We start from the raw sequence: 56576 nt of genomic DNA, 5'->3' as shown, positions 1-56576 counted from the left end.
GCTTCCCTGGGAGGCCGTCCGCCGCCCCCTACCCGACGACGGCGGCGGTAGCCGGCGCCGCCTCCGTGCGGCCCCGGTACAGCCAGGCCCGTTCGGCAGCGCTCCAGGCCGTGGTGGTGGCCAGGTAGAGCCCGGCGGCCAGCGGGACGACGGCGGCGGTGATCAGGGTGCCGAACGACAGCAGCGGCATGACCTTGGCCACCCCCGCCATACCGGGCAGCGCCTCCGGTTCCGCGGAGGCCTTCCGGGACGCCCCGGCGGTACGGTTCGCGGCCGTGGCTGCCGCCGCCGCTGCCGCGGCCTTCCGGCCCCGGGTGTAGTTCCAGCCGGCCACCGCGGCGATCACGGCGAACAGCCCCAGGTAGACCAATCCGTGCGCCCCGGCTACGCCCCCGTCGGCCAGCGCGTCGGACCACCGGCCGCCGAGCGGCGCACCGAGCAGGGTGTGGTCGAGCAGCCCGCTGCCGCGGCTGGTGAACAGGTGGTACATCAGGACGAACACGGGCAGTTGGAGCAGCGTCGGCAGGCAGCCGGCCACCGGCGAGGTGCCGGTCTCGGCCTGCAGTTCGGCCACTGCGGCGCGCAGTTTCTCGGGGTCGCTTCCGTGCTTCTTCTTCAGCTCGGCGACGCGCGGCGCGAGCGCGCTGCGGGCCTTCTCGCCACGCGCCGCGGCCCGGGCGAGCGGGTGCAGCGCGAGCCGTACGCACAGGGTGAACAGGACGATGGCGGCGGCCGTCGCCGAGCTGCCGAAGAACGGGGCGAGCGCGTCGGCGACACGGGAGAGAAGCGCACCGAGGGATGCGAAGACGGACATGGTTGAGCCCTCCACGGGGTCTCGTCGTGCCGGGATGAGGATTCGGCGTGACGAGCCGCGCGGGCCCTGCGGTCCAGGGTTCAGCGAGCCCGAAGGGGGCTGTTGCGGGTCCCGGGTCCGGGGAGCACCTACGCGGCCGTCAGGAGGGGACGGCCGGGTGCTCGCGGCCGGGGGCGGCCGGAGGCGTCGGGATCTCGCTGGGGAAGGAAGGCGGTACGGCGTTCGCGGTCCCGGATCGCCGTACGGATACGGGTCCGTGGCACCGGCGGTGCCGACCGGGCGGCCCAGAGCGTGCAGGCCAGCAGCGCGGCGCTGACGGCCGCGGTGGCAGCGAGGGTGACGGCGCCGCCGAGACCGCTCTCGGCGAGCAGGATTTCGGTCAGCAGGAAGAGGAGCACGTTGAGGTGCATGCGCACCGATCCGAGTGGACGGATCACATGGCCCCTTCATGTCTCTGGCGTCGGCACCGGCTCTCCGTCGGTATGCGGCGCCGGTGTCCTTCCCCGCGATGCTAACCGGCCGCCGGGCGGGAGCGGTAGGAGATCCGTGCCACGCCGGCCGCGGACCCGAAGCACCGGCGCAGGCGCCCTCCCCCGTACCGTCACCCCGACGCCGCCACCACCCGGTCGTCGCCGCCACTGCCCAGGTCCTCGCGGTCGCTGGCCAGGACCTCGGAGTCGGGCCGCTCGTCCGTCCCCCGCGGGCCGAGGAACGTCACCAGCAGCGCCACCCCCAGGTTCACCGCGAGGGCGACGATCCCGGCGTTCACGCCCCACACGGGGTCGTGCCCGGTGAAGACCAGCCCGCACACCACGGCGACACCCACGGCGAGCCCGCTCACCGCCCCGGCGAGGGTCAGCCGCCGCCACACCAGCCCGAGCAGCAGCATGGGGACGAGCTGCGCCATGCCCTCGTACGAGATCAGCGACAGCCGCACCAGCGTGTTGGGCGCGACATACGTCATCACCAGGGCCAGCGCTCCCGCGATCACCACGACCGTCTGCGAGGCGGCCTTCTCCCGCCGCCCGCGGACCGACGGAATCAGCGACAGCACGCTCCGCCCCCACATCGTGCCGATGACCAGCATGAACACCGCCATCGGCACGATCGACGACAGCGCCGCCGCCACCCCGACGAGGCCGACCGCCCAGGCCGGGAGGGCGTCGACGATCAGCTTGAACAGGGCCAGGTTGGAGTCGGCCCCGGCCAGGCCCGGCACCACGAACGCCGCCGCCAGCCCGAGCAGCATCGGTACGAACAGCAGCACGTTGTAGGAGGGGAGCCAGATGGCGTTGCGCCGCAGCGCGTCGGCGTTCCGGGCGCCCAGGTAGCCGGCCACGGTCGTCGGGAAGATCACCACGGTGAGGGCGTTGAGCAGCGAGGTCGTGATGAACCACCCCTCCCCCAGCCCGCCGGAGTCGTGCCCGGGCAGCGTCAGCCAGGCGCGCTTCTCCTCGACCGCCCGGTGCAGCAGCTCCCCGTAGCCGTCGAAGTAGTGCAGCGGCACATAGCCGGCGAGGAACCCGAGGGTCAGGATGACCAGCACGTCCTTCAGTACCGACACCCACGCGCTGCCGCGCAGCCCGCTCACCACGACGAAGCCGGTGGTCACTGCGAAGGCCAGGAAGTACGCCCAGTTCAGCGAGATGGCCCCGTAGGAGATCGTCGAGACGACGACGCCCATGCCGGTGATCTGCAGCTGGATGTACGGCAGCAGGAAGACGGTGGCGAGCACGGCGACGGCGGCGCCGAGCCAGCGGCTGCCGAACCGGTGCGCCACGATGTCCGTGATGCCCACCAGCCCGTGCTTCCGGGCGTACGTCCAGAGCATCGGGCCGACGACGTAGCCGAGGGCGTAGCCGCAGGACATGTACGCGATGACGTACAGGACGGGCGCGCCGAAGTTGTACCCCCAGCCCGCGGCGCCGAGGTAGCTGAAGCTGGTGTAGCCCTCGCCGGCCATCAGCACCCAGATGAAGACCGGCCCCAGGCTGCGCCCGCCCACGGACCATTCGGCGAGCCCGCCGCCGCGGCCCCGGCCGCGGACGGCGAGCAGGCCGAGGGCGACGGTGAGGACCATGAAGGCGGCGAAGACGGAGGTGGCGACGGCGGCGTTCACCGGCGGTCCCCCCGCCAGGCGAGCCATACGGCGACGGGTGTCGCGACGGTCGCGGCGAACAGCCACACCATCAGGAACGGCACCCCGGCCACCAGGGGCTCCACCCGGTTCGCCCAGGGCAGGACCCCGAGGTAGAGCACGAACGGCACCAGCAGCCACAGCAGATGAGGACGTCGTCGGAACACGGCGTACGACCTTACTCCGCGCCCCGTCCCTCCTCCGCGCCCCGCACCCGGACACTCGCCAGCCGCCCCCAGACGACGAGCCGGTAGCGCGAGGTGTATTCGGGGGTGCAGGTGGTGAGCGTGAGGTAGTACCCCGGCTCGCGGTATCCCCGGCCCGGGTGGACGGAGCTGCGGGGCACCGCGCCGAGCACGGCGGAGTCGCGGGCGGAGGTCTGCGGCAGCGTCTTCTCGATCACGTAGGCGAACCGGGCCTCGGCGGTCTCGACGGTGACCCGGTCGCCCGCCCGCAGCAGGTCGAGCCGGCGGAACGGCTCCCCGTGGGTGTTCCGGTGCCCGGCGAGCGCGAAGTTCCCGGCCTCCCCGGGCCGGGCGGTGCGCGGATAGTGCCCGACGTACCCCCGGTCCAGCACCCCGGCCTTGCCGGTGCCCTCCGCGACGGGCACGGTCACGCCGATCCGGGGGATCCGCAGCACGGCGTACGCCCGGTCCCAGCGGGGCGCCCGCGGCCGGCCCGCCGCCGGGCTCCCCGGCGTCCCCCGGCCCGCTTCCGCCCGGCCGGGCGCCCGGGGCTCCTCCCGGTCGGTCCCCTCCCGGCCGGAGGACGCCCCGGGCCCGGTGCCGGCGGCGTCCGCACCGGCCCGGCCGGCCGCCGAGCCACGGGCCCACTCCCGTTCCAGTGCCCGCACCTGCCGCTCGGCGCCCTCCCGGGCCTGCCGGTTGGTCCACCACAGCTGGTGGGCGACGAGCAGCAGCACCAGCACCCCCAGGGTCACCGCCGTCTCGGCCGCACCCCACAGCCCCCGCGCGAGCAGGAGCCGCGCCCTTCCCCGCCGCTGTCGCCGGACCACGACCGGCACCCGACCGCGCACCCCGACCACCTCCCGGCCACCTCCCCGGCCGCCGCGGACCGCCGCCGTGGACAAGGACCACGGACAAGGGCCACGGGCAGCGCCACGGACGAGGGCCGCACGATAGGGCCTTCCCCGCCAACCCACCAGGGGCGACGGCGCGGGAACGGCCCCCGCCGGAGGGGTCGCTGTCGGCGGACGGCAGTACGGTGGGCCCATGCCCTCCGACACCCCCGCCCAGCACGCGTCCGAAGCCGAGCGCCTGGAGCGCATCGCGGTGCAGTACCCCGAGGACAACGAACAGGTGCTCCTGCGCGCCGCCGCCCACCGCGAGCTGGCCGGCGACCGCCCCGGAGCCACCGCCCTCTACGACCGGCTCCTCTCCGACGAGCCCCGGAACCCGCCCCTGATCAAGGCCCTCAAGGCGGCGAACCTCTGGGAGTACGGGCACGAGGCCGAGGCCCGCGCCATCATCGACGGCATCCGCGCCGCCGCCCCGCGGGACTCCGCGCCCTGGGAGATCATCGCCGAGGCCCTGGAGACCCACGACGACCTCCAGGCCGCCCACGACTGCTTCACCACGGGCGCCACGCTCCTGATCGACGGCAGCGAAGTCCCGTACGAGGCACGCCTCCTGCTGGTCGGCCGCCATCGCGTCCGCCGCATGCTGGGCACGCCCCACGACGAGTGGGACACCCTCGCCGACACCCTGCACGCCGGGGACATCTCCCTCGACGAGCTCCACAACCCCAAGCGCCTCTGGGCCCTCGGCTCGGACGACCCGACCGAGCTCCGCGCCGAAATCGCCCGCCTCCGCGCGGAGCTGGGCGAGCGCCGCGCGGCCCTCTCCCGCCCGTTCCCGGTGGCCGTGCTGCACTGGCCCGCCTCGGAGCTGGCCGAACTCCTCGCGGCCTACCCCTCCATCGCCGCCGAGTACCCCTCCCACGCCGAGCACGTGGCCGGCGTGGAGTCCGCCCTCCGCGAGCTGGCCTCCACCGGCGCGGAGAACTTCGGCATCGTCACCGGCACCGTCCCCTCCTTCGAGGCCTTCGCCGCCGCCGAACAGACCTCCCCCGACGACCCGTCGCTCCTCCCCGAATACACCACCTCCATGGCCGCCCGCGGCCGCGCCACCCCCTGGCCCCCGGCCCGCAACGCCCCCTGCTGGTGCGGGTCGGGACTGCCGTACGGGGGGTGCCACGGGGGGTCGACCGAGGGGTGACGCTCCGGCCCCGGACGTGACGACGCCGGCCCGGGTGTGAGGCCCCTGGCGGGGCGTGCGTGCCCGGGGATATGCGGCCTCCCGTCGGGCCTCATCGGACGTGTTCCGGCCCCGGCGGGCAGGGGTGCACCTACCGGACCGGGGTGCACCTCCGCACCGGCCCGCCCGCAGCACGAACCGTGACGACGCCGGGGTGCCTCCCCACCGGACCTCCCAGGCCGGGAGGCCGCCCATTCGGGAGACCGTCCATCCGAGGCCGCCCGGGCCGGCCCGGCGGGCGTCCATCCAGCCCGTCCCGACCCGTCCCGACCGACCCGAAAGGCGACCCACCATGCCGAGGACCCACGACTACGACGTCACCATCACCTGGACGGGCAACCGCGGCACAGGCACGAGCGGCTACCGCGCCTTCGACCGGGACCACGAGATCACCGCCCCCGGCCTCCCGCCCATCCCAGGCAGCTCGGACCCCGCGTTCCGCGGTGACGCCTCCCGCTGGAACCCGGAACAGAGCCTCACCGCGTCCCTCTCCCAGTGCCACATGCTGTGGTACCTGCACCTCTGCGCGGTCGCGGGCGTCGTCGTCACCGACTACACGGACGAGGCCCACGGCACCATGGCCGAAACCCCGGACGGCGGCGGCCACTTCACCGAGGTCGTCCTCCGCCCCCGCGTCACGGTCACCTCCCCGGAGATGATCGACAAGGCCACCGACCTCCACGCGGCAGCGAACGAGAAGTGCTTCATAGCCCGCTCGGTGAACTTCCCGGTCCGACACGAGCCGGTGGTGGGGGTGGCGGGGAGCTGACACGGGGCACGTGCCGAGGGCCCCGTCACCGCTGCTGACGGGGCTGGCAGAGGCCATCCCTGTACTGCTGTTGGGCCCTGCCGTGCCCCCGTGGCTAGTCTGGGAGTGATGCCGACCGAGGACCCGAGTCAGATGCAATCAGCCGCGTGGCAGCCACCCGAAGGATCATGGGCGTCCTCGGCTGCCAGACGCCGCAATATGCAGGCCATCCGCAGCCGTGACACCAAACCTGAATGGCTGATCCGGCAACTTGTACACGCTCAGGGTCTTCGCTACCGGGTCAGCGCCAAGCCCTTGCGCGATCTTCGCAGGACGGCAGATATGGTCTTCCGCCCCGCGAAAGTCGCGGTCTTCATTGACGGGTGCTACTGGCATGGCTGCCCCGAGCACTATGTGTCACCGAAGACAAATCCAGGCTACTGGTCAGACAAAGTCACCCGGAATGTCACCCGTGACCGGGACACAGATCATCGGCTGACCGAGGCGGGATGGCTTGTACTCCGCTTCTGGGAGCATGAGTCACCTGACGAGTGCGCCCTCACGATCAGCAGCATTGTCCGCGAACGCCGGAGCCAGCTCAGCCTCTGAGGTCTCGCTGACAGAAACGGATTCCTTCTGCGGCACAGCGGCCCCACGGTCCGCTGCCCTGCGCGCGGCCATGAGCACCTGCGCAATCGATTCACCCACTGCCTTGGCGACGGGCGGGGGAAAGGCATTTCCGACCTGGCGATACTGGGCCGTCTTCCCGCCTTCGAACTTCCAGCCACGCGGGAATCCCTGAATGATCGCCGCCTGCTCAACCGTGAGCATCGGCCCGTCTGGGCGGAGGAAGTCCCGCTCCGGAAAACATGCTTTGACGTCATTGGCTACGCCCATCGGATCGACGCCCAGTGCCCGCCAGGCCGCCTTCGCGCGGCTGGGACCCAGGTCAGCGCCGCCATGCTTCTTGGAGCCACCTACGAGCGTGGGCGCCACGCTGTCTGCCTTCGTCGCGTCGCCCAGCCACTTGTCGTACGCGTTCTGAGCACGATCGGCGAGTTCCGGGTGATCACGCTTCAGCGACTCCAGACGCTCCGCCATGGAGATTCCAAGAGCCTTGGCGACCGTGATCTGCTCGGCGCTTACGCCCGTAGGCCACTCGTACTTCACACCCTCAAGAGCCGCGAGTTCCAGGATGTCTTTCCTGATCGCAACCAAAAGAGCCCGAGGCCTGAGCTGCGGAACGCCGAAATCGCACGCCTCCAGCAGATCCCACTCGCATACTTGGTAGCCATGCCCACCGGGATAGCGACCATCATCCTCTAGGTCACTCTCAATGCGCCCGCGATACCCATCGAACTTGGAGTCAAGAATTCCGCGAACATTCTCAATCATGACGGCTTTGGGCTGAAGCTGCTGAACAATGTCAAGCATCCGCGGAAAGAGGTCACGGTCGTCATCTTCGCCCAGCTGCTTTCCAGCATGCGAAAACGGCGGGCACGGGACTCCGCCAGCCAACAGGTCGAGTTCCCTCGGCTCAAGAACTCCGCCATCTCCATCTGAATCGCCCCGGCGCAGGGCAGTCATGGTGCGCCGCGTATCAAACTTCTTTACCAGATCTTCTTCCAGAACCTCACAGCCGCCCCATTCATCCACGCCTTCGACATTGGCGCGCAGGGTACGGCAGGCGAACTTATCGATCTCGACAAGCGCCAGATGCTTGAACATGGCCTGGTGCAGACCGACCGCCTGACCGCCAGCTCCCGCGCAGATCTCGATCGAGGTCAGCGAACGCTCGCTGGAGCTCATGGGCCTCTCCTGTACGAAGTACTCGGCCCCGCCCGTCGAGGCCTCGATCATTCAAGTCAGGCCCATAGCTTCGCACGAGCGCCGGCACGCTCACTGGGTAGTCCACCCCATTGTTCAGCGGCAGTGTCCCAGACTGCCACAGATGTGCCCATACCAGTCAATCCACAGTCAAGTGGATGACGGTATCGCAACGTTGCTCTCTGGCACCCTGAGCGGTCCAGGAGGGGCCTCTCATCAGCTCCTGCTCGGATCCCCTCCAGAAGCGCCACAGGAGGAACGGCCAACCGCACCGACTCCCATCGCCCCCGCTCGTTCTGATCCTCGGGCACTGCTGACGCCAGCCAAGCCCTGCGCACCGTTGCCACAGCAGCCGCTTCACCTCCGGCGTCCACCAGTACGGCAACCATGCTCCACTCAGGATCGGCCCGCATGGTCTCGTACTCGTGCCGGGTGAGGTGCACGACCAGCCGGTCCGCACCAACCGTTGCCTTCACTTCTAGGTGCACGGAGAGCCCTCCGGGCACCGATACCTCAATGTCGTAGCCGAAGCGGTCAGAGACGGCCGCTACATGACGGACTTGGCAGCCTGCGGCGCGCAGCAACGCAAGGATGGCCAGTTCCCCGGCCAGCCCAGTCCGTCGGCGCTTTTCCGGATCTGCCTCACCGTGACCAGCCAGGTGCAGGCCGGCCAGGGGGTGCCACTCCAGGCCGAGCCCTCTCGCAGCAGTCCACGCCTCATCGCATAACGCGTCGGCGTCCACTCCGCCTGCGGCTGCCGCCTTCTGCCACCCCAAGATCAACGGCTCAAGCGTTCGCAGACACTCCTCCAGAACCGGACGCCCGTCGGGCCCCAGCAGCCCAGAGCGGCGCAGCCAGGCGAGCGCATCCGCGTACTGCACGGGAGCGAGGTCGGCATAGCGCCGTTGATGGGTGAAGAGCGCCCGGGCGCGGCTGACGTCCTCCGTACGCAGGTGCGTCAGCCAGCGCATGGCCGCACGGAGCGTGCCGTTACCGGGCAGCGACCGCATCAATGTGCCGGAGCAGGGCGCGTACGTCAGTAGAGTCCATACATCCTGCCACTGACGGCTCTTCCTGGAGATCGGCGAGCTGCTGCACCGAAGGGTCGTCGAGGATCTGCCCCATGAATTCGAGCTTCTCCTCCAGGCGCAGTGCCACGACCTCATCGATGGTGCCTTCTGAGGCGAGCACGGTCACCCGGGTCTCAGTCCCAGGCTTCAGGCCGAGCCGGTGAATGCGGTCCAGGCTCTGCAGGAAGCGGCCCGCCATGAAGTCGCGGTCCACGTAAACGGCGTCGTGACAATCGTGGTGCAGACTGATGCCTTCCCCAAGCGTGGCCGGATTGGACAGCAGCACCCAGCAGTCCGGGTCACTACGGAACCGGTCGAGCTGCTCCTCTCGGTCGGGTGTTCCGCCGTGCACGACGGCGGGCTGGTACGGGCTGAACAACTGCTCCAGGGTGTTCAGGCTCCTGACGAAGGTCGTCCAGACCAGGGTCTTCCGACCTCGCCGCGCATTCTCGGCAACGATGCTGAGCGCTTCCTTGTACTTCGGCGAGAGCTCGTACTTCGGGAGGTCACCCAGGAGCGAGTACAGCGATTCATTCTCCGGAATCTGCAACGGCGGCACCTGATAGGACAGCGGTTCGTGCCGAGTGCTGCCTTCCGTCAGGAGCGCTGGGCTCGTCGCTGCCATCAGCAGACGCAGCATCGCCTTCCCCAGGGCATCAAAATCAGACCGCGACGCTTCTGCCCGAGTGGTGAAACGGCCGACCAGCGCGTCATACACCTCGCGGTGCAGAGGCGGCATCGCGACGTACCGGATCTTTGTCTCGAAGGGCGGCAGCCCCAACTCATGCTTAGTGGTGCGGGTGAAGAGCGGGCGCAGCACTGTACTGGCGTGTGCCAGGTCGCCGCCCGCTACCGCGCTCGTAACCACCCTCCGGCCGTGGCCCGGCCAGACGAAAGACAGCAAGTTCTCCAGATCCCGCGCACCGTTGGGCGCGGGAGTTCCGGTCAGGATGAGTCGCCGCCGGCTGAGCGGGCCGAGCGCCATACAAGCACTGCCATAGATCCCACGCGCTCCCAGCTTCATCCGGTGGGCTTCATCCAGAACGACCATCGACGGGGCAGCGCGCAGCCACGAGGCGAGCATGGGCAATGAGCGGTCCAGACGCTCATAGTTCACAATCAAGAGCTCGGTACCCGGCTCAGGTGTGCCTCGCTCCATCACCCAGGCCGGAAGCGGCTCTTTGAAGCAAAGTTCGTTCTCGTTCAGCCAGGACTCATATGCCGACTTCGGACTCACCACCAGCAGTCGGCGCGCCTCCCGCCGCTCCCGCAGCGCGGCGAAGACGGCGAGGGCTACGCGGGTCTTTCCGGCGCCTGGAACGCTGAAGTTCGCACCGTGTTGCAGAGAGAGCAGTTGAGCGATGTCGCGTCGCTGGAAGCCCGTCAGGTCAGCGCTCCAGTCGGTTCCCAGCAGGGTGTCGACGTCATCGGAGGTGACCTCAGTGCTCCCCGAGCCGTCAGCTAGACGCAGCTCTGCCGCTTCAGCGTCATCAAGCACACCACCGACCAGCTCGGCCAGCGCCTCTTCCCACTGGACATCGTCTGAAGGCCAGGAACCAAGGGCATCGAGCCCGACAAGGAAGTCATCCAGGTCGATTTCCGCTGACAGGCGTTCCCGGTGGCCGCTCGCGGGGAAGCGGGACACCAGCCGGGCCAGGTCCCGCTGGAACTCCGGGACCGTCCGCAGCACTGCCTTAGTGCGCGTAACGTCAAATTCGATCCGCAGTGAGGGACCCTCGAGCTCGGTCACTGGTCCGCCTGCCCCGCCGCGTCGAGCAGCCAGCTCACGCCATCCCCGGGTTCCTCAATGCTGCGAGCCGACTCAACGGCCAGCTTCTGGAGACTGCCCCGCAGCTTCAGCACGGCCTCATCGAAGGCCTCTTCATCGAGGCTCCTTGACGCACGGGCCAGGACCAGGTCAGTTACGGCCTGCTCAATGTCCTGGCACGCATCGAAGATGCGGTCCGGAGCGGCCTGCTTCCGCTTACGCAGCCGAGCATCACGGCCGGCGGGCTCCAGCGCGTCTTCCACCGCCTGCCGGGCATCCCGGTATGTACGAACGGCCTGCTTGCCCTCGTCCGTCGGCTCCAGGCGCTCGGTGCTGCTGACTGCCCTCGCCCTGAGGATGACGTCGGTAAGACGCTTAGCCTCCTCAACTTTCGCGTCCGCCCCCTTGACAGAACGCCCGAGACCGGGAATTGAAACTGCCGCACTCGCGACCTGAGGCGATTTCAGGCTCTCTGGCAGTCGGGTCTCCAGGTATCGCGTCCGGAAGTCCGGCTCAATGAGACGAATATCCGTCTTGGAGAACTTCAGCGCAATCGCGGCGAGCCGCATCTCCTTCAGAATCTCAGCCTGCTCCTTGTTGACCAGCGACTCCTTCACATACCGCCGGTAGAGCTCGGCAAGCTTCTCTTTTGCCTCCTCGAAATCGAGGAGCCTCAACTGCGCCTCCCCATCCCGGCTCCGGTCAATCAAGTCCGTCAGGCATTCGAGCACCCAGAGGTCACGCTTGCACGTCTTGACCTGCACCCGGAAGTCATGGGCGATCTTGTCCAGCGGCCTCCCCTGGAGGTGCTGCTCTTCCATGGCCAGCAGGTGATTAATGTAGGAATAGTCCCGTCGGTGATCCTTGCGGAGTTGGAGGGAGAGCTCAACAGCGTTGATGTCCTCCCAGGTGCAGGACTCAGGCAGTACACCGACCCGAATATTCGGGTTCCCGAGCTCCTTGAGGGCAGCCCGACGCGTATTTCCATTGACGAGGATCCCGTCACGGGTGATCAGGCCGGGTTCGTTCTGTTGGAAGTCCCGCAGACTTTTCAGAAGTTCATCGAATTCCGGATCATGATCATTCGGGTTCGACGGCATGGCCTGGAGAAGCTGATGCAGGTACTCCTGGCTCTCTGCGCTCCACGGATCCTCGTCGAGCTTCCGGTCACTCGCCGGGTCGTGGCTGCGCTGCGCCCGGATGCGATGGGTGTTGGGGTTGTAGTAAAGGGCATCAACGGGCATGTCGATCACTTCGATGTGCTCCGGTTTGCCTCTCCACTCGATCGTGAGAGTTTCCTTCACGCCGGCCGTCTTCGCGGCCTCCTCCAGCCGTTCCTTGACCGTGGCTTCGTTGTCCACAGCCCGCGGGGGGCGCCCAATGTTCGAACTCATGAGATGGCTCCTTGAAGTATGTCGAGTGGTCAGCTGCACCGGCGGGCCGGACGGACAACTTCGGTGCCATCCGCACGCCCATGGCGTTTGCACATCAGTGCGGAGTGCGTCAGATGCCTCCTGCCGGCGACCAGCGCATGCGGGCCGACCCACCGGTGCAAGCCTTGTGGGTGATGACACGCCGTCCGGCCCGTCATCACCGCGTGCTCTAGGCAGGCTTCAGAGCGTCCCGAATCATCGCCCGGGCTTCTTCCGGTAGCGTCCGGTAGTCCGCCCACAGCTTCTCCAGGGTGCTGAACCCCCGCCGGTCCTCGGCAATCCAGCCGGCCAGGATGCCCTGTTCGATGGTGCCCAGGTGCTGCACACCGTTGAGCACCTCCGTCACGTCTGCCGTGAGTCCCCGCCCGCCGACACGGCAGCGATTGCACTCAGTGATCAGTTCGACCTCGGTGGTCCCATCCGGCCGGATTACCTCGCGACGGGCGATGTCGAGCTGGGCCGCCTCGAAGGTGCCGGCGTAGGGCTGTCCGGGTGCGATCCCGCACGAGCGGCAGAGGTGACCGTCGCGGGAAAAGATCTCCCGGCGCCTCGCTGCAGAGATGGCGTTGCTGGGCTTGGACTTGGTCGCCTTCCCCGGCTCCCAGACCGGCTCCCCCTGCTTCACGAAGCGCTGCTCATTCATGCCGAGGCTCAGATCCTCGCGGCTGGTGTCGATCCGCCAGCCGTAGTCACGGAGGTCCCGCACACGCCGGTCGATCTGCACGGTCTCCGGAAAGGCTTCCCTCAACTGCCCCTTCGTGAAGGTGTTGCCCTCACCGATGACCTCAACAAGCCACAGGGCGGTCCGCTTCATCGTCCCCATCTTCGGGGTCTGCCATGACGGCTGTTCCATGACGCTCGCCTTCCATTCGGATCCCACGCCTGCACCACAGGGCCCTCGCTGAGGCACCCCCTCACCACGAAGGAGCTGCTCCCCCATGGCGTCATCTATCTCAACCTGGCTACGAGGCAGCGCGCTAGAGGTTCGGGCTGTCACCTTGAAGAGGGGACAGCAATGGGTTCCCCCAGCCATTCACGCCCCGGCAGACTCGGAGGTCTCGGAGGTCCCATGGCTGAGATGAGGTGGATGTGCCAAGCAAGGGCGAGATCAAGGAGAACTTCCCGCCCAGCTGTACTCCCGCACAGGTGCAGCTCGTGAAGGCGTTAGGAACGCTCTATCGACAAGTGGACTTGTCTCTGCGGAGCATCGAAGTGGAGGTGCACTACAGCAGGAACTCGATCTCGAAGTACCTGAACGCGAAATCGCCGCCTCCGGTGACCTTCATCGAGAGGTTTCATGGACTCGCGCACAAGCGCGCCCAGGCATCGGGAGGGACAGCCTCGGTCACGCTGTCCGGGCTCCGGGAGCTGCATGCGCGCGCTGCGGTACGCCCCTGCTCGGACTGCCCGTCCATCAGCGTGCCCCGGGAACCGCCCTCCACATCAGAGGATGGTCCGCCCATCAGCGTCGAGGCCCAGCAGATCCAGAAGGCCGCCGATCGTTCCCGTAAGCCGGCTCGCTCACAGGCCAGCAGACACCGGTCGGCGAAGGAGCTGCGCCGCCTGCTCGACCGCCGCCGCTCCGACACGGTGAGCCAATACGTAGCGCCGGTCCCCCTTCAGGACGGGGACCGGCGGCACGACACGAACGGACAGGAGGCTTGGGAGGGGCTGGAAGAGGTGCTCCGTCACCTCAACCGGGGGAACACGCTCGACGCGGCCGAGCTGCTTCGGCACCACGGAACGTCCCTGCCGCCTGAGGAGCTGCCAAAAGCAGTGGCCGCCTGCCGGTCAGCAGGATTCCACGATGCAGCGGAACTCATGCTGAGTTCCGCTGGATTGAGGCACGTGAATGCCGTGCTGAATCTGGCCAGCGCCTTCAACGACCAGCAGCGGCACTCCGATCTTGAGGTACTGCTTCGCGCCGCACGACGCGCTACAGCGTCGCGAGGCACTCGACCGTTTCATGAACACCGACAATAGGAATGATCTCCGTGACCCGTACACAGCCTCGGAGCCGTCGTGGCCCTGGGCGCACCGTTCTCATCGACCTGACGGCATATATCGCGGCGCTGGCAGTCAGCGGCCTGGCGGGGACCGGTGCCGCCATGGCCGCCGGCAGCCTGGCCCCCGGAGTCATGACCGGCGCCGCTGCCACCGTATTGACGTTCGGCGCCTGGTCACGCTTCCGGCAGTCGGCTGACCAGCCCTCCCGGTCGAACCGGCAGGCCCGGGGGCACCTGAAGTACGGGAGTGGTAAGGGGGTGGACTTGCGCATCGAGTGGAGGTCTTCCGGTAGCGGACCCGGGGAGCTGCCCCCGTCGAATCCGTGACAAGCCCAGGGTTGCCACGGAAGGGCTGCTGAACTCTCCCAACCGCATCATCTCGCCGTCGCCTCGGCTTCGAAGTGGACCTGGGCACGGTCGAGGATGTCTTCCGGGTCTCTCCCCTGCGCGGAGAGCCAGTGCAGGAGATCAGTGATCAGTATCGTCGCTGCGTTCTCCAGGACGGAGGTCCATCGCGCCCCGGTTGGGGACAGCCCTCCGCTGTCCCCCCGATAGCTGTCCAGAACTGTCGTCACACGCTGGATGCGACGGCAGTTCTGGTCACTGACCAAGGGCATATCGCACCAGACCATCTTGCCCACCGCGGTGACGGCCGCGCCCCAGCCCACGGAGAGGCCGACGAGCAGATGCAGCCCGCGTCCGCACTCGTCGTCGTCGCCGGCCGGGGCCGCCACGGGCAGTGCAGAGCTGGTGTCGTGCAGTTCCAGACGGAGCAGGGCGTCTTGTGGCTCCATGATCAGAGTTGCCGTAGCGCCCTCACCAACATGCTTGATGACGTTGGTTGCGAGTTCCGTGACCGCTAACTGCACGTCCTCCACCACAGCCGGCATCCCCCACAAGACCAGTTGCGCCCCGACCGCACTTCGGAGTTCCGACACTTCGGCCGGCACAGCTTCGAAGGGCAGCACACAGCGGAGACGAGGCGCGGCGCCGTCACCGTGGTTGATGACCCGCCGGCGGTCATCCGACACCTCATGCCGTTCCGCAGTCGTCACGGCGCCTCCTCTCGGTCGACTTCCACCCACACCTGCTGTCTCCCTTCGGCACACCCGTGCCCATAGCGGTCAGCGCTCACCAGGGCCGCGAGCACAACCCGCCATGCCGACGCGCTCAGCCGGTCCGGGAGTTCGGCGACCACCCGCGTGCCGGTCGCAATGCCCTCGACGCGGGCGGCCATCCCGGTGGCTGCGGTGAGCCGCGAGGCGATGTCGGCCGCGCGTGCCTTCACTGAGCACACGACTCCCCCAAGTACACACGGAGTCACTGAAAGTATTTCTGATGCATCAGACTGCACCTAATGCATTAGCTTGTCAACGCAGCCGAAAGCACCTGTCACGCCCGACCTGTTCGGGCCACCCCGGAGAGCCACATGGCCCAGGAGACGCCGTCGTACATGCGCGTCGCGGACGCCCTACGCCGACGCATCACATCGAGCGAGTGGCAGGTCGGTGACCGCCTCCCCTCCCGCGCGCAACTCGCCCAGGAGTACGAGGTCGGCCCCAACGTCGTGCAGAAGGCTGTTGAGCGCCTGATCATCGAAGGGCTCCTCGAAGGCCGCGCAGGCTCGGGTACATACGTACGCCGCCCTCGCCGGCGGATGCGCATGGTGCGCTCCCACCACCGCGAGCGCCGGGGTGGTTCACCCTTCCAGTCCGACATGCAGGAACACGGCCGACGAGGCACATGGGAATCCCACACCCAGGCGCGAGTTCCGGCGCCGGAACCCATCGCCCAGCGCCTGGCCATCGAACCGGGTGAGCTCTGCGTCAGGACGACTTACGAGTTCCTGTCCGACGGGCAGCCGGTCCAGCTCTCCGAGTCCTGGGAGCCCATGGCCATCACGGGCGAGACCCCGATTGTCCTCCCGGAGATGGGCCCCTACGCAGGCATGGGTGTGGTCGAGCGCATGCGGTCGATTGGCGTGCTCATCGACACGGCGGTCGAGATCCCTCGCCCGTCACGGGCGACACAGGAACAGGCGAACCTGCTCGGCATCAGCCTTGGGGACCTCGTCATGCTGATCGAGCGCACGTACTACGACGGGGACGGGCGCCCTGTGGAGACTGCCGACATCACCGTGCCGGATCTACGGTGGGAGATCGCTTACGAGATCGGCATCGCGCACGCCGGCCGATAGCGAGAATGGCGCGACCAAAGCCGGAGGTCGGCCACCACTCGAGCCCCGTTCGTGAGGAGATGCGATGCACGTCGAAGCCTCAGGCATAACCGCCCGTGGATGGTTCAAGTCGTCCTACAGCGGGGGAGCGGGACGGAGTGCGTGGAGGCTGCGTTCGCATCCGACAGCACCCTGGTCAGGGACTCCAAGGACCCGAACGGCCCGGTGCTCGCGTTCTCGGCTACCGCCTGGGAGCACTTCGTCAGCGCCCTGCGGCATGGCGATATCGGCTCGTAGGCCGAGGGGCGGTCTGCAGAGCGCTCTACCGCCTCTGACGCTCTGTTGTGTTTCTCGCACGCAGGGCTACGGTACGCGGCGAGCCGGCCTCACGGGCCGGGACGAACGAGAGGAATCGTCATGGCACGAAAGCTCCGCTTCGTGGGCAGCACCTCCGACAAGACAGGGTGCCCTGCGATCTTCGAAGACGTCGACACGGGAGACATCGTCATCCAAGGAGACGAGATCACCGACGCCGAGACGCGAACCCAGATGTACGGCTACAGCGAGGGCGAGACTCTGATCGTCGTCCCGCGTGAGCTGATCACCCGCTTCGCCCCGAAGGAGTAGCCAGTGGCAGACCTGATTGCGTTCTCGGAAGTCGCCCACTACTTCGACGACTTCGAGCACACTGCCTGGCGGCTGGAGTCTCGCCGGGGCTATGCCGGCGACCGGCAGTCGGCGGAGTACCAGCAGTTCCTTCGCGGCGAACCCTCCGACGAGGACTTGACCGATCCCTACTACGTGGCTCGTCGCGAGCAGGCGTCTGCGGGAAAGCGCTTCGAGCGCGTCCGCATCGTCGACGACCCGCCCACGGAAGGGCAGCTCTATCTCCTGCATCGCGCGCAGTTCAACATCAGCGCTGGTGAGGACATCCGGAACCTCCACCGGTCGGACGCTGTCCGCCTGGGCCTGCCCGACAGCGACTTCTGGCTGTTCGACTCCCGGACGCTGGTGACGTTCCGCTTCGATGCCGAGGACCACATCCTCGGCGTCCAGGTGAGCGAGGATCCTGAGGAGGTCGTCCGTGCGTGCCAGATCCGTGACGCCGCATGGCATTACGCGATCCGGCACGCGCAGTTCAAGGCACAGGTACTTTCCCGTGTGTGAGCACTGACTTCCAGCATGCCCGGGTCGCCCTCGGTGCGCGGCTGCGTGAGCTGCGCACCGAGGCTGGGCTCACCGTGCGGGAGCTGGCCTCTCTCTGCGCATGGGCGCCGTCGAAGGTCTCGAAGCTGGAGAACGCCAAGCAGACCGCGACGCTCGCTGATCTCGACACCTGGGCTCGGGGTGTTGGTCAACCGGAGTCCTCCACGGAGCTGAAGGGACGACTGCGCGGTCTTGAGTCGACCTACCGGTCATGGCGTCGGCAACTGGCTGCGGGACACCGCGGCGTTCAGGACGCCATTGGTACGCAACACGACAGGACCAGTCGATTCCAGGGCTTCACCGCCTCGGTCATCCCCGGCATCTTCCAGACGGCCGACTACGCCCGCAGCGTTCTCTCCCGTTACGCGGAGCTGCACGGCGTCGAGAGAGACATCGAGGACGGCGTCAGATCCAGGATGCGCCGCCAAGACGGCCTGTACTCGTCAGGCAAGGTCTACCGTGTCTTGATCTGGGAAGCAGCCCTTCACGTCCAGATCTGCACTACAGACACCTTGACGGCCCAGCTCGACCGCCTCATGTCGGTCAACGGCCTGGACACCGTGTCACTGGGCATCATCCCCCTCGCCGCACCAGTCAGGATCGCCACAGGGGACGACTTCTGGATCCATGACCGCCGGCTCGTCATCGCTGAGTCATGGCACACCGAGATGTGGCTCGACTCCTCCGAGGACGTTGCTCTCTACAGCAGGGTCTGGGACACCCTGAACGCGGCAGCGGTGTACGGACATCACGCGCACCGTTTGATCGCCCGCGCCAGGGCCTCCTTGGAACTCACCTGAGCAACACCACGAAACGCGTCGCAGGCGATGAGAAACATTGAGAAACATGGCGGCTGACGAGAAACGTCACTCCCTATCGTCCTCCTCATGAGCAAACCCTCACCGTTTGCCTTCCGGCCTCGGCCTGAAGGGGGACGTCGCAGCGCACTGAGGGCAGTTCGTCAACACGTAGTCCCCCACCGGAGGAGACCTCGGCACAGGTCGGGCTGGTCAGACGCCTCCGCGTAACGTGCCTACCGGTTCACCGTGACCAGCGACAGGTGCTCCCCGAAACCCCAGCAGCAGTTGCGTAGTTGGCTTCCAGAGGGTTCTCAGGCGTCGATCCCCGCGCAGCCCACATCTCCCCCACCGAGCCCAAGGAAGGCGAGAACAACCGTGACACTGGCGACTGAGTACGAAGCAAAGGTGCTCGACATCGATGTGGCGCTCATGACGGCGAACATCCGTGAACATGGTGGGATCCACATCAAGGACCGAACGATGCGGCGCTACGTCTACGACATCACTCCCGACGACCAGTCCAGGTGGATTCGCCTCAGGCACGATGGCAGCCAGGCAACTCTTTGCGTGAAGCACATTCTGTCCGACGCGATTGACGGAACTCGCGAAGCGGAAGTGGTCGTCTCCGACTTCAACACAACACACACACTGTTGAACCTCATGGGATTCACCCCAAAGGCATATCAGGAGAACCGTCGAACCTCGTACATGCTGCGAGATGTACGTCTCGAAATCGACACATGGCCGCTGATTCCCCCATACCTCGAGATCGAAGGAGATTCGGTGGACGAGGTTCATGGGGCAGCAGAGCAACTGGGAATCACGCCGGCCACACTTACCGCTGCGAACACTACCGAAATTTACGAGCGGTACGGGCATGACCTCGCAAGCATCAAAGAGTTGCGATTCACCGAGTAAGCCTTACATCTACGAGGTGATTGACCTTGCTCGACGAAGACACGGACACACTGCCTGTCACAATCCAGCCAGACCGCACCGTACGAGTCAAAGTCTTGGACAACTGCGGCCTCGCCTGCACGTTCTGCCACAATGAAGGAACAGCAGTAACAGCCGACAACACTCCCGGGCGTTCTACCGGCCGGGTCTCAATCTACTTGGGAACCAATGGCGCGAGCTTCCTCCCCGCGCGAATCGAGCCAGGGCTTGATTTTGCCGTTGCTCTCGCCGCCATGAAAGGAACCATCGAGACGGACGAAGTTCACTTCACCGGAGGTGAACCAACGCTGCACCCAAGGCTCGACGACATGGTGCACCTGGCTGGCAAAGTTGGCCTCGCCGTCGGCATCACATCCAACGGCGAAAACGGCGCCGCAGTAATCCCCGCCTGCGCCAAAGCGGGGCTTTCGAAGATCAATTTCAGCGTCTTCGGTACAACTGCGGGGGAACTGGCATCCATCCAGGGCGGGAAGTATCGGTCCAGCAAGCTTGCCGATCGGAAGCTTCGGGCACTGAGCGAGTCCATCGAGACTGCGGCGGCCTGCGGAGTCAGTTCATCAGCAAACATCGTCGTCCCCGACTCGAAGCACATCGACAGAGCTTTGCGACTGGTCGAGCAACACGGCCACTCGGTCACGGTCAGGTTGCTGAACTCTCTGTCGGGGGGCGACGCATCCATCAATGCCGTAAACGCCGTACTCCGCGAGCTGGGTGCGGTGCCCGTACGACACGTGTTCACGGCAGGTGCTTCGGGCTGGCGCACTCAGTACGAGCTTCCCGACGGCAACGCCGTGTGCTTCAAACGAATCCGCCAAGTCCGCCTACCAGAGACATGCACGGGCTGTCGTTTCAACAACGGAACTGAGTGTGAAGAGGGCTACTACGGAATCCGCCTCTACCGCGCTCAGGAAGGTCCGTTCATGGTGGGCGTGTGCATCCAACGCATGGACTTATGCATGACGCTCGGAGAGTTCACCATGAGTCGGGTAGGCCACGAAGTGCGTGAACTCCGCAGGTCCGAGGAACATCGACTTCGGCAACGGTTCAACAACCGAATCGACTAATCCAATTCTCGACTGCCCGATCAAAGCTTCTCATCGAGAGACCACCACTACCAGCCTTGGAGAGTGATGACGAATCTGACCCCCTTCGCCGAAGCTACGTCCTACTTCAGAGAGTTCAAGCACACCGCGTGGCGCCTGGAGACCCAACGGGGCTATGCCTCAGACCGGGCTTCAGAGAAGTGGCAGAAGTTCCTGCGCGGGGAGCACATTGCTTACGACCCGACTCAGCCGTGGCAGTCCAATGTCCGATTGCAGTCGGAGGCAGGCAAGCGCTTCGAGCGGGTACGGCTGGTCGACAACCCGCCCACCGAGGGGCAGCGCTTTCTGCTTCGCTCCGGGCTCGCCAATGTCGAAGCCGGCGAGGACATTCGGAACCTCTATCGGTCTGACGCGCTCCGCATCGGCCTGCCGGACTACGACTTCTGGCTGTTCGACTCTCGCACTGTCGTGAAGTTCTCCTTCGACGACGAGGGAACCAATCTGGGTGTCGAGATCATCGAGGATGCCGCGACCGTCCTTGCCGCATGTCAGACCCGGGACGTGGCATGGCACTACGCAGTGCCCACCATCGAATTTCAGACCCAGCTACGGTCCACAGCCTGACCGTATAACCTGATGACAGCTCTACTTTCCTCGCTCCTGCCGCTCCCCAGCTCTGACGAGAGGACCGCCCCCATGGGTGAGAACAAGCAGCGCATGCTCGCCGGTGACTGGTATCTGCCCGACGATCCCGAGCTGGTGGCCGATACGCGGCGGCGGGTCGAGCTGTGTGAGGAGTACAGCGCGGCTGCCTCGACGGCCACGCCCGACGTGCGCCACAAGATCCTGGAGCGGCTGCTCGGGTCCGTTGGGGAGGCGGTGGGGATCCGGCCGCCCTTCCGGTGCGACTTCGGGTACCGGATCACCATCGGTCCGCGGACGTTCATCAACTTCGGGGCGGTGTTTCTCGACGCCGGGCCGATCCGCATCGGGGCGGATGTGCAGATCGGGCCGAACGTGCAGCTCCTCACTCCGACCCACGAGCTGGACACGGAGCGTCGGCGGGCCGGCTGGGAGCGGGCGCTGCCGGTGACGATCGGGGACAACGTGTGGCTCGGCGGCGGAGTGATCGTGTGCCCGGGAGTGACGATCGGAGAGAACACCGTGGTCGGCGCCGGAGCCGTGGTCACCAAGGACCTGCCGGCCGGTGTGCTGGCCGTCGGCAATCCGGCCCGGGTCATCCGTGAGCTGGAGCCGCGGTCCGGAGAGCTCGACGGTCGGCCCGCTGACGCCACTGACGATCGGCCCGCCGTCGGCTGAGGCGAATCCGGCATCGCCGTTCATCGAGTCGGGCAGGCCGTGGCCGTTCGTGAGCCGGGCAGGCCGTTAATGCGTGGCATCGTCGCAGGCAGTGGGCCCATTCTGGGGCGCATGCAAGAACCCAAACACCAGATCCGGGCTCTCCACACGGAGTCGACCGTCACCGTCTACCAGGCGTACGCACCGGGCCTCGGCCTGCCCGCCGCCCGCGACGGGCGGTTTCCCGCTGCCTGGAAGCGGGACCGGATGACGTGGATCAAGCCGTCGTTCCTGTGGATGATGTACCGCTGCGGCTGGGGCACCAAGCAGGACCAGGAGACCGTGCTCGCCGTCGAGATCACCCGTGAGGGATTCGAGTGGGCTCTGCGGCATGCGTGTCTGTCGCACTACGAGCGTGGCGTTCACGCCGATCTCGCTGCCTGGAAGCGGGAGTTGCGTCGCGCACCGGCGCGGGTCCAGTGGGATCCAGAACGCGATCTGCACTTGCGGCCGCTGCCGCACCGGTCGCTTCAGCTCGGGCTGTCGGGCGAGGCCGCGCGGAGTTACGCGGACGAGTGGACGGTGTCCATCACCGATGTGACGCCGCTCGCCCACCAGGTGCACGGTCTGGTCCGAGAAGGCGCGTTGGACGCCGCGGCGCGGCTGCTGCCGGAGGAGCGTCCCTATCCGGCCGCGGAGGAGCTTCTGGTGCACCTCGGGGGAACGGGGCAGGTTCCGGCGTAGAACGGGGCGGGCGCTCACCACGTCCCGGTACGGCACCGCTCTGTGTGCCGACCACTTGGCGTGGGCCGACCACTTGGCGCGAGGTGGGCCCCCGTCACTCAAGGCCTGGTTCGTCAGTGGCCCGGTACTGGAAGACCGGCAGACAGGTGGCTCCACCCCTCAAAGCCGGGCTCCGCCCCCGTCCGGTCCTCCCAGCGGGGACAGGCTCCTCGCCGATTGCAGCGAGGAGCCTGTCGGCGAGTTCAGGCGTACTACGACCGAGCCTGTAACTCCGGCCCCGGGCCTCGGTTTCGACGGATCAGTTCTCCGGCGAACCTACCCAGTGGACTGATCAGGCCCTAGAAGATGGCGGTAATGCAAGAGTCCACGATCCAGCCCTTGTGGCCGTGCCACTTCACCTGCTGCCAGGTCTTACCGGTGTCTCCGCATGCCTTCCAACGACCGCCGGCCACACCGTTCAGGTCGCGGGTGGCGAAGACCTTGCCCTCAGGGATAGTTCCCAGAGCAGCAGACGCGGTCGTCCGCTTCGCCCGCACAGTGAGGGTGGCCATAGCCTTGACCTTCCACGCCCCAGCAGTGCTCACCTTCGCGGCCTGGGTCGTCGAAGCCGTGCCTGCCGCAGCGACACCGCTGGTCAGGGTGGTGCCCATCACGGCTGCAGCAGCGACGACGAGCGCTGTGCACTTCTTCTTCATGCGCGTATTCCCCTAAATACCTACATCGATTGCTCACGACAGAGCCGGCGATGCTGAGCTTGCGTCAGCTGTCGCGGCCGTGCTCGCTCCATGTAGCTAACACCAAAATGATCAAGGTGCGGTAAACGCAGATCGCGGCCCACAGACGCGCTGCCGGAGGGGCCGCTGCCGCTCTCTCCATGGAGCACGATGGCGGCAACTCAGCGCGCTCTCACCCCAGGCCGGATTCAATCAGCGGCTTCGTTGCGGAAGACCAGCAGACAGCGCCAGAAGAGGAGTCTGCGGAGGGTGCGGCCGGGCAGCAGTTCCGCCGAACGCTGCCGGATCTCGTCGAAGGAGACAGCCGGGGGCTTCACCGGGGCCCGTACCTCGCTCACGTCCGGAGCACGGCTGCTCAGTCGCTCCGACATCGCCACCGCGAGCCTGGACGCCGCGTTGACCGGTGCCGCGGCGAGGCTCCAGGCCCAGTCGGTGGCGGTCCGCTCCGGGTAGCAGCCCAGGATCACCAGGACGCCGCCGGGTTTCAGGGCGTCCCGCAGCCTGGAGACCGTGTCGAACGGCATGTGGTGGAGGCAGGCGAGGCACGAAATGAAGTCGTAGGAGGCATGAGGAAGTTCGGCTTCGGTGAGGTCGGCATGCCGGAAGCGGGGCTCCGTGCCGACTCCCTGACGCGACTCCCGCCGCGCCTCCCGGTACGTCCCCCGGCGGGCCTCGGGGTACGCCTCTCGGCGGGCCGCCTCGATCGTCTCCTCCGACGCGTCGATCGCGTCGACGTCGATGCCCAGGGCCGCGAGCCGGCGGGCGAACCGTCCGGTTCCGCAACCGACGTCCAGAGCGGTGCGGCACCCCGCGGGGACGTGGCGTAAGAGGAGACGGTGGTAGTGGTCGTTGTGATCGAACGGCATGGGGGCGAGCCTGTCACGCGAGCCTCCCGCCCTCGCTGCCAGTGGTGCGAGACCGGGCCCCAGGGCGTCGGGCGACCGAAAGGAAGCCCACCGGGTCCCCGTCCACCGGGCCCCGGTGAAGCATGACCGGGGCCGGGGCCGCCGGGATGCGGTGGGGCGCGTGGCTACCCAAGAACCCTGGTCAAGGACTCCTCCCCACCCCACCCACCGACCTGTCGCGCGACATCCGGCAACCTGTCGCCCATTCGGGTGAGTTGGGGTCGTACACGCGATCCCGGCCGCTACGCTCGGCCACACATCCCCTACATACGACGGCCCCCGGCCGGGACGGCAATCCCGATCGAGGGCCTGACCGATCAGGAAGCAGAACCTTCCCGATGGCTGAGCCGCAGCTTAGCGCGCCGCCGTGCGCGCCCACAGGTTTACCGACAGCACCGCCGACAGCAGCGACACCCCCTGCGCCCGGCCCGTCCGGCGGCGTTCCGTCCGGTGGTGTTCCCTCCAGTGGCGTTCCTTCCAGTGGCGTGCCGTCCGGTGTCACCCACGTCCGCGCCCGGCACACCCGCGACTTCACCGTGATCGCCAACCGTCTCGCGCAGCGGGCGGGCAGCGCGGTCACCGTCGGGGTCGCCGTGTATGTCCTCTCGCTGCCGGACGGTGCTCCCATCAGCATCAAGGCCCTCTGCGCGCACTTCTCCGAGGGCGAGATCCTGATCGGCCGCGCCCTGCGCGAGCTGGAGGCCGACGGATGGATCGAGCGGCGGGTGGAGCGTACGGCCGGTGGCCGGATCCGCACCCGGACGTTCTTCTACGACGATCCGGCGCGGCGACACCGGGAGCCGATGCCCGAGCCGTACGCGCTGCACAAACCGAACGGGCCACACCGACCGTACGGGCCGCCCGCACCCCCGGCCCCAACCCCGGTCCCGTCCCCAGCCCCGGCCCCGGCCCCGGCAACCGCTCGCGTCTCCGGTCCGGACCGGGCCCCAGTCCTGGCCCCGCTCCCGGACCCGGCCCCGGCCCCGGTCCCGGAGGACCCCCCGCACCCGGTTCCGCGGGCAGCACCCGCCTCCACCGCTCCCACCTCCACCACGCCCGCCTCCCCCGCCGCCGTCTCCCTCACCCCTTCCTCCGAGGCTGACGCCGCGACCGCCGTGCTCGGCGCGCTGCGGGTGCGGGACGCGCGGCTGTTGCTGTCCGAGCGGGAGATCCGGCAGCTCGTTCCGGCCGTCGTCGGGTGGATGCGGCTCGGCGCTCAAGCAGCCGAGATCGTCGAGGCGTTGACCATCGGCCTTCCGGCCCGTATCGACCGGCGGCCCGCCCGGTTGCTGGCCTACCGGCTCCGGACGTGCGCGCCATCCCGCCTCGGGGACGCCACGACGGACACCACAGCGGGCACCACGACGGGCGCCACGACGGGCACTGGAGCGGGCAGCGCTCCGGGCGCCGTGATGGCCGTACCGCCGCTGCAGAACTGCGACGGCTGCGATCGGGCGTTCCGGTCTCCGCGACCCGGCAAGTGCCGTGACTGCCGCGACTCCCCCGACTTCCAACACCCTGAGGGCGGCACCAACGAACGTACCCAGCCGGGTGATTCCGGACGCGAAAGCCCAGGCGGTACCGGATGCGAACAAACACGGAACGCCACTGTCATGTACGCGCAGTGACGAATCGGTTGCTACTCCCCCGTAACGCCGCATGTGATCGAAGTCAAGTGCCGCGACGCTCACAAAGTCTTAACGAATTGCTGACTTTCAGGCAGTCGAAGTGTCACAGTGATCGGCAAGACTCAAGTCCCGCACTGTCGTGGACACATAGGAGGGGAGGGTGCATGACAACGCGTCGCGGCGTACTGCCTCATGTCGTCACGGCCCTCACCGCCTTCCTGTTCGCGGGGCTGCTCTGCTTCCTGGTCACCATGTCCTCGGCCCTGCCCGAGCCGATGAGCCGGGTGAGCAGCAGCGCCGGAGCGGCCGACCTGTCGTCCGACCCGTGCTGGGACCATCCCGAGACCCCCTACGGGCACTTGCCGCAGCACCGCGGCGGCCGCTCGTACGGGCCGCCCACGGCCCATCCGCCGCCGCAGGACCGCCGGGCCGCCACGGCCTTCGCGCAGTTCAGCGGCTCGGACTTCGCGCTCTCGCACCGCCGTGCCACCGCTCATGCGCCTCCGCACGGCCCGCCCGGCCTCCGCCCCGCAGCACGGCCCGCCGTACTGCAGGTGTTCCGCCTGTGACCGTTCCCGTCGGCTCCCGCACGGCATTCGCCACGCCACTCACTTGCGATCCGACCAGGACGACTCACACCGCGCGACCTTCGACCGGGCGCGCTGGAGGAACACCCCTATGCACAAGTACATCGACAGCGTCCGCGCCTTCCGGCAGCGAGCCACCGCGAACCCCGACGAGCTCGGGCCGCTCGCGAACGGCCAGTCCCCCGACGCCCTGTTCATCACCTGCTCCGACTCCCGCGTGATCCCTTCGCTGATCACCGGCTCCCGCCCCGGCGAGCTCTTCGAGCTCCGCACGGCAGGCAACATCGTTCCGGAGCGCCTCCCCGGCAAGCCCTCCAGTGAGGCAGCCACCATCGAGTACGCCGTCCAGGTTCTGGGCGTCTCCGACATCGTCGTCTGCGGTCACTCCCACTGCGGTGCGGTGGGCGCGATGGTGCGCGGCGACGATCTGTCCGCCGTTCCCGCCGTCCGCGACTGGCTGGACACCACGCCCGCGCCGGCGTGCAAGGCCCCGGACGCACCCGACCTGGCCGACGCCGTCCAGGACCACCTGCTGCGCCAGCTCGAGCGCCTGCGCGACTACCCGTTCGTGGCCCGCGGTCTGGCGGACGGCAAGCTGAACCTGCACGGCTGGTTCTACGAGGTCCACACCGGCACCGTGTTCGCGCACCGCGCGCACGACGACTCCTTCCTCCCGCTGTGAGCGCCGACGCCCGCGAGCGCGGGACACACAACAGCGAGACACACAACAGTGAGACGCACAACAGCGGGGCCCACAGCAAGGGCCGGACGACCAGTGGCGGGTCGGGGGGACTGCTCTCGCGGGCTCCCTGGCGGCGCGGGGAGCGTCCCGACCCGGGGACGCTGCGGGCCGACCTCATCTCGTCCGTCGTCGTCTTCCTGGTCGCCCTGCCGCTGTGCGTGGGCATCGCCGTGGCCTCCGGTGTTCCGGCGGAACTCGGCCTGGTGACCGGCATCGTCGGCGGCCTCGTCACCGGCTTCCTGCCGGGCAGCAGCCTCCAGGTCAGCGGCCCCGCGGCCGGACTGACCGTGCTCATCCTCGAAGCCGTCAACGAGTTCGGGGTCGGGGCGCTGGGCGTGTTCGTCCTGATCGCCGGAGTGCTCCAGCTGGCCATGGGCGCGCTGAAGCTCGGCCGCTGGTTCCGGGCCATCTCCATCTCCGTCGTGGAGGGGATGCTCGCGGGGATCGGACTGGTGCTGATCGCCGGTCAGCTCTACGCCCTGGCCGACGCCAAGGCGCCCGGCTCCGGCCCGGCCAACCTGGCGGGCCTGCCCGGTCTGGTGATGCGGACGGCCGGTTCGCCGGAGGCACTGACCGCACTCGGGCTGGGCGCGGGCACGGTCGCGGCGATGGCCCTCTGGAAGCACCTGCCGCAGAAGGTGCGGATCGTGCCGGCCCCGCTCGCGGCGGTGGCCCTGGCCACGGCCCTGGTCGCGGTGTTCCAGCTGCCGGTCAAGCGGGTCGAGGTCAAGGGGCTGCTGGGCAGCATCCAGCCGCCGTCCCTCGACGACGTGAGCGGGCTGCTGAGCGTCGGTGCGATCGGCACCGTGCTGGCGATCACGCTGATCGCGTCCGCGGAGAGCCTGTTCAGCGCGGCGGCCGTGGACCGGCTGCACAACGGCCCCGGCACCGACTACGACAAGGAGCTGATGGCGCAGGGCGCGGGCAACACCATCTGCGGCGCCCTCGGCGCGCTGCCGATGACCGCCGTGATCGTGCGCAGCGCGGCCAACGTCCAGGCGGGGGCGCGCACCAAGGCGTCCCGCGTGCTGCACGGGGTGTGGCTGCTGCTGTTCGCCGCCCTGTTCCCCGCGGCGCTCGGCCTGATCCCGGTGGCCTCGCTCGCCGGCATCCTCGTCTTCTCGGGGTGGAAGCTCATCCCGGTGCAGCAGTTGGCGCCGCTGTGGCGGGAGCACCGCGGTGAGGCGCTGGTCCTCATCGCGACGGCCGTGGCGATCGTCGCGACCAACATGTTCGAGGGCGTGATCATCGGGCTGCTGCTCGCCGTGGCGAAGACCGCCTGGGAGACCTCCCATGTGCACGTCCGGGTCGAGGACCGGGGCGCGGCGCCGGCACATCAGCGCGAGGTCGCGGGCTCGGTCCCGGGGAGCGTCAAGGCCGGGCGCGAGGGCGCGTCCGGGCAGGAGCGTCCGGCGGACGGCGGCACCCTGGTGCCGGGTCCCCGGGCGGCGGCCGACGACGCTCCGGCGGCGGACGGCGGGACGCCGGTGACGGACGGCCCGCCGCTGCGGGTGGTCATCTCGGGCAACGCGACGTTCCTGCGGCTGCCGCGGATCCTGGACACCCTGGAGGCGCTGCCGACGGACCGTCCGATCGAGCTCGACCTGCTGGACCTGCGGCACCTGGACCACGCGTGCCACACGGCGCTGCTCAACTGGACGGAGCGGCACAACAACCAGGAGGGCGACGCCCGGGTGCTGATGCCCTCGGCCGCCTGACGGGACCACGTGACAAGGCCCGTCCGACGGGGTGGCTGACACCCCGTCGGACGGGCCTTCGCCTACGCAGCGGCAGGAGGCCCCGCAGTCCTCGAAAAATCGTTCGAAGAAATGGGAACCTTCCGTACCGCCGGGCCGTCGTGAAGATCATGATCGATCCCAGCACCCTCACCGTCCCCCAACTCGCCGATGCCTGGCGGAACATCCACACCGTGTCCCCCGCGGAGGAGGCGGACCCCCTCGTCCTGGACTGCGCCCGCCGTCTCGCTGCCGATCCGGGCGGGGAACAGGCCCGGGTGTGGGTGGCCGGACTGGTGACGATGACGGGGTATCTCGCCTGGCGCCCCGGGCGGCCGGCCGAGCAGGCGGCCCTCGACGCCCTGCACGCCGCGGTGAAGGCGCTGGACGGGCAGCCCTGTTCGCACGACAGCCACCCCTTCCAGGCCGAGATGGACGCGCTGGAGGACGAGATCTGGCTCGGTGACACCGGGCTGCTGACCGGCGAGCGGACCACGCAGGACGGCGACACCGACCCGGAACGGGTGCTGTGCCCGGGCAACGTCGCGGGGTGGGCCCGCCTCGCCGCGGACGTGATCGCCCCGTTCTCCGTCCGGCGCGTCCCCGTGGGAGCGCCGGAGTACCACGAGATCTGCCGGAAGACCCTCTCGGGGATCGTCAACGACTACCCCTACTGCGACCCGCACGAGGAACTGACCGACGAGGCCGACGGCCTGCCCACCCGGCCGACCCGTGGCACGCTGGCCGGCTTCCTGGTGACCATGAACGCCACCTGCTGGTACGCGACTTCGGAGCGGGTCACGGAACGCTCGGTGCTCGAAGCGATGATCAAGGGCGTCGAAGAGGCCGTACCGCTGCTGGACGACCGCCCCTGCACGCACGCCCCGGGGGACCACCCCGGCACCCGCGATCCGGACGCGACGAACAGCGCCGGCTACCAGCTCCGCAGCCCCGGCGGCCGGGCCGAGATCGCCGAGTACTACGGGTGGGACGAGGAGGACGAGGAGGAGCACGAGGACGTGGCCCTGGACGCCTGGGTGTGCCCCGACTTCCTGCGGGGCCTCGCCGAGGACACACTCATCGAGCTGAGGAGCGGGCTGAAGGCGTTCGGGACGGCGGACGGCGACGAGCCGGAGGCGGACGCTCCGGCGGCGGACGTTCCGGAGACGGACGACGCGCCGTAGGGCTACGCACGTCGACGGAAGGCGGCCGGACAGCGGCGGCCGACCGGGGAGCGGCTGGACGACGGACGGCCGCGCCCCGGCAGCAGGCGCGCGAGAACGCGATCCCTCACCGGGACGCCGGGACACTGGGACGCGGGGAAGTCGGAACGCCGGGAAGTCGGAACACCGGAACGCGGGACGCCGGGCACCTCACCGGCGTCCCCGAGGCCCGCCGCGTCCCGGACCCGGCGGCTCAGGCCCCAGGGCTCTGGACACGGAGGCTCAGGCCCCCGGAGCTGGGGACACGGAGGCTCAGGCTCCCAGGGCCCTGGAGACCGAGTAGATGACCAGTCCGGCCAGCGCGCCGACCACCGTGCCGTTGATCCGGATGAACTGCAGGTCCCGTCCGATATGGGCCTCGATCTTGCGGGAGGTCTGCTCCGCGTCCCAGGCCGCCACGGTGTCCGTGATCAGCAGGGTGATCTCGTTCCGGTAGGTCGTCACCACATGGACCGCGGCGTCCTCCAGCCAGCCGTCGACCTTGTCCCGCAGCCGCTCGTCCGACGCCATGCGCGTGCCCAGGGAGATGAGGCCCGTCCGGGTCCGCAGGCGCAGTTCGCTGTCCTCGTCCTCGGCCGCCGCCACCATCATGGCGCGCACCGAACCCCAGGTGGAGGCGATGAGTTCCTGCACCTCGGCGCGGTTCACGATGTCCCGCTTCAGCCGTTCCACCCGCTCCCGGGTGTCCGGGTCCCGCTGGAGGTCCAGTGCGAAGTCGGTGAGGAAGCGGTCCACGGCGCCGCGCGCCGGGTGGTCGGGCTCGTCGCGCATCTCGCTCGCGAACCGCAGCAGTTCCTTGTAGACGCGCTCCCCGACCCGCTTGTCGACGAACCGCGGCGTCCAGCCCGGGGCCCCGCCGGTGACCGCCTCCATCACCGAGTCGCCGTGCCGCACCAGCCAGTCGTGGGCGCGGACGCACACCAGGTCCACGACCCGGCGGTGCCCGTCGTCGGCGAGGAGCCGCTCCAGCATCCGGCCCAGCCCGGGGGCGATCTCCTGGGCCTCGGCACGCCGGGTGACGGCCTCCCCGACGACCGCCTGGACGTCGGAGTCCCGCAGCACCGTCAGCGCGCCGCGCAGCGCGGTGGACAGTTCCCCGGTCACCCGGGCGGCGTTGGCGGGCTCGGCCAGCCAGGCTCCGAGCCGGCTGCCGATGCCCACGGCCCGCAGCCGCTGCCGCACCACGTCGGAGGAGAGAAAGTTCTCACCGACGAAATCACCCAGGGTCTGCCCCAACGTGTCCTTTTTCGTGGGGATGATGGCGGTGTGCGGGATGGGCAGGCCCAGCGGATGGCGGAACAGCGCCGTCACCGCGAACCAGTCGGCCAGCGCGCCCACCATGCCCGCCTCGGCCGCGGCGGCGACATATCCGGCCCATGACCCGGCGCCCGCGGCGCGGCCCCAGGCGGCGAGGCCGTAGACCACGGCGACGAGCAGCAGCAGGCCGGTGGCGAAGGTCTTCATCCGCCGGACGCCGCGCTGCCGCTCCGCGTCCGCGGCGCTGTAGAGAAAGGCGCCGCGGGTCGCCGTCACCCGTCCGGCTCCATCGGCTCCGACTTCTTGATCGGCGCCGTTCGACTTCGTACGATCCATGCGCTCCACCCGTCCGCACCGTCCCCCCGTGCATTGTTCCCATGTGACGTAGTTAATGGCCGTACCCACGGAACGAACCAGCGGTTCCCGGCGTCTCTGTGGACGGGACAAGGAACCCGGCCCCCGGCCGAGGAGGAGTCCCGACCATGGGATCATGATGGGTCCGTAGGACCGCGCCACCGCAGTCGCCGCCAACCGGACATCCACACCCCCGCCAAACGGAGCCTCGGGCTCCCTGTCCGAGGAGACACACCGCGCATGGCCATGCGCCACGCTCGCTTTTCACGCAAGCACCTTGGCTTGCTCGCCGCGTTCGCGGCAGTGGTGATCATCATTTCCACCACGATCTACATCGGGGTCGGTGGCCGGGAGAACAGCCTGGGCACGACCGCGACCAAGCCCCGGGGCGGCGCCGCACAGGCCTCCGCCGGCACCTGGGTCGGGACCTGGGCCACGTCACCCGCCGCAGCGGAGCCGAACACTCCGGACGGGTACGCGGGCATGTCCATCCGTAACGTGATTCACACCAGCGTCGGCGGCAACGGCGCCCGCATCCAGCTGTCCAACCTCTTCGGCAAGCGGCCGCTGACCATCAGCCACGCCACGCTCGCCGTGGCCGCCGCGCCGAACAACCCGACCGCGGCGCAGGGCACCATGCGGCGGCTGACCTTCGCCGGCAACTCCTATGTGACGATCCCCACCGGGCAGTCGATCGTCAGCGACCCGACCCGGCTGGAGATTCCGCAGGCCGCGGACCTGCTGGTGACCACGTACTCCCCGAGCCCCTCCGGGCCGGTCACCTACCACCCGCACGCCCGGCAGATCTCCTACCTGGCGCGCGGCGACCGCGCCGAGGACCCGGCCGGCACGACCTACACCGAGCAGACCCCGTCCTGGCGCTACCTCACCGGGGTGGACGTCCTCACCAACGAGGCGCGCGGCGCGGTCGTCACCCTCGGCGACTCCATCACCGACGGCATCACCTCGACCGCCGGCGGCAACCGCCGCTGGCCGGACTACCTGGCCGAGCGGCTGCGCACCGAACCCGGGGCGCCCCGCTACGGCGTGCTCAACCAGGGCATCAGCGGCAACCGGGTGCTGACCGACGGCACGAAGTTCCCGCCGGACAACCCCAGCGCGCTGAGCCGGGTCGAGCGCGACGTGCTCGGCGGGACGGGCGTGAAGGCGGTCGTGGTCGAACTCGGCGTCAACGACATCCTGCGCAATCCGGCCCGAGCCGACGCAAAGGAAATCACCGACGGACTGCGCAAGCTGGTGCAGCAGGCGCACTCCCGCGGACTGCGGGTGGTCGGCGGCACGCTGATGCCGTTCGGCGGCCACCGCGGCTTCACCCCGCGGCTCAACGCCGTGCGGGAGCAGGTCAACGCGGAGATCCGCGCGGGCCGGGTGTTCGACGAGGTCGTCGACTTCGACCTGGCGCTCCGCGACCCGGCGGCCCCGATGCGGCTGCTGCCCCGCTTCGACTCCGGTGACCATCTGCACCCGAGCGACGAGGGCTTCCGCCAGATGGCGCGGGCCCTGAACCTGGAGCACCTGAAGGGCTCGGCCCCGGCCTCACTCTGACCCGTCCCGCTCCGCGGCACCACCGGCCCCCGGCTCTCATCGAGCCGGGGGCCGCTGCGTGTCCGGCCTCGGGCAGGGCCGCTGCGTGTCCCGCCTCGGGCAGGGCCGCTGCGTGTCCCGCCTCGGGCAGGGCCGCTGTGTGTCCGCCTCGGTCAGGGCCGCTGTGTCCCGCCTGCGGCGGGGTGCGCGGCCATGTAAGGCCTACGCCGGGATGCGTGGGCGGGCAGCCCTACGGCGGGGCGCGCAGGCCGGGCAGCCCTACGGCGGAGTGCGCAGGCCGGACAGGCCTACGCCGGGGTACGCGGGCGGGGCAGGCCTGCGGCGGGGTGCGCGGACGGCCCCGCCCGCCGCGGCTCAGACCGCCGACCGGTCCGCGTACATCGTGGCGATGACGTCCTCGATCGCCGGTTCCCGCACCGACAGGTCCACCAGCGGGTACTCCGCGGCCACCGCCGCCACCACCGGCGCCGCGCTGCTCGCGGCGGGGAACGCCAGCCACTGCCGCGGGCCGTCCACCTTCACCGTCCGGGTGCCCGGGATGCCGTCGATCGGCGGCAGTTCGCGCTCCAGGTCGACCACGAGCATCCGCTCGCTCTCCCCCACCGCGTGCAGCCCGTCCAGCCCGCCGTCGTACATCAGCCGGCCGTGGTCGATGACCATCACCCGCTCGCACAACTGCTCGATATCGGTGAGGTCGTGGGTGGTGAGCAGCACCGTGGTGCCGCGCTCCGCGTTGAGATCCCGCAGGAAGCCCCGCACCTTCGCCTTGCTGACCACATCGAGCCCGATCGTCGGCTCGTCGAGATACAGCACATCGGGATCGTGCAGCAGGGCCGCGGCGATGTCGCCCCGCATCCGCTGTCCGAGCGACAGCTGACGGACCGGCACCTCCAGCAGCGGCGCCAGATCCAGGAGTTCGACACAGCGGTCCAGATTCTCCCGGTAGCGCGCGTCGGGGATCCGGTACATCCGGCGCACCAGGGCGTACGAGTCCCGCAGCGGCAGGTCCCACCACAGCGTCGTCCGCTGCCCGAACACCACCCCGATGCGCCGCGCCAGCCGGGTGCGCTCCTTCGCCGGGTCGATGCCCGCCACCCGCAGCCGGCCGCCGCTCGGGACCAGGATCCCCGTCAGCATCTTGATCGTCGTCGACTTGCCCGCCCCGTTGGGGCCGATGTAGCCGACCATCTCGCCGCGCGCCACCCCGAAGGACAGCCCGTCGACCGCCCGCACCTCGTGCCGCTCCCGGCGCAGGAACCCGGCCTTCCGCCGCACCTCGAAGACCTTCTCGACGCCGTCCAGATCGATGAAGCGCGCCTCGTCCACCGTCACCACCAGCCCTCAGCTCCCCGTACTCCGGTACGACCGCAACCCCACCCGCCACGCCGCGCCCGCCAGCGCGCAGCAGACCACCGCCACCACGGGCGACCCGAACGCCGCCGCGTCCGGCAGCCCGAGCGGATCCTCCCGGCCCAGCACGTACAGCGCGGGCAGCCAGTTGACGAAGGCCAGCGGCACCACGAACGTCACGCCGCGCAGCAGGTCCTTGGAGAACAGCGTCGGCGGATACTGCAGCAGCGTGTTCCCGCCGTAGGTGAACGAGTTCTGCACCTCGGCCGCGTCCTGCGCCCAGAACTGGAACGCCGCGCCCAGCACGAACACCGACGCGAAGATCGCCGCCCCGCTCAGCAGCATCAGCGGCACCAGCAGCAGCCGCAGCGGCGTCCAGTCGATGTCCAGCCGGGCCAGCGCCCAGCCCAGCACCAGCAGCCCCTGACTGATCCGGCCCAGCCGGCGCAGCGCGAACCGGTCCGCCGCCACCTGCGCCAGCACCGGCGCCGGCCGGACCAACAGCGTGTCCAGCGTGCCGTCGCGCACCCGCCGGCCCAGCCGGTCCATGCTGCCCATCGCCAGATCGGCCAGCCCGAACGCCACCCCCGAGGTGCCGTAGAGGAAGGCGACCTCCGGCAGCGTGAACCCGCCCAGCACCGTGATGTGCGAGAACATCAGCAGGATCGCCGCGAAGTCCAGGGCCGTCGCCGCGAAGTTGCCGAACGCGGTCATCAGGAACGACGCCCGGTACGTCATCGTCGACCGCATCCACATCGCCACGATCAGCCCGTAGGCCCGCACCCCCGCCACCAGCGGCCGGTCAGCGGGCCACGCCTCGGACGCGGCCCCACCGGACGTCGCGCGGTCCACCGCCGCCCCGGGAGTCTCAGCCACCCTGCACCACCACCTTCCGGGTGGCGACCGACTGCAGCGCCCGCCCCGCGCCCAGCAGCGCCACCGCCCAGGCCACCTGGAAGAGCAGCGCCCCGACCAGATCCCAGCCCACGGCCCGGCCGAGGAACACATCCGACGGCACCTGGAGCAGCGCCGAGAACGGCAGCACCCGCGCCAACTCCCCCAGCCAGCCCGGGAACAGCGGCAACGGCAACAGCATCCCCGAGAAGAACACCGACACCAGATTGGCCATCTGGCTCACCCCGTTGCCGTCCAGCAGCCAGAACGCCGTCAGCACCACCAGATAGCGGATCGCGAAACTCACCACCACGCCCAGCGCCACCGACAGCAGGAACAGCGCCCACACCGCCGGGCGCACCGGCAGCACCAGCTCGAACGCCAGCCACCCGAGCACCATCGGCAGGATCCCCCGGCCCAGCAGGTGGAACGCCGCCCGCCCCAGGTCCGCCGCCAGCCACCACAGTTGGAGATCCGCGGGCCGGTACAGGTCGATCGCCACGTCCCCGGTGCGGATCCGCTCCACCAGTTCGTCCGAGAAGCCGCCGCCCATCATCGCCGAGGTCATCAGCAGCGCCTGGCCCAGCCACACGAAGGTCAGCGCCTCCGGCAGGCCGTAGCCGCCCAGCCCCGGCCGCTCGTCCCACAGCGCGATGTAGGTGTACGACATGATGAAACCGAAGACGGTGTTGGTGAACACCCCCGCCGCCGTCGCCACCCGGTACGTCGCGAAGCGCCGGAAGCCGCTCACCGCCACGGCCGCGTACAACCGCATGCCCGCCCCCCATGGCCGTCCGCCCGTCCGCACCAAAGTGCAGGAGCCTAGCCCAACCGGCGGACGCACTGCCATCGATTAGTCACTCGTTGGAGTGGCGGGAAAGAGCCATTCGGCCTGTCACGGAGCGGTATCGGGAGCGCGGCACCCGAAAGGTACTGGGCAGGTGATGCAACAGTTCCCGACGTGGGTACCCGCCTGCGAGAGCCCGCCCGCAGCGGGAACCAAGGGGAGTACGAGCGACCACCGACACGACACCCCGCCGCGGCAACCCCCGGCGGTGGCCGAGGAGTCCCTGAGTACATGAGTCACGATCCGGAGGAGTGGCGATACGGCCGGGGAAGCACCTCCCCGGGCCGGCCGGCCCAGGACGGCCGGCCGCCGAGGCCGCGGCGCACCGGACTGCGCCGGCTCCTCCCCACCTGGCGGACGGTCCTCGGCGGACTGCTGCTGGTCCTGCTCCTTCTCACCGGCGCCTTCGTCGCCGGCTATCTGCTCGTCGAGATCCCTCCGGCCAACTCCGCCGCCGTGAAGCAGAGCAACGTCTACCTCTACGCCGACGGCTCCCCGCTCGCCCGGGACGGCGAGGTCAACCGGGAGAACGTGCCCCTCAGCCAGGTCCCCCGCACCGTGCAGCACGCCGTGCTCTCCGCCGAGGACCGGGACTTCTACTCCGAGTCCGCCGTCGACCCCCAGGCCATGATCCGCGCCGCCTGGAACACCGTCACCGGCAAGGGCAAGCAGTCCGGCTCCACCATCACCCAGCAGTACGTCAAGAACTACTACCTGGCGCAGGAGCAGACCGTCACCCGCAAGGTGAAGGAGTTCTTCATCGCGATCAAGCTCGATCGCGAGGAGAGCAAGGACGACATCCTCACCGGCTACCTCAACACCAGCTACTTCGGCCGCAACGCCTACGGCATCCAGGCCGCCGCCCAGGCCTACTACGGCACCGACTCCGACAAGCTGACCACCGGCGAGGGCGCCTACCTCGCCGCGCTGCTCAACGCCCCCAGCGCCTACGACGTCGTCGCCCACCCCGAGAACCGGGGCCGCGCCGTCGCCCGCTGGAACTACGTCCTCGACGGCATGGTCGACAAGGGCTGGCTCGGCCCGGCCGAACGCGCCGGCATGGCCTTCCCGACCCCCGGCCGCAGCAAGGCCCCCGCCGGGCTCTCCGGCCAGCGCGGCTACCTCGTCGAAGCCGTCAACGCGCACCTCGCCGAGCAGCGGATCCTCGACGCGGACACCCTCCAGGGCGGCGGCTACCGGATCACCACCACCCTGCAGAAGCCGAAACAGCAGGCGCTCGTCGGCGCCGTGCGGGACCAGCTGATGAACCGGCTCAGCGAGACCCGCCCGGTCGACCGGTACGTCCGGGCCGGCGGCGCCTCCATCGACCCCGCCACCGGGCGGATCGTCGCGATGTACGGCGGCATCGACTACACCAAGCAGTACGTCAACAACGCCACCCGCCGCGACTACCAGGTCGGCTCCACCTTCAAGCCGTTCGTCTTCACCTCCGCCGTCCAGCACGGCTCCACCACGCGGGACGGGCAGCGGATCACCCCGAACACCGTCTACGACGGCACCAACAAGCGCATGGTGGAGGGGGCCGACGGCGCGACCGGCTACGCCCCCGCCAACGAGGACGACAAGGACTACGGGGACATCAGCGTCACCGAGGCCACCGACAACTCGGTCAACGCGGTCTACGCGCAGATGGGCGAGGACGTCGGCCCGGACCGGGTCAAGCGGACCGCGATCGCCCTCGGCGTACCGGAATCCGCCCCCGGGCTCCGCGGCGCACGCCAGTCCGTCGCCCTCGGCGTGGTCAACGCCAGCGTCCTCGACATGACCAAGGCCTACGCCACACTCTCCGACCACGGCCGGCACGGCACCTACAGCCTGGTCTCCAAGGTCACCAAGGGCGGCCAGGACCTCACCCTGCCCGACCGGGGCGGCGTCCGGCAGGCCGTGCCGCGCGAAGCCGCCGACACGACCACCTCGATCCTCCGCGGCGTGGTGGAGAGCGGCACCGGCACCGCGGCGCGGTCGGCCGGACGCGAGGCCGCGGGCAAGACCGGCACCGCGGAGGAGGACAAGGCCGCCTGGTTCGCGGGCTACACCCCCGACCTCGCCACCGTCATCGCCGTCATGGGCCAGGACCCCGACACCGGCGAGCAGAAGCCGCTCTACGGGGCCACCGGACTGCCCCGGATCAACGGCGGCGGCTACCCCGCGAAGATCTGGGGCCAGTACACGGCCGCGGCCCTCGCCGGAAGCCCCGCGAAGTCCTTCGACCTGGATCTGGAGAGCGGCGCCGAGCCGTCCGGCAGCCCGTCCGGAAGCCCCTCCGGGGAGCCCTCGGAGTCCGGCGAGCCCCCCTCGTCGCCCAGTGTGCCGGGCACCCCGCCGCCCTCCGTCCCGCCGACCTCACCGCCCCCGCCGGCCACCGTCACGCCCACGGCCCCCACCGAGGTCCCGAGCCCCACGGCCACCACACCGGGGGACGGAACGGACATCTTCTTCCCCGACGGGGAGCCCTGGGACCGGCCGTAGGGCGCTGGGTCCTCGGCCGAGGGCCCTGGGCTGAGGGGCGTGGGCTGAGGGGCGCGGTTATCGCTGTCTCCTGCCCAAGGGCTGCCCCGGCCGGTGGAGACGGAAAGGGGGGAAGCTCCCGGAGACGGGACGTCACCGGGAGCTCACGGGAAGATCAGGAGCTCGCGAAGCAGGTCAGGAGCTCGGGGAGAGTGAGGGGCAGGAGCTCAGGGAGGGTCAGGAGCTCGGGGAGAGCGTCAGAGGTACAGCCCCGTGGAGTCCTCGGAGCCCTCCAGCCGCTCGGCGGCCACCGCGTGCAGGTCCCGCTCCCGCATCAGCACGTACGCCACCCCGCGCACCTCGACCTCGGCACGGTCCTCCGGGTCGTACAGCACCCGGTCCCCCGGCTCCACGGTCCGGACGTTCTGCCCGACGGCGACCACCTCGGCCCAGGCCAGCCGACGGCCGACCGCCGCGGTCGCGGGAATGACGATGCCGCCGGTCGAACGGCGCTCGCCCTCCGCGGTGTCGGTCCGGACCAGCACGCGGTCGTGCAGCATCCGGATGGGCAGCTTGTCGTGGGTAGGGTTCGCACTCACGTCATGACCGTACCTGGCCGTGCGGCACCCCAGGGCCAGGGGGCGGAGATCCGCCCGTGGGCTTCCCACCGGGGCACGGCGGTGCTCTGCCGGTTGCCGTCACCCACTCAGCGGCGGGGCGACCGGGCGGGCAGGGGTCTCAGCCCCGGCGATCAGTCCGGGCAACCAGCTCCGGTGATCAGCCCCGGCGGCGCCGCGTGGAGACGGCCAGCAGGCCCACCACGGCCACCGCGACCATCGCCACCGGCACGATCCGCTCCAGCCGCGGCGCGCCGTCCTCCGAGACCAGCCGGCCGCGGGCGTCCGTCAGCGTCCGGTTCACGACCACGTACGCCCGGCCCGCCGTGCGGTCCACCGTCGCCGCCGCCCGTGCCTTGACGTCACCCATGATCGTCTTGGGGTGCACCCGCACCGCGATCTCGTCGAGCGTCACCGCGAGCGCCTGGCGCCTCAGGGCGATGTCCGCCTCGATCTGCGCCGGGGTCCTGGCATCCGACACCGCGCTGCCTCCATCGTCTCGGGCCGATCCTGCATGGACAGTCTGTCAGCTCCACCAGGGACGTGCCCCATGGCACCCCCATATCCGCGACTAATCTCTCCGGCAGCAACCGCATCACCTGAGGAGTGTCATGAGCGAGCGACTGCAGCCGGGCGACACCGCCCCCGCCTTCACCCTGCCCGACGCGGACGGCAACGAGGTCTCGCTCGCCGGCCACGCCGGCCGCAAGGTCATCGTCTACTTCTACCCCGCCGCCCTCACCCCGGGCTGCACCAAGCAGGCCTGCGACTTCACCGACAACCTCGAGCTGCTGGCCGGGGCCGGCTACGACGTCATCGGCGTCTCGCCGGACAAGCCGGAGAAGCTCGCGAAGTTCCGCGAGAAGGAGGACCTCCGGGTCACCCTGGTCGGCGACCCGGAGAAGAAGGTCCTGGAGGCCTACGGCGCCTTCGGCGAGAAGAAGCTCTACGGCAAGACCGTCACCGGGGTGATCCGGTCCACGGTCATCGTCGACGAGCAGGGCAAGGTCGAGCGTGCCCTGTACAACGTCCGGGCCACCGGGCACGTCGCCAAGCTCATCAAGGACCTGGAGATCTGAGGACGGGGTCCGGAGGGGCCACGGCCGCGGGCCCGGCGGCATGCCCGCCCCTGGCCCGCCGGCCGCCTCTCCCGGGCCCGCCGGCCGCCCGTCACGGATCCAACCCCTCCGTTTCTCCGCCACGGCGGCGGACAAACCATGATCAAAGTCCCACTCCGGTGGCACTTTGGTTTAGACCGCGATCTCTTGCGCAGACGTCCCCACTGCACCCCACCCCGCAGTGAGAGGACCACCCATGGCTGTCGGCGCCGAAGCCGGACTGGACCCGGAGGCACAGAAGCGCCACCCGAACCTCTTCCGTGCCCTGAAGCGCAGACGGAATCCCAAGCTGCGCCGGAGTGACATCACCGTCACCGACGAGCGGGTCGTCAAGCGCGCCGTGAAGGCCGCCGCGCTGGGCAATGCCATGGAGTGGTTCGACTTCGGCATCTACAGCTATCTCGCCGTCACCATCGGCAAGGTCTTCTTCCCGGGCGGCAGCGACACCACCCAACTGCTGTCGTCCTTCGCGACGTTCGCCGTCGCCTTCCTCGTCCGGCCCATCGGCGGCACCGTCTTCGGCACCCTCGGGGACCGCCTCGGCCGCAAGAAGGTCCTGGCCACGACGATGATGCTGATGGCGGCCGGGACCTTCTGCATCGGCCTGATCCCCAGCTACCAGAGCATCGGACTCTGGGCCCCGGTGCTGCTGATCTTCTTCCGGCTGGTCCAGGGCTTCTCCACCGGCGGCGAGTACGGCGGCGCGTCCACCTTCATCGCCGAGTACGCCCCCGACAAGAAGCGCGGGTACTACGGCAGCTTCCTGGAGTTCGGCACCCTGGCCGGCTACGTCGGCGCCGCCGGACTGGTGGCCGTCCTCAACGCCTGGCTCGGCAGCGCCGCCATGGAGGACTGGGGCTGGCGGCTGGCCTATCTGGTGGCGGGCCCGCTCGGCATCGTCGGCCTCTACCTGCGGCTGAAGCTCGACGAGACCCCGGCCTTCCAGAAGCTGGAGGCGGCGAAGACCCACGCACAGGCGGCGACGGCCGGCGAGACCCGCGCCCAGGAGGAGGCCGAGTTCGCCCACCTCTCCGAGAACGCCCCGCAGAAGACCCTCGGGCGGATCTTCTCCGAGCAGTGGCGGGCGCTGATCCTGTGCATAGCGCTGGTCGGTGCGTACAACACCACCCACTACATGCTGCTGTCGTACATGCCGACCTACCTGACCGACGAGCTGCACTACGACGACACCCACGGACTGCTCATCCTGCTCGGCACGATGGTCGCGCTGATGCTGATCATCACCCGGGTGGGACCCCTCAGCGACCGCTACGGCCGGAAGCCGCTGCTGATGACGGGCATGACCGGCTTCCTGGTGCTGTCCACCCCGGCCTTCCTGCTGGTGAAGCAGGGCAGTCTGCCCGCGGTGATCGCGGGCATGGGGATGCTCGGCCTCTCCCTGGTGTGCCTGCTGGGCACGATGTCCGCCGCACTCCCGGCACTCTTCCCGACGGACGTCCGCTACGGCTCGCTCTCCATCGGCTACAACATCTCCGCCTCGCTCTTCGGCGGCACCACACCGCTGGTGATCACGGCGCTGATCGGCGCGACCGGCACCGACATGATCCCCGCGTACTACACGACCGCCGCCGCCCTGGTCGGCCTCATCGCGGTGGCCTGCATGAAGGAGACGGCCCGACAGCCGCTGGCGGGCTCGCCGCCGGCCGTGGCCACCAAGGAGGAGGCCGCCGAACTGGTCCAGGCCCAGGCCCCGGAACCGAAGTTCTGAACCTGCCCTGCCGCACGCACCTGTGCCTCGTCCGGCTCCGGACGGGGCGCAGGTGCGCGTGCGTAACCCTGAAGGTCTTCGCTCGTTGAAGTGTTCGAGACCACGACGTGTGGCCGAAGGGGTGCGAGGGGGGACATGCGAGCCGAGGAGTATGCGCGGGAGCCGCTGGCCGCGGCGGTGGCCGCCTCGTCGAGCTGGGCCGGTGTGCTGCGTGCCCTGGGGCTGGAGTGCAGCGGCGGGCGGCGGCGGTCCGTCCAACGCGCGGCGCGCGAGCACGACCTCGACACCGCCCACTTCACACGGCAGCACCTGAGGTACTCCGACGAGGCCATCGCCGCGGCCGTGGCCTCGTCGTCGACGCTGCGCGAGGTCGCGGTCGCGCTGGGGGCCGCGCCTGCGCCCGGGACGCTGTCCCACCTCCGCCGCCGGATCCGCGCCGCGGGCCTCACCACCGATCACCTCCCGGGCCTCAACAGGCCCTGCGGAGAACTCCCGTTCACCGCGGAGGAGCTGGCGACGGCCGCCGCGAGCGAGGACAGCGTGCGCGGGGTGGCGCGCGCCCTCGGTGTCCCGGACGACGGCCGAACACGCGCCGCACTGCGCCGCATGCTGACCCGGACGGGGACCGACACCTCGCACTTCCGCCATGCCCGGCGCACCCTCCCGGACGACGCGCTGCGCCGGGCCGTGTCCGACGCCACGAGTTACGCCGGTGTCGTACGGGCCCTCGGCCTCCCGGTGAACGACGCCAGCCACCGCCGGGTACAGCGCCGGGCGGCCCGACTCGGCCTCGACACCTCGCACTTCACCCGGCGCTCCCGCCGGGTACCCCGCCCGGCGGCGCCGCCGCGCCGTATCGCGGGCGAGGTGCTGCGCATACGCCCGGAGGGTTCGCCCCGGGTGGGCCGGGAGCGGCTGCACCGTGCCCTCGCCGAGACCGGCGTCCGCTACGCCTGCGCGACCTGCGGCAACCCGGGCCAGTGGCGGGGCCGGCCGGTCACCCTGCAGATCGACCACATCGACGGCAACTGGCTCGACAACCGGGCGGAGAACCTCCGTTACCTCTGCCCGAACTGCCACGCGATCACCGATACGTGGTGCCGCTCACGGCGAAGCCGCTCCAGCCGCTCCGCGCCCACACCCAGTGAGTAAGATTCCGAGTACGCGCGAGTGCCGGAACTGGTAGACGGGACGGCTTTAGGTGCCGGGGTCTTCGGACGTGGGGGTTCGACTCCCCCCTCGCGCACGGACGGCCGTGGCCCCGGACGGGCCACGGCCGCTGTCGTCTCCGCCGGGTCAGCCCAGCAGCTCGCGCACCACCGGTGCCAGGGCGCGGAAGGCCTTGCCCCGGTGGCTGATCGCGTTCTTCTCCTCGGGGGTCATCTCCGCGCAGGTCCGCGTCTCGTCCTCCGGCTGGAGGATCGGGTCGTAGCCGAAGCCGCCGGTGCCCGACGGGGCGTGGCGGAGGGTGCCGTGCAGGCGGCCCTCGACCACCCGCTCGGTGCCGTCCGGCAGCGCCAGGGCCGCCGCGCAGGCGAAGTGGGCGGCGCGGTGGGCGTCGACGATGTCGGAGAGCTGGGCCAGGAGCAGTTCGAGGTTGGCCTTGTCGTCCCCGTGCCGGCCCGCCCAGCGGGCGGAGAAGATGCCGGGCGCACCGCCGAGCACGTCCACGCAGAGGCCGGAGTCGTCGGCGATGGCCGGGTGGCCGGTGGCGCGGGCGAGGGCGTGGGCCTTCAGCAGGGCGTTCTCGGCGAAGGTGACACCGGTCTCCTTGACGTCCGGGATGTCGGGGTAGGCGTCGGCTCCGACGAGTTCGACGGCGAGGCCCGCCCCCGCCAGGATGGCGCGGAGTTCGGTGACCTTGTTGGCGTTGCGGGTGGCGAGGATCAGACGCTGCATGGGCCCATTGTGGCGCCTCGGCCGCGGCCGGGTGAGCGGGTGGGCCGCGGCGGGGGTGCACCGCCCCGGCCGCGGGAGTCCCCGAGCCGTCCTCCGCGCCCCGATCGCGAGCGCCGCGGGCCCCTGCGCCGGCCTCCGTGCGGCCTGTACGCCCTCCCGGCCCGTACGCTCTCCGGCCCGCGAGCCCGCGCGCCCTCCCGGGACGCGGCCCGTACGTCCTTCCGGCCCGCAAGCCCGCGCGCCCTCCCGGTCCGCGGCTTGTGCGTCCTCCCGGGTCCGGACGCCGTGGCGCCCTCCCGGTCCGCGGCGCACGTCTGATCCGCGGCGCAGGCCTGATTCGCCGCGCCCTCCCGGCCCGGCGCGCACGCCTGGTCCGGGTCCGCGGCGAGTGGGTCGCCCCGGGCCGCGGCAGGCGGGTCAGCCCGGTGAGCAGACCTTGGTCAGCTCGGAGGCGGCGTCGGTGACGGGGGTGATGTTCGGCGTCTTGCCCTGTTCGAGGGCGGCGCGGGCGTCCTTCACTCCGGCGTTCATGTCGTCGACGGCCTTGCTGATGTCGGCGTTGTCGGTCTTGTCGCCGAGCTTGTCGAGGTTCTTGTCGATCCGGTCGAGGGCCTGCTGTGCCTTGGCGGGGTCCTCGGTGGCGTCGGAGACGGCCTGCTGGAGGTCCTGCACGCTGTCGGAGATGGTGACGGCGGTCTGGGCGCAGCTCATGGCCTTGTCGACGGCGCCGCAGCCCGCGGTGACCGGTATGGCGAGAGCGACGAGGGCGACGGCGCTGAGGGCGGTGTGGCGGTGGCGCAGGGCCATGGAGTGGTTCCTCCCGTGAGGGTTCGGCCGGGCGCACGGGAGAGTCCGTGCGCTCGTACAGTAAAGAACGCTCAAAGTCCCGCGGCGGTTGCCGCTTCAGCGTGGTGTTCGCCACTAAGGGGCTGTCCCGCGATGGGCCTGTCGCTCGGGTCGGGCCCGGGCTCGCGGTGCCCGTCGGCACCGCTCCCGGTTTCCGCCCGGTCCGGACGACAGGCCCTCGCCGGTCGCTACAGGGTGGCGGCGAGTGCCGCGCGCTGGGCCCGGTCGAGGTCGCCGCAGCCGGCGACGGCGAGGTCGAGGAGGCCGTCGAGTTCGGTGCGGGCGAAGGGGACGCCTTCGGCGGTGCCCTGGACCTCGACGAAGCGGCCGTCGCCGGTGCAGACGACGTTCATGTCGGTCTCGGCGCGGACGTCCTCCTCGTAGCAGAGGTCCAGGAGGGGGGTGCCGTCGACGATGCCGACGCTGACGGCGGAGACGGTGCCGGTGAGCGGCTTGCGCCCGGCCTTGATCAGCTTCTTGGACTGGGCCCAGGTGACGGCGTCGGCGAGGGCGACGTAGGCGCCGGTGATGGCGGCGGTGCGGGTGCCGCCGTCGGCCTGGAGGACGTCACAGTCCAGGACGATGGTGTTCTCGCCGAGGGCCTTGTAGTCGATGACGGCGCGGAGCGAGCGTCCGATGAGCCGGGAGATCTCGTGCGTGCGGCCGCCGATCTTGCCTCGTACGGATTCGCGGTCGCCGCGGGTGTTGGTGGAGCGGGGCAGCATGGAGTACTCGGCGGTGACCCAGCCCTCGCCGCTGCCCTTGCGCCAGCGGGGAACGCCTTCGGTGACGCTGGCGGTGCAGAAGACCTTGGTGTCGCCGAAGGCGATGAGGACCGAGCCCTCGGCGTGCTTGCTCCATCCGCGCTCGATGGTGACGGGGCGCAGCTGGTCGGGGGTCCGACCGTCGATACGAGACATGCGTCGACCCTATCGGCTGTGCCGGGGGGCTTTTCCGGCCACGGTCGGGGCCGGTCGGGCGGGGGTCCCGGAATGCCGCAGGCCTGCGGAGCGACGGCTCCGCAGGCCCGTGGCAGCAGATCAGTGGCGCACTGCCCGGCCTTCGGGGGCCCGCGCGGCGTCAGGGGTGCGCGTCGGACCGCCGGTGGCCGATGCCTGCCTCAGTGGCTCGCATCAAGTCGTCGGCCTCAGTGGCTGACATCAAGTCGTCGGCCTCAGTGGCTCACATCAGGTCTTCGATGTCGGCCGCGATGGGGTCGGCGTCGGTGCCGATGACGACCTGGATGGCGTTGCCCATCTTGACGACGCCGTGGGCGCCCGCGGCCTTGAGCGCGGCCTCGTCGACGAGGGAGGAGTCCTCGACCTCGGTGCGGAGGCGGGTGATGCAGCCCTCGACCTCGACGATGTTCTCGATTCCGCCGAGCCCGGCGACGATCTTCTCAGCCTTGGTGGCCATGTCCCACTCCTGCGTGCTTCGGGGCGTCGGCGGGGTCGCCGAGTTCCAAACCGTAACGCACGTTTGGCCCACCTTCGCGGGCAAGTGTCCGCGATCGGGCGGATGATGTCGATCACGGAGCCCGCCTGCACGGGTGCGGCACAAGCGTGCTGCGACTGGTCTACACCAGTATGCCGTGTCCGTCGAGCCGGCTGTCACCGGGAGGTCCGATGAGCTCCGAAGCCACCGCGGCCGCGCAGCTGCCACCGGGGAGGAACTGGACGTCGGGCCTCTTCCAGGGGCTGCAGAAGATGGGGCGCTGCCTGCAACTGCCCATCGCCGTACTGCCGGCCGCGGGCCTGCTGGTCAGCCTGGGCAATCTCTCCGCCGCCTACCTGCACGGCACGTTCTGGGACAAGACGTCCAAGGTGCTGCTCGCGGGCGGCACGGCCATTCTCGACGTCGGGCTGGGGCTGCCGCTGCTGTTCGCCATCGGGGTGGCGATCGGCTTCGCGAAGAAGGCGGACGGCTCCACGGCACTGGCGGCGGTGGCGGGCTTCCTCGTCTATCACAGCGTGCTGGCGGTGTACCCGGTGGCGGGTTCGGTCACCGACAAGACGCCGGAGGGGGTGCCGCAGAACCCCGGCGTACTCGGCGGCATCCTCATCGGGCTGCTGACGGCGGTCGTCTGGCAGCGCTACCACCGCACCAAGCTGGTGGACTGGCTGGGCTTCTTCAACGGCCGCCGGCTGGTGCCGATCATCATGGCGTTCCTCTGCGCCGTGCTGGGAGTGGCCTTCGGGCTGCTGTGGGAGCCGGTGGGCGATGCCCTGAACTGGTTCGGGAAGCAGCTCATCGGCATGGGCGCACTGGGCGCGGGCCTCTTCGGGGTGGCGAACCGGCTGCTGATCCCGATCGGGATGCATCAGTTCCTGAACACCTTCTTCTGGTTCCAGGCCGGTGAGTTCACCGGTCCGGACGGGGAGACGGTGCAGGGAGACCTGACGCGGTTCCTCGCGGGGGACCCGGCCGCGGGCCAGTTCATGTCCGGCTTCTTCCCGATCATGATGTTCGGCCTGCCCGCCGCCGCGCTCGCCATCGCCCAGTGCGCCCGCCCGGAACGCCGCAAGGCCGTGACCGGCATGATGATCTCGGTGGCCCTGACCTCGTTCGTGACGGGTGTGACGGAGCCGCTGGAGTTCTCGTTCCTCTTCGCCGCGCCGCTGCTGTACGGCGTCCACGCCCTGCTCACCGGCCTGTCGTTGGCGGTCACCTGGGCGCTGGGCGTGCACGCGGGCTTCAGCTTCTCCGCGGGCGTGATCGACTACATCGTCTACTGGCACCTGGACACCAAGCCCTGGCTGATCATTCCGATCGGGCTGGCGTTCGCCGTCGTCTACTACGTGGTCTTCCGGTTCGCCATCACGGTGTTCGACATCCGCACTCCTGGCCGGGAGCCGGAGGAGCTGGAGGAGGAGTCCGAGCGCGAGGTCACGCGGTAGCCAGAGCGGGGGCCATTCGGCGGTACTGGGCGCCGCCCGCGGTCCGGTTGGGGGCCGGTCGGCGGTCCGGGGCGGGGCGGGGCCGCCGGCCTGCCCCCGGGTGCGGGCCGCCGGTCCGCAGTCCAGGTGCACGCTCACCCGACGGTCCCGGTACGGACTCACCCGACGGTCCGGCGGTCCGGGTCGCCCGGCGTCCGAGCCCGGTGACCGGACGGACCCGCACCCCCTCCCCCGCCCCGAATCCGCAATGTCCCCTCATCCGGGAGACATCACCCACCCCTTTCCCGGGAAGACTGCCCCCGGTCGTCGGCCGCGCTCCCTGCCCTCGGGGCGTTTTGCCGGGTGTGTGAGGGTGTGATGGAGAGCGTGGGAACTGCAGGTTCCTTATCCCGCCTTCACCGTGTTAGAAACGTGGTCTAAACCTCTGGTGGTGTAGACCACGCTCACGCGCTCCCGAAGGAACCCCCCATGAGTACGACGACCGCCGACACGGCGCCCGCGAAGAAGCGCGGCTCCGGTCTGCTGCAGGGCCTGCAGAAGGTGGGCCGCAGTCTTCAGCTGCCCATCGCCGTCCTTCCGGCCGCCGGCATCCTCCTCCGCCTCGGCAACGACGACGTGTTCGGCAAGGACGGCCTCGGCTGGGACAAGGTGGCCGCCGTCTTCCAGACGGCGGGTGACGCGGTCTTCAAGAACCTGGCGCTGCTGTTCTGCGTGGGCGTGGCCATCGGTTTCGCGAAGAAGGCGGACGGCTCCACCGCTCTCGCCGCCCTCGTGGGCTTCCTGGTCTACAAGAACGTACTGACCGCGTTCCCGGTGACCGAGGCGCAGATCAAGGCGGGCGAGGACGTCGCCGCGACGTACAACGACCCGGGAGTGCTCGGCGGCATCATCATGGGGCTGCTGTCCGCGGTGCTCTGGCAGCGCTACTACCGCAAGCGGCTCGTGGACTGGCTGGGCTTCTTCAACGGCCGCCGGCTGGTGCCGATCATCATGGCCTTCGTCGGCACCGCGGTGGGCGTGCTGTTCGGCCTGATATGGGGACCGATCGGCGAGGTCATCCACGGCTTCGGGGAGTGGATGACCGGACTGGGCTCGGCGGGCGCGGGTGTCTTCGGCCTGATCAACCGGGCCCTGATCCCGGTCGGTATGCACCAGTTCGTCAACACGGTCGCCTGGCAGGAGCTCGGCAGCTTCACGGACGGCCAGGGCGACATCTGGCACGGCGACCTGAACCGGTTCTTCCACGGTGACCCCACGGCCGGCCAGTTCATGTCGGGCTTCTTCCCGATCATGATGTTCGCGCTGCCCGCCGCCGCGCTGGCCATCGCCCACTGCGCCCGCCCCGAGCGGCGCAAGGCCGTGACCGGCATGATGATGTCGCTCGCGCTGACCTCGTTCGTCACCGGTATCACCGAGCCGATCGAGTTCGCGTTCATGTTCATCGCCCCGGTGCTGTACGCGATCCACGCGGTGCTGACGGCCCTCTCGATGGCTCTCACCTGGGCGCTGGGCGTCCACCACGGCTTCAGCTTCTCGGCGGGGGCGATCGACTATCTCCTCAACTGGCACCTCGCCAGCAAGCCGTTGCTGATCATTCCGATCGGTCTGGCCTTCGCCGCCCTCTACTACGTGGTCTTCCGGTTCGCGATCCTCCGGTTCGACCTCAGCACTCCGGGCCGGGAGCCGGAGAGCGAGGTCGAGGACATGACGAAGGCCTGATCCGCGCGGCGGGCCATGCCCCGCTCGAGGGCTCGGCCCTCGTGGCACGCCTTCCCGACCCGGCCCCGGACCACAACGGTCCGGGGCCGGTTCGCGCTCGGGGCCGGTTCGCTCTCGGGGGCAGATTCGCGCTCGGGGCCGGTTCGCGATCCGGGGCCCGCCCCTGATCCGGTCCGCGGCCCCGCGACCGTTCCACAGCACACGGCCCGCCCCAGTCCCCCTCCACCGCCACGCCACAGCCACGCCACCGCCGCTCCACAGCCCTCAACGGCGCCGGACCAGCGGAAACGGCAGCGTCTCGCGGATCGTCAGACCGGTCAGGAACATCACCAGCCGGTCCACTCCCAGGCCGAGTCCGCCCGTCGGCGGCATCGCGTACTCCAGGGCCGTCAGGAAGTCCTCGTCGAGCTCCATCGCCTCCGGGTCGCCGCCCGCGGCCAGCAGCGACTGGGCGGTGAGGCGGCGGCGCTGCTCCACCGGGTCGGTCAGCTCCGAGTAGGCGGTGCCCAGTTCGGTGCCGAAGGCGACGAGGTCCCAGCGCTCGGCGAGCCGCGGGTCCTTCCGGTGCTGCCGGGTCAGCGGTGAGACCTCGGTCGGGAAGTCCTTGTAGAAGGTGGGCGGTCCGGTCCGCTCCTCGACGAGCGTGCCGTACATCTCCTCGACCACGTCGGCGCGGGAGTGCTCGGGGGTGTGCGGCACCCCGGTGCGGTCGCAGAGCCGGCGCAGCAGGGCCTCGTCGGTGTCGGGGCCGATCTCCTCGCCCAGGGCGTCGGAGAGCGCGTCGTACACGGTCCGGACCGGCCAGACACCGGAGATGTCGTGTTCGGTGACGCGGCCGTCCGGTCCGGTGGTGCGGGCGACGGGGCTGCCGAACGCGGCGGTGGCGGCGCCCTGGACGAGTTCCCGGGTGAGGTCGAGCATCACGTCGTAGTCGGCGAACGCCTGGTACGCCTCCAGCGAGGTGAACTCGGGGTTGTGCTTGTAGGAGATGCCCTCGTTGCGGAAGTTGCGGCCCATCTCGAAGACCCGCTCCAGGCCGCCGACGCAGAGCCGCTTCAGATACAGCTCGGGGGCGATCCGCAGATAGAGGTCGAGGTCGTAGGCGTTGATGTGGGTGGTGAACGGGCGGGCGTTGGCGCCGCCGTGGACCTGTTGCAGCATCGGCGTCTCGACCTCCAGGTACCCGCGGTCCAGCAGGCCCTGGCGCAGGGCCTGGACGGCGGCGCCGCGGGCCCTACGACCTCCCGGGCCTCCGGCCGGACGACCAGGTCGAGGTAGCGCTGCCGGACCCGGGCCTCGGGGTCGGCGAGGCCGCGCCGCTTGTCGGGCAGCGGGTGCAGGCACTTGGAGGTCAGCCGCCAGCCGGTGACGAAGAGCGTCGGTTCGCCGCGGTCACTGGTACCGATCTCGCCGGTGGCGGTCACGTGGTCGCCGAGGTCGGTGTCGGCGGTGAAGCGGTCCAGGGACGGCGCGCCGGTGCCGTCGCGGGTGACGGCCAGCTGGAGGTCGCCGGACCAGTCGCGGAGCACGGCGAAGACGATGCCGCCCAGGTCCCGTACCAGCATGATCCGGCCGGCGACGGTGGCCCGTTCGCCGGTGCGGGCTCCGGCGGGCAGCGCGGGGTGGGCGGCGCGGACCGCGGCGAGGGTGTGGGTGGGGGCGCCGGCGTCGGCGGGGTACGGGTCGGTGCCGGCGTCCCGCAGCCGTCGCAGCTTGCGGTGCCGGACGCGGACCTGTTCCGGCAGGCCGGCGAGAGTGTCCGCGGCGTCCGGTCCCGACGGGGGTCCGGCCAGGCCGAGCCGGTCGATGGGCGGCAGCCCCTCGGTGGCCGCGGGGGCCGTGACGCCGCGCGGGTGGCCCCGGCCCCATTGGGTGCGCAGGCTGGGGACGAAGCCCTCGGCGATGCCGGAGGCGAGGCTGATCCGGGCGAGGGCCCCGGCGTCGGAGTAGCAGAGGAAACGCGGGTACCACTCGGGCTGGTACTTCACGTTCGACCGGTACAGCGCCTCCAGCTGCCACCACTTGGAGAAGAACAGCAGCAGCCGGCGCCAGGCGCGCAGCACGGGCCCGGCGCCGATCCGGGCGCCCTCCTCGAACGCGGCCCGGAAGACGGCGAAGTTGAGGGAGACGCGGTGGATGCCGAGCCGCCCGGCCCGGCCGCAGACCTCGGCGACCAGGAACTCCACGATGCCGTTGGGCGCCCGCCGGTCACGGCGCATCACATCCAGCGAGATGCCGTCCCGCCCCCAGGGGACGAACGACAGCAGGGCGACCAGGCCGCCCTCGGCGTCGAACGCCTCGACGAGCAGGCAGTCCCCGTCGGCGGGGTCCCCGAGCCGGCCCAGGGCCATGGAGAAGCCGCGTTCGGTCTCGGTGTCCCGCCAGGCGTCGGCCCGCTCGACGACCTCCCGCATCTCCTCCTCGGACAGCGCACGGTGGCGGCGGATCCGGACGGTCGCGCCGGCCCGCCGCACCCGGTGGACGGCCTGCCGGGTGACGCGCATGTCCCGGCCGTCGAGGTCGAAGCCCGCCACCGCGAGCACGGCCTCGTCGCCGAGTTGCAGGGCGTTCAGGCCCGCCCGCGCGTAGGCCCGCGCGCCGTCCTCGCTCGCGCCCATGACGGCGGGCACCCAGGCGTAGCGGCGGGCGAGCCGCAGCCACGCCTCGATCGCCGGGTCCCAGGCGCCGGGGTCGCCCACCGGGTCGGCGCTGGCGAGGCAGACCCCGGCCTCCACCCGGTAGGTGACGGCGGCCTTGCCGCTGGGGGCGAAGACGACGGCCTTGTCGCGGCGGGTGGCGAAGTAGCCGAGCGAGTCCTGAGCCCCGTAGGCGCCGAGGAGGGCCCGGATGCGCGCCTCCTCGTCGCCGTGCAGGGCGGAGACCACCCGCTGCGAGCGCAACAGCGTGGCGGCGGCGTTGAGCAGGGCGAGCGCACCGAACAGCCCCAGCAGGAAGAACAGCCAGTGCGGCGGCCGGCCGTCGAAGCCGGCGCCCTCCACCAGGCCGCCCAGCACCCGGTTGGCGGCCCACGGCAGCGCCTGGTCGCGGGGCAGGGTGCCGGGGACGGCGGCGACGAGGCCCCAGCCCACGAGGATCGCCACGGCCAGCCCCGCCACGAGGACGAGCAGGGCGCGCCGGACCGCTCCGCGCCGGGTGGCGGCGTAGAACTCGCGGCGGGCGAGGAACAGCAGGGCGAGCGCCGCCGAGGCCAGGACCAGGGAGGGGATGGTGGCCCAGTAGTGACCGCCGGCGAGGTAGACCGCGTCGGCGACGACCACCAGCACCAGGTAGGCGGTGACCAGCCGCCGGGCGATCCTCTTCCTGCTGGCGGTGGCCCCCGCCAGCAGGAAGAGGAAGACGGCGTAGGCCAGGTTGGGGCTGACCGGCACCGTGAGGGTGTCGAGGAACCGGATGACCGGCCGGAGCAGATCCCGCAGCGGGGCGATGACGGCGGTGACGGCGCAGAAGACCGCCAGGGCTCCGAAGAAGACGCCGAACCCCTCCGGCACCCGGTGCAGCAGCCGGTCCCGGGCGGTGCCGCGGCCCCGCTCCCCGGCCGGGCGGTCCCGCTCCGTCCCGGCCGCCGGGGGCCGCTCGGCGGTGGCGCTCATGCGGTCACTCTAGGGAGACCGTTCACGGGCCGCGCGCCGAGAAACCGCCGGGCCGCAACCGTGGGCCCTGCCGGTACGGGCCGCCCTGCGCGAGCCTTCCGGACCTCCCGGTTCCGCTCCCCGGACCGGCGGCGAGGAGTAAACCGGTGTATCCGGCGCGTCCCGGTATTAGCGTTTGCCCTGTGGTGACGTTGGCGCAGGGCGGCTGGTTCCAGCGGGAGATCGTCGCCCCCGGGCTGCTCCCGCTCTTCGTCTTCCTCTGCTCCTTCATCGCCGGATTCGGCTTCATACGGTTCAGCGTGCGCATGATCCGGGCGCAGGTGCGGTGGTGGCCGGGGAACGTCCGGCCCGGCGGGCTGCACATCCACCACGTGGTGTTCGGCGTGGTGTTCATGCTGGTGAGCGGGGTCTCGATGATCCTGGTGAACGATCCGTCGGCCACCGTGAAATCGTCCCTCGCCGGCGTCTTCGGGGTCGGCGCCGCGCTGGTCCTGGACGAGTTCGCGCTGATCCTGCATCTGCGGGACGTCTACTGGACGGAGGCGGGACGGACCTCCGTCGACGCGGTGTTCGTGGCCGTGGCCATCTGCGGGCTGGTGCTGCTCGGATTCCGCCCGGTCGGCGTGATCGACTGGGCCGACTACTCGGCCGACCCGACGCCCGGCAGCGCCCTGCTGCTGGTCCTCTTCATCGCCGCGGAGCTGGGTCTGGCCGTGATCACCCTGCTCAAGGGCAAGGTGTGGACCGGGCTGCTCGGCCTGTTCCTCGTCCCACTGCTGATCGTCGGTGCGGTCCGGCTGAGCCGCCCGCAGGCGCCCTGGGCCCGCTGGCGGTACCACGACAAGCCCCGCCGGCTGGCACGGGCCGCCCGCCGGGAGCAGCGCTGGCGCCACCCGGTGGTCAACGCGAAGATCAAGTTTCAGGAGTTCCTGTCCGGCCGGCACGATCTTCCGGACCGGTGAGCGGGGCCTGTGACCCGCCGGTGGCCCGTCGGCTCCGGCCCGGCGGCCCGCCGGCTCTGCGGTGCCCCGACGCTCTGCGGTGCACGTCGGCTCTGCGGGGCCCGACGGCTCTGCGGGGCCCGACGGCACGACCGAACCGCGGGCCCTACACCTCGTACACGGCGCGCGGGCGGGCCAGTTCGACCGGACCGTCGAAGACCTCGCGGGCGTCCCTCAGATTGATCTCCGGGTCCGTCCACGGCGGAATGTGCGTCAACAGCATCCGCCCCACCCCGGACCGCTGGGCCTGCTCCCCGGCCTCCCGGCCGTTGAGGTGCAGGTCCGGCACGTCCTCCTTGCCGTGGGTGAAGGACGCCTCGCACAGGAACAGATCGGCGCCCTCGGCGAGCCCGTCCAGCGCCGCGCAGACCCCGGTGTCACCGGAGTACGTCAGGGTGCGCCCGCCGTGCTCGATCCGGAACGCGAACGCCTCCACGGGGTGCGCCACCCGGTCGGTGTGCACCGTGAACGGGCCCACCTCGAAACGGCCCGGCTCCAGGGTGCGGAAGTCGAACACCTCGCTCATCGACTTCTCCGACGGCACGTCGTCGTACGCCGTGACCAGCCGCTGCTCCGTGCCGTCCGGCCCGTAGACCGGGATCGCCTCGGGGCGGCCGCCGTCGTGCCGGTAGTAGCGGGCGACGAAGTAGCCGCACATGTCGATGCAGTGATCGGCGTGGAGGTGACTGAGGACCACGGCGTCGAGGTCGTAGAGACCGCAGTGGCGCTGCAGCTCGCCCAGGGCACCGTTGCCCATGTCGAGGAGCAGCCGGAAGCCGTCGGCTTCGACGAGGTAGCTCGAGCAGGCCGAGTCCGCGGACGGGAACGATCCCGAGCAGCCGACGACGGTGAGCTTCATGGAGCAGGAACCTCCGAGGCTGAGGTCCCCCATGCCGGGGGTCGAGGGGTCGGTCCGGGGAGCGTGCGGTGGGTCGAGCGTAAGGCGCGAAACGGCTGGTCGCTCCTCCACGGGCCGCCGTTGTGGGGGAACTCACCCAGCACTTCACCAGTACGGGGGGCGGTGCTGCCGCGCGGGTCCGCGGCACGCCGGGCCACCCTGCCAGAGTACGGTTCTGAGGTTTCGGAATCCTCGACGGACGTGGGGAGTGGTCGTGGACACCTCATGGTGGCCCGTGGTGGGTGCGGTCGTCGTCCTGGCGCTGATCGCTGCCCTGGTGGACGGGCTCGGGCGCAGCGGGCGGGGCGGACGCCGCCCCCGGCCACGGCCGTCGCCCCGCCGCCCCTCGCGCCGGCCGCCGCGCTCCTCTTCCCGGCCCTCCGCCGGTACGACGGCGCGCCCGCCGTCGGGCGCGCCGGGCCGCCCGCCGAAGCGGGTCGTGCCGCGCGGCGGGCCACGGCCCCGGCCGGGCGAGATCTGGTGGGCGGACGTCCCGTACGAGGACGGCCCCGGCTCCAAGGACCGCCCCTGCCTGGTGCTGGACGTACGGGGGCACACCGTTCTGGTCGCCAAGATCACCAGCAAGTTCCACGACGGGCGCGCCGGGGTGATCCCGCTGCCGGAGGGGACGGTGGGGGACGCGCGGGGCCGCCAGAGCTTCCTGGAGACGGACGAGCTGCGCGAGGTCCGACTGGACGAGTTCCGCCGCTGCGCGGGGAAACTGGACCGGTCGGTGTGGACCCGGGTCCGCCATCTGTCGGGGTGACGGGGGCGGGGGTGCGGGTTCGCGGGGTGACGGGGCTCCGGCCCCGTCTGCCCCGGCGGGGGATGCTCGGGGCGGGCCGGGGTAGCGGGGGGGGCTGCACACGTGGGCCGACGGCGGGGGCGTCGCGGGATGACGGGGACCGGAACCTTCCCCACGTCGGCCCAAGACGCGGGCGTCGCGGGGTGACGCGGACCGGAACCTTCCCCACGTCGGCCCAAGACGCGGGCGTCGCGGGGTGACGCGGACCGGAACCTTCCCCACGTCGGCCCAAGACGCGGGCGTCGCGGGGTGACGGGGCCGAGGCCTCCGGGGTGGGGGGTTCTGGAACGTATATTTACGGGCCCTGGGGGCCCACAAATACACGGCAGCTTCCAGAACCCCCCACCCCTGCGGCCTCGTCCCCTCCTCTCGGTGGCCCACTTCCGGTACCCGCGGGCGCGCCGAGTACGGACCGCTGCGTCCGGCCCAGTGATCGAGCGCGTGGCGCGAACGGCCTTCCGGAGACGCGGTGTTGGAAGAGGCCAAGTGGCCGAGCCGGCCCGAGTGGCCGTGCCGGTCCCGTGGCGACGCCAGCCCATGGCCATTCCAGGAAGACGCTCAATCCCTGTCGGGAGCAGCACGGCCCTGCCGGGAACATGAGGCAGGTCGGAGAAGGGCCATTCCCATGGAACCCGCCGACTGGGCGAGCGCGCGCCCCGGTCCGGGAAGAACTGTGCCTGACCGCACCTGACTGCGCCTGCCTTCGCCGGACCGCATCCCGACTGCGCGGGACCGCGCCTGGAAGCACCGCACGCGTGCAGACGGTCGCCGGGAGACGCGACGTGGTGGGAGAACGTGGCCACCGGCGGGAGGGGACGGGGCCGCAGGGGTGGGGGTTCC

53 protein-coding genes, 1 tRNA gene and 1 pseudogene are annotated in these 56576 nt (G+C 70.1%); 29 read left to right on the top strand and 26 right to left on the bottom strand.

Translation table 11 applies throughout. The features are described 5' to 3' along the window. Window positions 1–28 precede the first annotated feature (28 nt). From AC3EQ1_RS21435 to AC3EQ1_RS21415, 5 genes are all read right to left on the bottom strand, one after another. Window positions 29–814 (bottom strand): YidC/Oxa1 family membrane protein insertase, encoded by a 786-nt coding sequence (locus AC3EQ1_RS21435; protein ID WP_432095956.1) that lies wholly within the window; start codon window positions 812–814, stop codon window positions 29–31. A gap of 128 nt (window positions 815–942) precedes the next feature. Continuing rightward, the gene (locus AC3EQ1_RS21430; protein ID WP_432095975.1) at window positions 943–1224 is read right to left on the bottom strand and encodes a DUF6412 domain-containing protein; all 282 of its coding nucleotides are present in this window, start codon (window positions 1222–1224) and stop codon (window positions 943–945) included. A gap of 191 nt (window positions 1225–1415) precedes the next feature. Further along, complete coding sequence (locus tag AC3EQ1_RS21425; RefSeq protein ID WP_432095955.1) at window positions 1416–2933, bottom strand: sodium:solute symporter family protein; 1518 nt, start codon at window positions 2931–2933, stop codon at window positions 1416–1418. Next, window positions 2930–3118, bottom strand: a complete 189-nt coding sequence (locus AC3EQ1_RS21420; RefSeq protein ID WP_351511647.1) for a DUF3311 domain-containing protein — start codon at window positions 3116–3118, stop codon at window positions 2930–2932. Before AC3EQ1_RS21420 ends, AC3EQ1_RS21425 begins: the two co-directional genes overlap by 4 nt. Before the next feature lie 11 nt (window positions 3119–3129). Next, window positions 3130–3987, bottom strand: a complete 858-nt coding sequence (locus AC3EQ1_RS21415; protein WP_432095954.1) for a class E sortase — start codon at window positions 3985–3987, stop codon at window positions 3130–3132. A 196-nt stretch (window positions 3988–4183) separates the two neighbouring features. Here AC3EQ1_RS21415 and AC3EQ1_RS21410 point away from each other — a divergent pair, with 196 nt between their 5' ends. The 3 genes from AC3EQ1_RS21410 to AC3EQ1_RS21400 all read left to right on the top strand — a co-directional run bounded on the left by AC3EQ1_RS21410 (window position 4184) and on the right by AC3EQ1_RS21400 (window position 6584). Then, the gene (locus AC3EQ1_RS21410; RefSeq protein ID WP_432095953.1) at window positions 4184–5188 is read left to right on the top strand and encodes an SEC-C metal-binding domain-containing protein; all 1005 of its coding nucleotides are present in this window, start codon (window positions 4184–4186) and stop codon (window positions 5186–5188) included. Window positions 5189–5519: 331 nt separating this feature from the next. Next, window positions 5520–5996 carry an OsmC family protein gene (locus tag AC3EQ1_RS21405; RefSeq protein ID WP_432095952.1) on the top strand — a complete coding sequence of 159 codons (477 nt, stop codon included), beginning with the start codon at window positions 5520–5522 and terminating at the stop codon, window positions 5994–5996. Window positions 5997–6104: 108 nt separating this feature from the next. After that, entirely contained in the window at window positions 6105–6584 is a 480-nt protein-coding gene (locus AC3EQ1_RS21400; protein ID WP_432095951.1) for a very short patch repair endonuclease, read from the top strand. On the opposite strand, the gene AC3EQ1_RS21395 is transcribed toward AC3EQ1_RS21400, so the two are convergent. From AC3EQ1_RS21395 to AC3EQ1_RS21375, 5 genes are all read right to left on the bottom strand, one after another. Continuing rightward, complete coding sequence (locus AC3EQ1_RS21395) at window positions 6516–7784, bottom strand: DNA cytosine methyltransferase (RefSeq protein ID WP_432095950.1); 1269 nt, start codon at window positions 7782–7784, stop codon at window positions 6516–6518. The two genes, AC3EQ1_RS21400 and AC3EQ1_RS21395, sit on opposite strands and share 69 nt — an antisense overlap. Before the next feature lie 56 nt (window positions 7785–7840). Next, entirely contained in the window at window positions 7841–8773 is a 933-nt protein-coding gene (locus tag AC3EQ1_RS21390) for a protein NO VEIN domain-containing protein (protein ID WP_432095949.1), read from the bottom strand. Between the two features lie 19 nt (window positions 8774–8792). Next, window positions 8793–10622: a DEAD/DEAH box helicase gene (locus tag AC3EQ1_RS21385; protein ID WP_432095948.1), complete on the bottom strand. Its 1830-nt coding sequence runs from the start codon at window positions 10620–10622 to the stop codon at window positions 8793–8795. Beyond that, the gene (locus tag AC3EQ1_RS21380) at window positions 10619–12034 is read right to left on the bottom strand and encodes a transcriptional regulator (protein WP_432095947.1); all 1416 of its coding nucleotides are present in this window, start codon (window positions 12032–12034) and stop codon (window positions 10619–10621) included. Before AC3EQ1_RS21380 ends, AC3EQ1_RS21385 begins: the two co-directional genes overlap by 4 nt. 208 nt (window positions 12035–12242) lie before the next feature. Continuing rightward, window positions 12243–12926 (bottom strand): hypothetical protein, encoded by a 684-nt coding sequence (locus AC3EQ1_RS21375; RefSeq protein ID WP_432095974.1) that lies wholly within the window; start codon window positions 12924–12926, stop codon window positions 12243–12245. Window positions 12927–13162: 236 nt separating this feature from the next. Between AC3EQ1_RS21375 and AC3EQ1_RS21370 the strand changes: the two genes are divergently transcribed. After that, window positions 13163–14056 (top strand): hypothetical protein, encoded by an 894-nt coding sequence (locus AC3EQ1_RS21370; protein WP_432095946.1) that lies wholly within the window; start codon window positions 13163–13165, stop codon window positions 14054–14056. A 397-nt stretch (window positions 14057–14453) separates the two neighbouring features. Here the strand turns inward: AC3EQ1_RS21370 and AC3EQ1_RS21365 are convergent, their stop codons facing one another. After that, the gene (locus AC3EQ1_RS21365; protein WP_432095945.1) at window positions 14454–15134 is read right to left on the bottom strand and encodes an ATP-binding protein; all 681 of its coding nucleotides are present in this window, start codon (window positions 15132–15134) and stop codon (window positions 14454–14456) included. Further along, on the bottom strand, window positions 15131–15367 hold the full coding sequence (locus AC3EQ1_RS21360; protein WP_432095944.1) for a hypothetical protein: 237 nt from the start codon (window positions 15365–15367) through the stop codon (window positions 15131–15133). Before AC3EQ1_RS21360 ends, AC3EQ1_RS21365 begins: the two co-directional genes overlap by 4 nt. Before the next feature lie 141 nt (window positions 15368–15508). Between AC3EQ1_RS21360 and AC3EQ1_RS21355 the strand changes: the two genes are divergently transcribed. The 10 genes from AC3EQ1_RS21355 to AC3EQ1_RS21310 all read left to right on the top strand — a co-directional run bounded on the left by AC3EQ1_RS21355 (window position 15509) and on the right by AC3EQ1_RS21310 (window position 22304). Next, window positions 15509–16276 carry a GntR family transcriptional regulator gene (locus AC3EQ1_RS21355; RefSeq protein ID WP_432095943.1) on the top strand — a complete coding sequence of 256 codons (768 nt, stop codon included), beginning with the start codon at window positions 15509–15511 and terminating at the stop codon, window positions 16274–16276. A 99-nt stretch (window positions 16277–16375) separates the two neighbouring features. Further along, window positions 16376–16552 carry a DUF397 domain-containing protein gene (locus tag AC3EQ1_RS21350; protein ID WP_432095942.1) on the top strand — a complete coding sequence of 59 codons (177 nt, stop codon included), beginning with the start codon at window positions 16376–16378 and terminating at the stop codon, window positions 16550–16552. A 120-nt stretch (window positions 16553–16672) separates the two neighbouring features. Further along, window positions 16673–16882 (top strand): hypothetical protein, encoded by a 210-nt coding sequence (locus AC3EQ1_RS21345; RefSeq protein WP_432095941.1) that lies wholly within the window; start codon window positions 16673–16675, stop codon window positions 16880–16882. Window positions 16883–16885: 3 nt separating this feature from the next. Further along, complete coding sequence (locus tag AC3EQ1_RS21340) at window positions 16886–17422, top strand: DUF6879 family protein (protein ID WP_432095940.1); 537 nt, start codon at window positions 16886–16888, stop codon at window positions 17420–17422. Then, window positions 17419–18261, top strand: coding sequence for a helix-turn-helix domain-containing protein (locus AC3EQ1_RS21335; protein WP_432095939.1), 843 nt, complete (start codon window positions 17419–17421; stop codon window positions 18259–18261). The genes AC3EQ1_RS21340 and AC3EQ1_RS21335 overlap by 4 nt, the downstream gene beginning before the upstream one ends. Window positions 18262–18636: 375 nt before the next feature. Then, a complete protein-coding gene (locus AC3EQ1_RS21330; protein ID WP_432095938.1) occupies window positions 18637–19179 on the top strand; it encodes a class IV adenylate cyclase in 543 nt (180 codons plus the stop codon). A 26-nt stretch (window positions 19180–19205) separates the two neighbouring features. Beyond that, a complete protein-coding gene (locus AC3EQ1_RS21325; protein WP_432095937.1) occupies window positions 19206–20282 on the top strand; it encodes a radical SAM protein in 1077 nt (358 codons plus the stop codon). Window positions 20283–20348: 66 nt separating this feature from the next. Next, window positions 20349–20885: a DUF6879 family protein gene (locus tag AC3EQ1_RS21320; protein WP_432095936.1), complete on the top strand. Its 537-nt coding sequence runs from the start codon at window positions 20349–20351 to the stop codon at window positions 20883–20885. Between the two features lie 72 nt (window positions 20886–20957). Beyond that, on the top strand, window positions 20958–21581 hold the full coding sequence (locus AC3EQ1_RS21315; protein WP_432095935.1) for a sugar O-acetyltransferase: 624 nt from the start codon (window positions 20958–20960) through the stop codon (window positions 21579–21581). A gap of 111 nt (window positions 21582–21692) precedes the next feature. Next, window positions 21693–22304, top strand: coding sequence for a DUF4291 domain-containing protein (locus tag AC3EQ1_RS21310; RefSeq protein ID WP_432095934.1), 612 nt, complete (start codon window positions 21693–21695; stop codon window positions 22302–22304). Window positions 22305–22642: 338 nt separating this feature from the next. On the opposite strand, the gene AC3EQ1_RS21305 is transcribed toward AC3EQ1_RS21310, so the two are convergent. Both AC3EQ1_RS21305 and AC3EQ1_RS21300 read right to left on the bottom strand, forming a co-directional pair. Beyond that, a complete protein-coding gene (locus AC3EQ1_RS21305; RefSeq protein WP_432095933.1) occupies window positions 22643–22999 on the bottom strand; it encodes a hypothetical protein in 357 nt (118 codons plus the stop codon). Between the two features lie 227 nt (window positions 23000–23226). Beyond that, complete coding sequence (locus AC3EQ1_RS21300) at window positions 23227–23904, bottom strand: class I SAM-dependent methyltransferase (protein WP_432095932.1); 678 nt, start codon at window positions 23902–23904, stop codon at window positions 23227–23229. 524 nt (window positions 23905–24428) lie between these two features. Here AC3EQ1_RS21300 and AC3EQ1_RS21295 point away from each other — a divergent pair. The 5 genes from AC3EQ1_RS21295 (at window position 24429) to AC3EQ1_RS21275 (ending at window position 29820) form a co-directional block, all read left to right on the top strand. Beyond that, window positions 24429–25571 carry a translation initiation factor IF-2 gene (locus AC3EQ1_RS21295; RefSeq protein WP_432095931.1) on the top strand — a complete coding sequence of 381 codons (1143 nt, stop codon included), beginning with the start codon at window positions 24429–24431 and terminating at the stop codon, window positions 25569–25571. Between the two features lie 164 nt (window positions 25572–25735). Then, window positions 25736–26140 carry a hypothetical protein gene (locus AC3EQ1_RS21290; RefSeq protein WP_432095930.1) on the top strand — a complete coding sequence of 135 codons (405 nt, stop codon included), beginning with the start codon at window positions 25736–25738 and terminating at the stop codon, window positions 26138–26140. A gap of 109 nt (window positions 26141–26249) precedes the next feature. Beyond that, window positions 26250–26840 (top strand): carbonic anhydrase, encoded by a 591-nt coding sequence (locus tag AC3EQ1_RS21285; RefSeq protein WP_432095929.1) that lies wholly within the window; start codon window positions 26250–26252, stop codon window positions 26838–26840. Between the two features lie 110 nt (window positions 26841–26950). Next, window positions 26951–28618, top strand: a complete 1668-nt coding sequence (locus AC3EQ1_RS21280; protein ID WP_432095973.1) for a SulP family inorganic anion transporter — start codon at window positions 26951–26953, stop codon at window positions 28616–28618. A 149-nt stretch (window positions 28619–28767) separates the two neighbouring features. Next, complete coding sequence (locus AC3EQ1_RS21275; RefSeq protein WP_432095928.1) at window positions 28768–29820, top strand: hypothetical protein; 1053 nt, start codon at window positions 28768–28770, stop codon at window positions 29818–29820. 291 nt (window positions 29821–30111) lie between these two features. On the opposite strand, the gene AC3EQ1_RS21270 is transcribed toward AC3EQ1_RS21275, so the two are convergent. After that, a complete protein-coding gene (locus AC3EQ1_RS21270; RefSeq protein WP_432095927.1) occupies window positions 30112–31452 on the bottom strand; it encodes a DUF445 domain-containing protein in 1341 nt (446 codons plus the stop codon). A gap of 258 nt (window positions 31453–31710) precedes the next feature. On the opposite strand from AC3EQ1_RS21270, the gene AC3EQ1_RS21265 reads away from it, so the two are divergent. Next, entirely contained in the window at window positions 31711–33036 is a 1326-nt protein-coding gene (locus tag AC3EQ1_RS21265; protein WP_432095926.1) for an SGNH/GDSL hydrolase family protein, read from the top strand. 354 nt (window positions 33037–33390) lie between these two features. Here AC3EQ1_RS21265 and AC3EQ1_RS21260 read toward each other — a convergent pair whose 3' ends face one another. The 3 genes from AC3EQ1_RS21260 to AC3EQ1_RS21250 are packed head-to-tail and all read right to left on the bottom strand — an operon-like array spanning window position 33391 to window position 36055. Next, window positions 33391–34362, bottom strand: coding sequence for an ABC transporter ATP-binding protein (locus AC3EQ1_RS21260; protein WP_432095972.1), 972 nt, complete (start codon window positions 34360–34362; stop codon window positions 33391–33393). A 15-nt stretch (window positions 34363–34377) separates the two neighbouring features. After that, on the bottom strand, window positions 34378–35262 hold the full coding sequence (locus tag AC3EQ1_RS21255; RefSeq protein ID WP_432095925.1) for an ABC transporter permease: 885 nt from the start codon (window positions 35260–35262) through the stop codon (window positions 34378–34380). Then, on the bottom strand, window positions 35255–36055 hold the full coding sequence (locus AC3EQ1_RS21250; protein WP_432095924.1) for an ABC transporter permease: 801 nt from the start codon (window positions 36053–36055) through the stop codon (window positions 35255–35257). Before AC3EQ1_RS21250 ends, AC3EQ1_RS21255 begins: the two co-directional genes overlap by 8 nt. A 303-nt stretch (window positions 36056–36358) precedes the next feature. On the opposite strand from AC3EQ1_RS21250, the gene AC3EQ1_RS21245 reads away from it, so the two are divergent. Further along, window positions 36359–38617: a transglycosylase domain-containing protein gene (locus AC3EQ1_RS21245; RefSeq protein ID WP_432095923.1), complete on the top strand. Its 2259-nt coding sequence runs from the start codon at window positions 36359–36361 to the stop codon at window positions 38615–38617. Window positions 38618–38853: 236 nt separating this feature from the next. Here AC3EQ1_RS21245 and AC3EQ1_RS21240 read toward each other — a convergent pair whose 3' ends face one another. Both AC3EQ1_RS21240 and AC3EQ1_RS21235 read right to left on the bottom strand, forming a co-directional pair. Beyond that, window positions 38854–39156 carry a GroES family chaperonin gene (locus AC3EQ1_RS21240; protein WP_247492542.1) on the bottom strand — a complete coding sequence of 101 codons (303 nt, stop codon included), beginning with the start codon at window positions 39154–39156 and terminating at the stop codon, window positions 38854–38856. A 217-nt stretch (window positions 39157–39373) separates the two neighbouring features. Continuing rightward, entirely contained in the window at window positions 39374–39694 is a 321-nt protein-coding gene (locus AC3EQ1_RS21235) for a DUF3618 domain-containing protein (RefSeq protein WP_351511586.1), read from the bottom strand. Between the two features lie 130 nt (window positions 39695–39824). Here AC3EQ1_RS21235 and bcp point away from each other — a divergent pair, with 130 nt between their 5' ends. The 4 genes from bcp to AC3EQ1_RS21215 all read left to right on the top strand — a co-directional run bounded on the left by bcp (window position 39825) and on the right by AC3EQ1_RS21215 (window position 43306). Then, window positions 39825–40292 carry a thioredoxin-dependent thiol peroxidase gene (gene bcp, locus AC3EQ1_RS21230; protein ID WP_432095922.1) on the top strand — a complete coding sequence of 156 codons (468 nt, stop codon included), beginning with the start codon at window positions 39825–39827 and terminating at the stop codon, window positions 40290–40292. 235 nt (window positions 40293–40527) lie between these two features. Next, window positions 40528–42060 carry an MFS transporter gene (locus AC3EQ1_RS21225; protein ID WP_432095921.1) on the top strand — a complete coding sequence of 511 codons (1533 nt, stop codon included), beginning with the start codon at window positions 40528–40530 and terminating at the stop codon, window positions 42058–42060. 135 nt (window positions 42061–42195) lie between these two features. After that, entirely contained in the window at window positions 42196–43212 is a 1017-nt protein-coding gene (locus AC3EQ1_RS21220) for an HNH endonuclease signature motif containing protein (protein ID WP_432095920.1), read from the top strand. A gap of 12 nt (window positions 43213–43224) precedes the next feature. Beyond that, window positions 43225–43306: transfer RNA gene (locus AC3EQ1_RS21215), tRNA-Leu, on the top strand. A gap of 50 nt (window positions 43307–43356) precedes the next feature. Here the strand turns inward: AC3EQ1_RS21215 and rdgB are convergent. The 4 genes from rdgB to AC3EQ1_RS21195 form a co-directional block, all read right to left on the bottom strand. Then, window positions 43357–43959, bottom strand: a complete 603-nt coding sequence (gene rdgB / locus AC3EQ1_RS21210; RefSeq protein ID WP_388846358.1) for an RdgB/HAM1 family non-canonical purine NTP pyrophosphatase — start codon at window positions 43957–43959, stop codon at window positions 43357–43359. 417 nt (window positions 43960–44376) lie between these two features. Then, window positions 44377–44766 carry a syntaxin family protein gene (locus AC3EQ1_RS21205; protein ID WP_432095919.1) on the bottom strand — a complete coding sequence of 130 codons (390 nt, stop codon included), beginning with the start codon at window positions 44764–44766 and terminating at the stop codon, window positions 44377–44379. A gap of 227 nt (window positions 44767–44993) precedes the next feature. Next, window positions 44994–45725 (bottom strand): ribonuclease PH, encoded by a 732-nt coding sequence (gene rph, locus AC3EQ1_RS21200; protein ID WP_432095918.1) that lies wholly within the window; start codon window positions 45723–45725, stop codon window positions 44994–44996. 262 nt (window positions 45726–45987) lie between these two features. Next, window positions 45988–46293, bottom strand: coding sequence for a PTS sugar transporter subunit IIB (locus tag AC3EQ1_RS21195; protein WP_432095917.1), 306 nt, complete (start codon window positions 46291–46293; stop codon window positions 45988–45990). A gap of 137 nt (window positions 46294–46430) precedes the next feature. Here AC3EQ1_RS21195 and AC3EQ1_RS21190 point away from each other — a divergent pair, with 137 nt between their 5' ends. Together AC3EQ1_RS21190 and AC3EQ1_RS21185 are read left to right on the top strand one after the other, a co-directional pair. Next, window positions 46431–47702, top strand: a complete 1272-nt coding sequence (locus AC3EQ1_RS21190) for a PTS transporter subunit EIIC (RefSeq protein WP_432095916.1) — start codon at window positions 46431–46433, stop codon at window positions 47700–47702. 468 nt (window positions 47703–48170) lie between these two features. Then, window positions 48171–49421: a PTS transporter subunit EIIC gene (locus tag AC3EQ1_RS21185; protein ID WP_432095915.1), complete on the top strand. Its 1251-nt coding sequence runs from the start codon at window positions 48171–48173 to the stop codon at window positions 49419–49421. A gap of 264 nt (window positions 49422–49685) precedes the next feature. Here the strand turns inward: AC3EQ1_RS21185 and lysX are convergent. After that, window positions 49686–53032 (bottom strand): annotated as a pseudogene (gene lysX, locus AC3EQ1_RS21180) (bifunctional lysylphosphatidylglycerol synthetase/lysine--tRNA ligase LysX). Window positions 53033–53214: 182 nt separating this feature from the next. Between lysX and AC3EQ1_RS21175 the strand changes: the two are divergent. Beyond that, window positions 53215–53994: a hypothetical protein gene (locus AC3EQ1_RS21175; RefSeq protein WP_432095914.1), complete on the top strand. Its 780-nt coding sequence runs from the start codon at window positions 53215–53217 to the stop codon at window positions 53992–53994. A gap of 145 nt (window positions 53995–54139) precedes the next feature. On the opposite strand, the gene AC3EQ1_RS21170 is transcribed toward AC3EQ1_RS21175, so the two are convergent. Then, complete coding sequence (locus AC3EQ1_RS21170) at window positions 54140–54892, bottom strand: MBL fold metallo-hydrolase (RefSeq protein ID WP_432095913.1); 753 nt, start codon at window positions 54890–54892, stop codon at window positions 54140–54142. Between the two features lie 253 nt (window positions 54893–55145). On the opposite strand from AC3EQ1_RS21170, the gene AC3EQ1_RS21165 reads away from it, so the two are divergent. After that, window positions 55146–55697, top strand: a complete 552-nt coding sequence (locus tag AC3EQ1_RS21165; protein ID WP_432095912.1) for a type II toxin-antitoxin system PemK/MazF family toxin — start codon at window positions 55146–55148, stop codon at window positions 55695–55697. Window positions 55698–56576: the final 879 nt, after the last annotated feature.

The sequence above is a fragment of the Streptomyces sp. bgisy100 genome (genome assembly GCF_057709105.1).
Note: the sequence above shows the minus strand (reverse complement) of the source record. Positions and strands in the feature narration are given on the sequence as shown.

What these genes read in the sequence shown, in the direction of transcription:
- AC3EQ1_RS21270 (WP_432095927.1), bottom strand. Translation starts at nt 31,452, where the DNA reads ATGGATCGTACGAAGTCGAACGGCGCCGATCAAGAAGTCGGAGCCGAT.
- bcp (WP_432095922.1), top strand. Translation starts at nt 39,825, where the DNA reads ATGAGCGAGCGACTGCAGCCGGGCGACACCGCCCCCGCCTTCACCCTG.
- AC3EQ1_RS21250 (WP_432095924.1), bottom strand. Translation starts at nt 36,055, where the DNA reads ATGCGGTTGTACGCGGCCGTGGCGGTGAGCGGCTTCCGGCGCTTCGCG.
- AC3EQ1_RS21345 (WP_432095941.1), top strand. Translation starts at nt 16,673, where the DNA reads ATGGCACGAAAGCTCCGCTTCGTGGGCAGCACCTCCGACAAGACAGGG.
- AC3EQ1_RS21405 (WP_432095952.1), top strand. Translation starts at nt 5,520, where the DNA reads ATGCCGAGGACCCACGACTACGACGTCACCATCACCTGGACGGGCAAC.
- AC3EQ1_RS21285 (WP_432095929.1), top strand. Translation starts at nt 26,250, where the DNA reads ATGCACAAGTACATCGACAGCGTCCGCGCCTTCCGGCAGCGAGCCACC.
- AC3EQ1_RS21410 (WP_432095953.1), top strand. Translation starts at nt 4,184, where the DNA reads ATGCCCTCCGACACCCCCGCCCAGCACGCGTCCGAAGCCGAGCGCCTG.
- AC3EQ1_RS21220 (WP_432095920.1), top strand. Translation starts at nt 42,196, where the DNA reads ATGCGAGCCGAGGAGTATGCGCGGGAGCCGCTGGCCGCGGCGGTGGCC.
- AC3EQ1_RS21240 (WP_247492542.1), bottom strand. Translation starts at nt 39,156, where the DNA reads ATGCTGCACGACCGCGTGCTGGTCCGGACCGACACCGCGGAGGGCGAG.
- AC3EQ1_RS21375 (WP_432095974.1), bottom strand. Translation starts at nt 12,926, where the DNA reads ATGGAACAGCCGTCATGGCAGACCCCGAAGATGGGGACGATGAAGCGG.
- AC3EQ1_RS21275 (WP_432095928.1), top strand. Translation starts at nt 28,768, where the DNA reads ATGATCGATCCCAGCACCCTCACCGTCCCCCAACTCGCCGATGCCTGG.
- AC3EQ1_RS21380 (WP_432095947.1), bottom strand. Translation starts at nt 12,034, where the DNA reads ATGAGTTCGAACATTGGGCGCCCCCCGCGGGCTGTGGACAACGAAGCC.
- rph (WP_432095918.1), bottom strand. Translation starts at nt 45,725, where the DNA reads ATGTCTCGTATCGACGGTCGGACCCCCGACCAGCTGCGCCCCGTCACC.
- AC3EQ1_RS21205 (WP_432095919.1), bottom strand. Translation starts at nt 44,766, where the DNA reads ATGGCCCTGCGCCACCGCCACACCGCCCTCAGCGCCGTCGCCCTCGTC.
- AC3EQ1_RS21310 (WP_432095934.1), top strand. Translation starts at nt 21,693, where the DNA reads ATGCAAGAACCCAAACACCAGATCCGGGCTCTCCACACGGAGTCGACC.
- AC3EQ1_RS21320 (WP_432095936.1), top strand. Translation starts at nt 20,349, where the DNA reads ATGACGAATCTGACCCCCTTCGCCGAAGCTACGTCCTACTTCAGAGAG.
- AC3EQ1_RS21290 (WP_432095930.1), top strand. Translation starts at nt 25,736, where the DNA reads ATGACAACGCGTCGCGGCGTACTGCCTCATGTCGTCACGGCCCTCACC.
- AC3EQ1_RS21355 (WP_432095943.1), top strand. Translation starts at nt 15,509, where the DNA reads ATGGCCCAGGAGACGCCGTCGTACATGCGCGTCGCGGACGCCCTACGC.
- rdgB (WP_388846358.1), bottom strand. Translation starts at nt 43,959, where the DNA reads ATGCAGCGTCTGATCCTCGCCACCCGCAACGCCAACAAGGTCACCGAA.
- AC3EQ1_RS21315 (WP_432095935.1), top strand. Translation starts at nt 20,958, where the DNA reads ATGGGTGAGAACAAGCAGCGCATGCTCGCCGGTGACTGGTATCTGCCC.
- AC3EQ1_RS21170 (WP_432095913.1), bottom strand. Translation starts at nt 54,892, where the DNA reads ATGAAGCTCACCGTCGTCGGCTGCTCGGGATCGTTCCCGTCCGCGGAC.
- AC3EQ1_RS21400 (WP_432095951.1), top strand. Translation starts at nt 6,105, where the DNA reads ATGCCGACCGAGGACCCGAGTCAGATGCAATCAGCCGCGTGGCAGCCA.
- AC3EQ1_RS21225 (WP_432095921.1), top strand. Translation starts at nt 40,528, where the DNA reads ATGGCTGTCGGCGCCGAAGCCGGACTGGACCCGGAGGCACAGAAGCGC.
- AC3EQ1_RS21350 (WP_432095942.1), top strand. Translation starts at nt 16,376, where the DNA reads ATGGTTCAAGTCGTCCTACAGCGGGGGAGCGGGACGGAGTGCGTGGAG.
- AC3EQ1_RS21300 (WP_432095932.1), bottom strand. Translation starts at nt 23,904, where the DNA reads ATGCCGTTCGATCACAACGACCACTACCACCGTCTCCTCTTACGCCAC.
- AC3EQ1_RS21395 (WP_432095950.1), bottom strand. Translation starts at nt 7,784, where the DNA reads ATGAGCTCCAGCGAGCGTTCGCTGACCTCGATCGAGATCTGCGCGGGA.
- AC3EQ1_RS21185 (WP_432095915.1), top strand. Translation starts at nt 48,171, where the DNA reads ATGAGTACGACGACCGCCGACACGGCGCCCGCGAAGAAGCGCGGCTCC.
- AC3EQ1_RS21430 (WP_432095975.1), bottom strand. Translation starts at nt 1,224, where the DNA reads ATGCACCTCAACGTGCTCCTCTTCCTGCTGACCGAAATCCTGCTCGCC.
- AC3EQ1_RS21390 (WP_432095949.1), bottom strand. Translation starts at nt 8,773, where the DNA reads ATGCGCTGGCTGACGCACCTGCGTACGGAGGACGTCAGCCGCGCCCGG.
- AC3EQ1_RS21245 (WP_432095923.1), top strand. Translation starts at nt 36,359, where the DNA reads ATGAGTCACGATCCGGAGGAGTGGCGATACGGCCGGGGAAGCACCTCC.
- AC3EQ1_RS21190 (WP_432095916.1), top strand. Translation starts at nt 46,431, where the DNA reads ATGAGCTCCGAAGCCACCGCGGCCGCGCAGCTGCCACCGGGGAGGAAC.
- AC3EQ1_RS21265 (WP_432095926.1), top strand. Translation starts at nt 31,711, where the DNA reads ATGGCCATGCGCCACGCTCGCTTTTCACGCAAGCACCTTGGCTTGCTC.
- AC3EQ1_RS21305 (WP_432095933.1), bottom strand. Translation starts at nt 22,999, where the DNA reads ATGAAGAAGAAGTGCACAGCGCTCGTCGTCGCTGCTGCAGCCGTGATG.
- AC3EQ1_RS21435 (WP_432095956.1), bottom strand. Translation starts at nt 814, where the DNA reads ATGTCCGTCTTCGCATCCCTCGGTGCGCTTCTCTCCCGTGTCGCCGAC.